The sequence below is a fragment of the Embleya sp. NPDC127516 genome, assembly GCF_044765325.1.
Lineage (GTDB): Bacteria > Actinomycetota > Actinomycetes > Streptomycetales > Streptomycetaceae > Embleya.
In genome coordinates, this window is the sequence record NZ_JBIWJT010000054.1 from 1 (window position 1) to 46,319 (window position 46,319).

Genomic DNA, 46,319 nt, shown 5'->3' on the forward strand with positions numbered 1-46,319 from the left:
TCCGAGCCACCACACGCCGACAGAAGCAGTGCGGCCGACAGTCCTGTCGCCGCCAATGCCATCTGGTGCCGCTTCATCGCAGTACCGCCTTCATGTCTTCGGGAAAACAGGACCGTTGGTGAGAGGTTGATCGCGCTCTCGATGCGCACACATGCGCAAAACTGTTCGCAACATGGGCTTGGTGAAAATTCTTGAGCAACAGCGAGCATTTTGCGGACTCGCCGTGTCGGCAGTCAACACCTCGCCGGAGAAAGGTCCGCACCGATTCCGAAGGCCGGACGCAGGGTCTAGACCAATCCGACGAGGCAGTCGGAGCACGTCAGGCAAGACGGCCGGGTGCGTGTCACAGACTTCACTGTGGAGGTTTCCGGGGTGTTGCGACGGGCCTCGGTTCGGCGATCCGGTCACCCGCAGGGCTCGTTCGAGCAGCCGAATGGTGCCCAAACGGGCGATGGATTGCTTGATTTTGAGCGAATGTGCTAGACATCAAGCAACTTCGAGCAGTCACAGTGCATCCCGAGTTGCATCTGCGCATAGGAGTCGCATGCCCACCACCAACCCGTCCCGCACCACGGCCACGCTTGCACCGCTGCGGACCCACCTGGAATCCGAGGGAAACCGGCTCGCCGGCATACGCATCCTCACGCGGGACGCCGCGTCGGCCGGTGAATGCGTGATTGCCCTGGACGTCGGCGGCACGGGCATGAAAGGTGCGCTGTTGGACCGACGCCTGCGGCCGTTGGCCGCGGTCCGTCGGGCGACGCCGCGCCATGCTGGCCCGGACGCGGTGGTGGCCGAGATCGCGGCCGTCCTGATGGAACTCGCGGAGCGCGCCGAAGCCGGCGAACTGACGGTCTGCCGGGTCGGGGTCGTTGTTCCCGGGGTCGTCGACGAGGATCTGGCCCGTGCCGTGTATTCGGCAAACCTCGGATGGCGCGACCTTCCGCTTGCCGACCTCCTCCGGGAGCGGACCGGTCTTCCGGTCGTGCTCGGTCACGACGTGCGGGCGGGCGGCGCCGCCGAATGCCTGGTGGGAGCCGCACGCGGCGCCCGCTACGTGCTGTTCGTGGCGATCGGGACCGGCATCGCATCCGCCGTCGTCAGCGACGGGCGTCCGGTCCGGGCGAAGGGCTATGCGGGTGAACTCGGCCATCTCCGGATCGACCCGGATGGTGCGGTGTGCGGCTGTGGCGGCCGGGGCTGCCTGGAAACGGTGGCCTCCGCATCCGCGATCGCCGCCGCCTACACCGCTCGGTCGGGCCGACCGGTGAGCGGCGCCGAGGAGGTCGCCGCGCTGGTGGCCTGCGGCGATGCCGATGCGCAGGCCGTGTGGGACCGTGCGACCGAGGCGCTCGGCGCCGCGCTCGCGATCGCCACGACACTGCTCGCCCCCGAGTTGATCGTGCTCGGCGGTGGTCTCGCCGAGGCCGGTGAACTCCTCTTCGGCCCGGTCCGCGCCCGCCTGGCCGAAGGGCTGACGTTCCAGCGCCACCCGAGCCTGGTCCGTGCGGAGCTCGGCGACGAGGCGGGCTGCCTGGGCGCCGGTGTGTATGCATGGCGCGCAGTGGAGGATGCGCCCGGCCCGGCCCGTACCGAGGAACCGAGGCTTCTGTGATCCGCACCGACACGCTCAACGCCGCCCTCGACGTCACTTACGTCGTCGACCACGTCGACCACGTCGGCCACGTCGACCTCGTCGACCTCGTCGTCCCGAACTTCCGGTTCGCCTCGCTCACCCTCGCGGGGGCCTCGCGCGTGCCGGCGAATGAACACAACTGCGCGCAGTTTCCAAGCGGTCGACACGTCGCCGCCAACCCGGATGAAGTTGGGATCGCACCACATGCGTGAACTGATGCTCGTACGACACGGCGAAACCGAGTGGACTCGGTCCGGCCGACACACGGGCCTGACCGACATTCCTCTGACCGCAGAGGGCGAGGCGCAGGCCAAGGCCGTCGGGTCGCTGCTCGCGGGACGCGAGTTCGCGCTCGCCCTCGTGAGCCCGCTGCGGAGGGCTCGACACACGGCCGAGTTGGCCGGGATCACCGGGGGTGAGATCGAACCCGACCTGGTCGAGTGGGACTACGGCGGTTACGAGGGCATCACCACCCGCGAGATCCGCGAGAGCGTGCCGGGCTGGCTCGTGTGGCGCGACGGGGTGATCCCGGGCGACGCCGACCACCCCGGCGAGTCCATCGCCGACGTGGGCCGGCGGGTGGACCGGGTGCTGGCGCGGGTGCGGCCCGTGCTCGCGGGCGGTCACGACGCGGTGCTGGTCGCGCACGGGCACCTGCTGCGGGCGCTGACCGCCCGCTGGCTGGGGCTCCCGCCCGAGGACGGCCGGCTGTTCCGCCTGGAGACGGCTCGCCTGTGCGCACTCGGCTACGAGCGCGAAGAGCCGGTCCTGCTGGGCTGGAACATTTCATGACCCAAACTCCAGGCCGCGGTGTCGCGGGGTCCTGACGGGGAACTACGCCGAGGCTGCGAGCAGTTCGCCCACTCGGGTCACCGCCTCCTCCGGGGTGCCCGCGGTGATGGAGGCGCCGATGCCCACCGCGATCGCTCCCGCCGCGATCCAGCTCGGGGCGTGCGCGGGGGTGATACCCCCGATGGGCACGAACGGGATCTGCGGCAGGGCCGCGCGCATGTCGCGGAAGGACCCGGGGGTCCATTGGCTCGCGGGGAACAGCTTGACGGCGTGCGCGCCTGCGGTGACGGCCGCGATCGCCTCGGTGGGGGTGGCCACTCCGGGAATGGCGCTCGCGCCGTGGCGGTGCGCGGTCTCGACCACGTCGCGGTGCGCGGTCTTGACCACGTCGCGGTGCAGTGACGGCGAAACCAGGAAGCGGGCTCCGGCCGAGACGGCGGCGCGCGCCGACGCGGCGTCCAGCACCGTGCCGGCGCCGATCAGGGCGTCGGGGTGCTCGCGGGCGATCGTGTGGATCGCTTCCAGGGCGTCCGGCGTGGTCAGCGAGATTTCGACGACGCGCAGAGAGATCACCAGACACGCACGGGCCATGCCGGGCATGCCGCCTGGTCGACGTCGACCTCACCCTGCGGGCCCAGCCGCGCGATCCAGGCCCGCCGCAACTGCCGACCGGTCTCCGTCACAAGCCTCTCCTTCGGGTTAGGACATCGCGACGGGGTCACCCATGTCGACGTGTGGGACTGACACAAAGGCGAGGCGGGTTCGCGTTCGCGGACGAGCTACGGGCCGATCGACGCTCGAACCCGCCCACCGGAACGGTCATGGGCTTCGCGCACCCCCGGTTCCTGTCCGCCGACCGCGACGTTTGGGGACACCGGGCCGGCCGGGCCGGCCCGGCGGGACGCCGCGCGTGCACGGCCGCCCGCCGGCGCGATCAGCTTCTTCACTTGCTTCGGCAAGTACTTTGACTTGCCCGGGCAAGTGAAAAAGTGACTCATGCGGAGTTGCCGAGGCAAGTGATGCGAGTTTCCCGGGCAAGTATGATGAGGCTCATGGACACTCGGTCGCCCTGGCTCGACGACGATCAGCAGGACCTGTGGCAGGCGCTGCTGACGGTCGTCATCGCCCTCCCGGCGGCCCTGGACCGCCAGTTGCAGCGGGACGCGGGCATCTCCAATTTCGAGTACGGGGTCCTGGCCCGGCTGTCCGCGGCCGACGAGGCCACGATGCGGCTCGGTGACCTGGCCCGCCTCTGCGACAGCACCCTGCCCCGCCTGTCGAAGGCGATGGACCGCTTCGAGGCCCGCGACTGGGTCGCCCGCCGACCCGACCCCGGCGACGGCCGCTACACCCTCGCCACCCTGACCGACGCCGGCCGGCAGAAACTCGTCGAAAGCGCACCGGAACACGTCGCCCAGGTGAAACGACTCGTGTTCGATCCGCTCACCGCCGCGCAACGCCGCCACCTCGAGACCGCACTCACCCGCATCGCAGCCACCGTGCGCCGGGAACTCGAAGGAGGCTGAACACCGCCCTCAGGCAGGGTCATCCGACGGCTTTGCGACGCCGGTGACGGTTGACCAGAGTCTGGTGGCGGCGGACAGCGGTGTCGCAACGGAATTGGAAGTCGGCCCAACCCAACCCAACCCAAGCCAACCCAACCCAACTCGTCCTCGACCTGTCGGCAACCCTGCTCGATCCCATGACGGATTCCGTTCTTGCCTCGCGGTGCCCGCAGCCGGCGCGTCGGGGTCAATCGCGGACGGCGGAGCGCAGGAGTTCGGCGGCGCGGTGGGTGAGTCGCTCCAAGGTCGCGGGGGCGAGCGGGGTGGCTCCGGCGACGGTGACGGCGGCGAGGTCGGGTCCCATGCGGATCAGGATCGAGTCCGATACGCCGCGTCTTGTCGTGCCGTTCGCCGCGGTTGCCGCGACCTACGCGATGGTCGCGGCTTGCGCCGTCGACGAGTCCGGTGCGGCGAAGGGTCCCGAAGACGGCGAAGGCCCTGAAGTATCCGGCCACGTCCGCCCGATGGGCGGGTGTGACCGGCTCTTCAGGGCCGGATGTCGCGGGGCGCGGGTCAGGCGGCGGTGACCGCGCGGGCTGCGGGGCGGCCGACCGGGCCGGAGCGGCGGGCCTGGGCGGAGCCGCTGCGGCGTCCGCGTGAAGAGGAACCGCTGCCGGTACGGCGGGGGCGCTCCACCGCGGGCGCGGTGATGACGACCGGGATTCCGGAGGGCGCCTGGGCACCGGTGATCCGGGTCAGTTCGGCCTCGCCGGAGCGGACCTGGGTGATCTGCGGCGTGATCCCGGCGTCGGACATCAGGCGGACCATCTGGCGGCGCTCGCCGGGCAGGACCAGGGTGACCACGCTGCCGGACTCGCCGGCGCGGGCGGTGCGACCGCCGCGGTGCAGGTAGTCCTTGTGGTCGCTGGGCGGGTCGACGTTGACGACCAGGTCGAGGTTGTCCACGTGGATGCCGCGCGCGGCGACGTTGGTGGCGACCAGGACGGTGACGTGGCCGGACTTGAACTGGGTCAGGGTGCGGGTGCGCTCGGGCTGGGACTTGCCGCCGTGCAGCGCGGCGGCGCGGACGCCGCTGTTGAGCAGGTGCGCGGTGAGCCGGTCGACCGCGTGCTTGGTGTCGAGGAACATGATCACCCGGCCCTCGCGGGCGGCGATGTGCGTGGTGGCGGCGTTCTTGTCCGATCCCTGCACGTGCAGCACGTGGTGCTCCATCGTGGTGACCGCGCCGGCCGAGGGGTCGACCGAGTGCACGACCGGGTCGTGCAGGTACTTGCGCACCAGCAGGTCGACGTTGCGGTCCAAGGTGGCGGAGAACAACATGCGCTGGCCGTCGGGGCGTACCTGGTCCAGGAGTTCGGTGACCTGGGGCATGAAGCCCATGTCGGCCATCTGGTCGGCCTCGTCCAGGACGGTGACACCGACGTCGGCCAGCACGCAGGCGCCGCGGTCGAGGAGGTCCTTGAGCCGGCCGGGCGTGGCCACGACCACCTCGGCGCCGGCCCGCAGCGCGGTGATCTGGCGGCCGATCGGCATGCCGCCGGTCACCGTGGCCATCCGCAGTCGCAGCGAACGGGCGTACGGCGTCAGGGCGTCGGTGACCTGCTGGGCCAGCTCACGGGTGGGTACCAGCACCAGCGCGAGCGGGTGCCTGGGCTCGGCGCGCCGGCCGGCGGTACGGGCGAGCAACGCCAGGCCGAAGGCCAACGTCTTGCCCGACCCGGTCCGGCCACGGCCCAGCACGTTGCGGCCGACCAGCGAGTTCGGCAGCGTCGCCGCCTGGATCGGGAACGGCTCGGTCATGCCCAGACCGGTCAGCGTCGCCAGCAGCTCGGACGGCATGTCCAACTCGGCGAAGGAGGCCACCGCGGGCAGCGCCGGGGTGATGGTCACCGGAAGCGCGAACTCTCCCCGGACGCCGGAGGAGCGACGGCCGTAGCCGCCATGGCCACCGGAACCGCCCGTACGGCCGTAGCCGCCGGAGCGACCCGAGGCGCCGGAACGGCCGTAGCCGCTGCCACCGGAGGCCGAGCGGGCGTAGCCGCCGGTGCCGCCGCTGCGTCCGCGGGAAGAGGAGCTGTACGAAGAATTGGTGGAGCGGGCGTTCGGGTTCACGGGGAACCTTCCTCGACACGGCACGTACCGCGGAGACCCGGCAGCCGAAAGCCGCGCAAGGTATCACGAGAACGAGCCGAAATGAAAAGCAGAAACGAAGTGGGGCGAAGGAATTCGCGCGAACACACTTCGGAGGCGCGGCGCTGTGGGGAAAATGCGGCCGGCTGGAGCGGACCGGAAAGTCCGGGGGCGGTGGGCGGTGTGCGGTCGTAAGCCGTCGACTGCCGCCTACCGGGCGGGGGTACTGCGTCGCGTGCCATCGCCACGACCTCGGGAAGAGGGACGGGCGGCCCGCGGTGAAAATGCGAACGCCGTGGCAGGGCCCGCGACCTCACGGTGCGGCGGGCCCTGGTACGGCCGCCGAAAAGCGTCAGACGGGAACGATGTTCTCCGCCTGCGGGCCCTTCTGGCCCTGGGTGACGTCGAAGGAGACCTTCTGGCCTTCCTGGAGCTCGCGGAAACCCTGGGTGGCGATGTTCGAGAAGTGGGCGAAGACGTCGGGGCCGCCGCCGTCCTGCTCGATGAAGCCGAAGCCCTTTTCCGCATTGAACCACTTCACGGTGCCGGTGGTCGCCATGTCGTTCTCCTTCGTCTGGGAAGCAGTACCGGAATCCACACAGTGCGATTCCGCGTCGCCGCAAGGAGCCCACCCGGAGATGACCGGCCAAACAAAAAATGCACCCACGGAACACGCCCGTCAGGTGCACACAAAGTTCATGGGTACCACAACTGCAACTGAGATCAACATAGCACGGATAGCGACGGCTTCGCGGACTTCGACGATCAACCGGTTCGATGATCGGCGATTTCGGGGACGGCGACGCGCCCCGGCCGATGGCGTGTTCGAACATCCACGTGTTCGTTTGTCCCGAGCCCGAGCCCGAGCCGGAGCCCGAGCCCGAGCCGGAGCCGGAGCCCGAGCCACGGGTTGACCTTGACCCTGGGGGAAAGCCCAGCATCGGTGCCGAGCACGCGGGCGTCGGCCTCGGCCTGGCAATCGTCAAAACCATCACCCAGGCACACGACGGAACACCCACCCTGACCCCGCGCTCCGCCGGTGGGATCCGGGTAGGTGTGGAACTACCCGCGATTCTCAGGTGATGGCGACCGTCCGCTCGGCCGCATCGGATGAGACGAAGGTGGGAAGCCGCCGGACCGAGGATGGGGCCGTCGTGGTAGTCGAACGCGGCGTCGAAGCCGAGTTCGTCGACCGGGACTGGGCCGCTCGTTTTACCCGCGCCACGCGCTCGTGATGCCCGGTAACGGAGGCCCGCCGTCGCCGGCGAATCGATCCGGGTTCGCCAAGGTCGACGTTTTCCGTCGAACCGTCAGCACTGGGCGGCGATCCAGGCGTCCTCGACCGTGTTCAGATCACCCAGCCGGTAGGCCAGGCCGGCTTCGGCGCACTTCCAATCGACGTGCCCGTCTTTCCACTTGATCGTGATGCGGGCATCCGCCCAGGTGCAGTTGTAGTACCAGTCGCCGTACTGCGGGAGGCTCTTGTGGTGCGAGAAGCCGCACTTCATGTAGTCCCCGGCAGCGGGCTCGGCGGGAGCCGCAGGCGAGGCCGAGGCGGCCTGACCCGGCGCGACGACGGCGCCGAAGGCCAGCAGGGCGGCCGTGCCGAGCATGGTGAGTCGGTTGCTGCGCTTGCGCATGAGTTGCTCCTTGAACGCATGAACACATGAACTGTGAGCGAGGGCCGGAGCCGACGCGGCTCAGGGCCCGGGGCACTCGTACGCGTAGTTCGCCTCGACGTTCTCCTGGAGCGTCGAGATCCAGTGGTAGCGGGTGGACCCACCGGCCGCGAGCGCCTGGCATGCGGGGTCGAAGTGGTAGTCGAGCTGGACCGTGACCCGGTCGATGTGGCGTCCGCAGTCGTTGCGGACATCGGCCCACCTGTCGAAGATCGTCGGATGGCCGCCACCCTGCTTGGTGATCACGAGGCAGGCGGTGCGCGGGCCGTCGTCCGCGGGTACGGCGTCCGCGGCGCCGGCCGGGGCGGCGGCCGCGGTGGCGAGGAGCAGCGCCGAGGTGACGAAGGCGAGCGCGGGCGGCAGGAAACGGCGTCGGTGCATAGCGGACTCCCTGAGACGTGATGGCTGAATGGTCGGGCCCGCAACCAATATTGATCACATCGGGAAGGCGATCGACCTCATGGCGTGAAGACGCCATCCGTTCAGGGTTGAACGATCGGCGTGGCGGCTTCGCCGAGGCGGTGCCGCGCCGACAGGGTCATGGGGAGTAGGCCATGGCGGACGCGACGCCCGGGGCGTGGGCATCGCGCAACCACGGAACGCAAGGGCGTCCCCGGTCTACGGCCGGAGTGTCAGGTCGCGTTGGTACCAGGTGCCCGGCTTGCCGCCGAGGCCGGCCGGGTCGGCGGGTCCGACCGAAACGAACCCGGCCTTGGTCAGCACCTTTTGGGACGCGGCATTGGCAAGAGCGGTGGCTGCCCGCAGTGTTCGCAATCCGTGCCGCACCGTCGCCAGCCGACACAACTCTCGGACGGCCGCCGTCGCCACGCCGCGGCCGGCGACGTGCTGCGCGACCCGGTAACCGAGGTCGGCGGCGCCGTCCTCGAGGTCGTACAGGTTGAACCGGCCCAGAACCGAGCCCTCCTCGGCGACGAGCACGTAGAAGGCGCAGACGCCGGCCTCTTGTTCAGCCAGCAAGGCACTGTGCCGGTCGGCGAAGTGGTGGTAGAACTCGTCGCCGCGGTCGGAGACCGAGGCGGCGAAGTAGGCACGGTTCGCCAGCTCGAAGGCCAGGACCGCCGGGGCGTGGCCTGCATTCAGCTGCTTCAGCTCGGGCATTGCGCAACTCTATCCGGGCGGCGTGCCGAGGCCACCTGAGTTCCCATCAGCGGCGGACAGCCCGAAGACCATGGTTGCTTCGGCGTGCGTGATGCCTTTCGCGCGGTACGGTGCAAATGCCCCTCGAGGTCAGACGGGCGGCATCAGATCGCTCTCGCTGACGGTGTAGGTCAGCGGGGGGTAGAGGAAGTCCGTTTCATTGTTCTCGCGGCGCCGCAGTCGGTAAAACTCGCGCCTCTGCTCATCGTCGGCCGAAACGAGGCGCGCACCCTGCGGGAGGTATACCTGTCCGTCGCGAAACCGCACGAAGGTCTTCGACGTCCGAAAGGTTACACCCAACCATTGGTTCTCCGCCGTCCGGGCGGTGGGCGTGTCCAATACGATTTTGTGCCTGAGTCGCCGATTCGAGTCGACAGAGAACGCGACGATACTGTTGTGGGCGAGGGGGATCTCGAACTTCTCGCCACCGGACCCCTTTGATTCGAAGATCAGCTTCCTCGGCGGGCTCGCTTCGGGATGTCGGTAGCAGGAGAAGACGGCGATGAACGACTCGTCGGCCAGGTCGAGGGCCTGGTCGGAATGACTGCCCATGGTTGTGTAAGCGTTCGTGTAGCTCTCGATGAGAGCGTTGTTGAAGCCGACCGGAAGCGCCGCACGTTCTTGAATTCGTTGTGCCAACCGTTCGTGCACCGCCCGGAAACGCTGCGCCGGGCTGCTGTATCGAGTGGTAGTCCGTACGAGAGGTACGCCACCCACCTCGTCGATCCGGGTAAGCGCGGCGCCTTGCCGGCCTTTACCCACCTCTTCCAAACGAGCCGACGCGGACAGCTCCGCAAAGAGATTCTCCTCGGTTGGCAAAGCGCACGAGAGAATCTCATCCGAGATCCTAGACTCTGGGGGCAACGTAGTCTCCCGTGTTCATGCTGAAGAGAAATTCGTCGCCGTAGTCAATGAAGGACGAGGTCTTGTTTTCCTCGGCGTACAGCCTGCGCAGCTCGTTCATGCCGGCCGGTGTGGGTGGCCCCAGTTTCACCACATCGCGGGCCATTTTGAGGAACGTGTGGCCGTCCTTGTGAACGGCTTCGGCGCTCGAACAGCGAACCACGTAGCCCAGGCGGGTCGGGAGCAACTCGGCGTCCAGCGTTGAGGGCCGGATTTCGTGCGTATACAGGCGGTTCGTGGACAGCGGCATGAAGAACACGGAGCCGGGATAGAGGGTCAGGGTGAACTGCGGGGGGAGCGCGACCCCGTCGCGTTCCTCGGTCTGCTCCTTGAGGCGAAAGTGGAGTTTGGTCAGCCCACTGCCACCTTTCACTCCGTAATCGAAGGCGTCCTCGGCCAGGGGCCGCAGTTTGTCGAGCCCGTCATAGAAGGTGCAGAACGCCATGATGCCGTTGGCGGGCATGTCCTTGGTCTTGTCGGCGTGGGCCGAGATCTTGGCCTTGGACTGCTTACGCTCGGCCGTGGCCAGGGTGTTGTGGTAGATCTGAGCGAGGACGTGATTCAGCGGTGCCTGGTTCCGGAAGACGGCGGCGGCCTCGCGGTTCAGAGCCTCGACGATGCTCGTGTCGGTCGGGCGAAAGCCCTCGGTGGGCCCCGAGAGATTCGTGGAGCACCGGAGCAGGCGGAAATGTAGTTCGTCGCCGTCTTGTGTGACAGGCGTCAGATAGATTCCGCTGCGATGGGCTGTTCCCGGCTTGGTGGACTCCGTCAGGGACTGGAACGCGTGCTCTGCACGGATCCGCCCGAAGTGATCGGCACCGAGTCCGAAAAAGCGGCGGTAGTACACGCCGACGCCGTGTACGCGGACGGGAACTCGGCCGAGGTCGACGAGGGTCCAAGATTTGTCGATGTCCTCGTGGTGACCGTGTGATAGCTCCCGGATAACGAATACCCGGGCTGCCGCATGCAGTTGGCTGCCGCTGATGCGAGATATATCGCCACACAGGTAGACGGTCTTCTGCGCGAGGTCGGCCGAACCGGAAGCGAGGTCCTCCGGCGTGATTGTGGACCCGAAGAAGTCCCTGATCAAGTCATTGTCTTGCACCATCGAAGGTGCAACCAGGATGTTGCTCGCATCCTCGATGCAGGCTTCGGTCGGCTCTGTTGTGTACATCGAACGGTACCTGTCATTCGCAGATCTTGATGAATTGTTCAAAACCGTGGACATGACAACGGCCCGCACTCTTTCATTTGCGTTGCGAAGCGCAAACGAAAGGAGACGGACCGTTTAACTCTCGATGCTCTCACGGGGGCTCGACAGCGGGCAACGGGTTTGCTGTACGGGCGGTGTGCGGGCTGCGCCGGCCGGTGTCCTGTGTCCTGCCCGGGTGTGCGGGCCGGGCCCGGGTGGGGCGTTGCGATGGGACAGGATCCGGGACGTGCGGACCGCCCGCTTGAGTGCAGCGGCCTCCTCGCCCCGGCGGACCTCTCCCGGGGTGCGCAGGACGGGCCGGGTGGCCGCCGCGTTCCAGTCGGCGAGGACGGTGTCCGTGCGGTGTCGGATGGTGCGCCCGGCCGGGGCGCCGGATCGTGCCGACGGCGTGGAGGAACCCGGGGTTCGTGGCGTTCGTGGGCCGGCGCCGTGTGGGCCGGGGTTACAAGCAATCCACCCGAATATGTGCTCGACGGAAGATGGGACCGCTGTGCGGCGGTGTCCGGGAATTTTACCAACTCGTGAGTTGCCCATTGCGAAAGTAAAGAGTTGGTCGAGTCAACGGTCATGCTTCCCTGTGGCCGCACGGAATTCCCGGCCCCGGTCACGAGAGCTCCCCGGCGCCCGCGTTCGGAAATGTATGAAACGAGATCGAAAGTGACGCGATCCGGGCCGTCGTTCACCGTTTCGGACCAGAGCCGAAGCGCAGAGCACGTCGTTACCCCGGCGTGACTTCCCGAGCTTCCGCCTCCGTGGCGGTTCCGCCCACGCTCGCCCAACGCACCTTCCCCATGGGGGATTGGGTACTCACCCCTCGCGCGGCGACCTTCCTCAAACGGTCTCCCTACGCGTACATCGAGCGCCCCGGCTATCGCGTCCTGCTTCGTCATTGCTCCGCCGACATGGAGCAGTTCGCTCTGACGATGGTGTTGCTCGCGGCGGAGTACTCGCGCCGACTCGACGACGTCCTGGACGATCCGCGATCGTGAATCCCGGGACAATCCACCGAGCGTTGAAAATGTGTATTCGGCACCCGGCAACGCCCAACCCTTGAACGAATCAGGCCCATGTACGAAGGTTATGGATACGACCCGTACCCCCCGCCCGGCATGCAATTCCCTCCCGGCGCCGCATCGTTCCCCGGCGTGGCGGAGTGGCCGCCACCGGGAGAGGCCGCGTCGTTCGACGGGCTCGCCTCGTCGTTCGCGGTGGTGGGGGATCCGGGATTCGAGGCCGACCTCGCCCGGCTCCTGGGGAACCAGGCCGAGGAGGCTCCCGCCACCGTCGAACTCTCGGCTCCGATCCGGGTGCGCGGCAGTCATCGCCGGCGGCCCCCGGAGGCCGCCCTGCCGGCCACCGGTGCGCGGCGATTGGATCGACTCAGCAGCTCCATGGTGGTGGTCAGCGTCCTGCTGGTCGCCGTGATCAGTGTGCTCGGCGCGGTGATCACCCTCGCACCGCTACGGCACACCGCCGGCGCCACCAACGGCCCGGCCCGATGGTGGCCCGTGCTGGTCCAGGGACCGTGGGTGGTGGCCTCGCTGTCGATCCTGCGGTCCAGCCTCCACCGCCGCCGGGCACTGCACTCGTGGATCGTGGTCACCGCTTTCGCGGGCCTGTCCATGGCGCTGTCCGTCAGCCACGCCTCCATGACCGTCCAGGGCGTCGTCGTCGCCATCCTTCCCGCGGTGGCGACCACGGCCTGCCTGCATCAGCTCGTGCGCCAGATCACCCTCACCCGACCACCCCGACGATCCACCGCCGTGCAACGCCGCGAACCCCCACCCTGAAGCGTGCCCGTTCGCACGAGCGGCGCGATCGTCTCGCGGCGTCGTTGCCCGCCACTCCACAAGACCCACTGAACCGAAATCGGGCGGCGCCGGCAGGCGCCGCCCGATGTGCGATCGTCGAGACCGCCCACGAGCCCGATGGGTGTTCGTGGCCGGCGTCCGAACGGGTGACGGCACTGGAATGCCCGGCGGCGGGTGTATCCGGGAGGCTATCGATGGGAGGCGTGGATCGAACATGTGAGGGCGCGCGGTCGTTGCGCGAGATGTCGTCCGGCCCGGGTGTGCCACGGGCGGGGCTCTCCGGGGTCGACGGTGACGTTCCTTGGGAGGTCCGGACTCCGATCTTCGCGGACCTGGTTCGGGAGTGGGCGGCGGAGGGCCGGGAACTGCCCCCGTTCGTCCCGTCATTCGGGATCTGTGGGGTCTGTCGTGTACGACATCCGCCGCCGCCGGGCGTCGCCGTGGTCATCACGGCGCCCGCCTCGGGAGCGGGAGAGAGGGTGCGTGCGCGCATGGCGGTGGGGCGTCGTGTGCCGCGGTAACCGCGTCGGTGGGACCTACGACGGCCGGGGCGATCGTGTTGGTGTGCGCATCGCGGTGAGGATCCCCGCGGCCGGGCCCGCGAGGATTTCGGCCCGGACGCCGCGGAAACCGTCCGCCGGCGGTGGCCTTGCGGCCCCCGCCGGCGGAGCGGTTCAGACGCCGGAGGGGACCTCGGCCTTCTCGTCGGACCCCGTTTCCTTACCCTCGGCCGCCGCCAGCTTGCGGTTGCGCCGGACCGAGGAGAAGAAGGACCAGCCGATCAGGACGACGCCGACGAGGCCCGTGATGACCTCGTGGATCTCGTACTGGATGGTGACGAGCAGGATCGCGGCGAGGGCGCCGATCGCGTAGTGCGCGCCGTGCTCCAGGTAGACGTAGTCGTCGAGGGTGCCCTGACGGACCAGGTAGACCGTGAGCGAGCGGACGTACATCGCGCCGATGCCCAGTCCGAGCGCCATCAGGACGATGTCGTTGGTGACCGCGAAGGCGCCGATGACGCCGTCGAAGGAGAAGGACGCGTCCAGGACCTCCAGGTAGAGGAACATGAAGAACGCGGCCTTGCCGGCCATCACGACCGCCGGGACCTTCTTGCCGGTCCTCTTGGCCTCTTCCTCGGCCTCGTGCTCGCGCTCCTCGTCTTCCTCGAGCTTGTTCTCGAAGTAGCCGGAGAGGCCGCCGACGATCAGGTAGGTGACCAAGCCCGCGATACCGGCGATCAGGACGGTCTCCGCCTTGTCCACATGGATGCCGCCGTGCTGGTGGGCGTTGGTGGCGAAGGTCATCGCGGAGGCGAGCAGCACGATGAGCGCGATGCAGACGGAGAGCATGTCGACCTTGCCGAGCTTGGCGAGCGGACGCTCCAGCCAGCCGAGCCACTTGATCTCCCGGTCCTCGAAGATGAAGTCGAGGAAGATCATCAACAGGAACATGCCACCGAAGGCGGCGATCGACGGGTGGGCGTCGGTCACCAGCTGCTGGTACTTGTCCTTGTCGTCGAGCGCGAGCCGTACCGCTTCGATCGGACCGATCTTGGCGGTGACGGCGACGATCACGACCGGGAAGACCAGGCGCATGCCGAAGACCGCGACCAGGACGCCGATGGTGAGGAAGATCTTCTGCCAGAAGGCATTCATCTTCTTCAGGACCCCGGCGTTGACCACGGCGTTGTCGAAGGACAGCGAGATCTCGAGGATGGACAGGATCGCCACGACCCCGAAGCCGGTCCACCCCCCGTAGAGCATCGCTGCGACCAAGCCGAGCGCGGTGACCGCGAACGACCAGCCGAACGTCTTCAGAAGCACTGGCTACCCCAATCGTTTTCTGTACGGGGCTCCCCCGCGCCGTACCTGGCTTTACGAAACGTTGACCCGGAGTCTAGGGCGTTGCCCCGCGGCCCTGACACCTACCCGGCCCAACGGCTCGGAACTTCCGCTCGCCGCCGAGCCGGTAGACCTCGCCGAAGATCATCGCCGCCGCCGTGAGCGGGTGAGGATTGCCCTGTGCGACGCCGACGCGGTCGGCCCGATCGCGGCCCGCGTCTGCGGACGGGCTGCGCCGGGACCGCCCGCTGCGGGACGTGGAGCCCGCCACGCCCGCCACCTGTCAACCGGAGGCCGGAGGGTGGGGCGACGGCCCGGCGCCGGCAGCGGCGCAGACCGATCTTCGCCGTCGACTCCCGCGCGGTCCCGGCCCACCTCTCCCCACCCGCGCCACCGGATGGGGACCGGGCCCGGGGGATAGCGCGGACCTGCCACGACGTTCGACCCAAGGGGCGCGGTCCACTTGCCGCCATCCAACAATCTCATTGCACCGCATGGGAAGGTTTCCTAGAGTTCCGACAATGTTGCCCCCTGTGAAGACCGATGCGGAATGGGACGCCGTCGTCGCGGACGAAACGGTGATGCGACCCGGTGTCGAGGACATTTGCGCCCGTCTCGGTTTCGCGGGTGCGCCGCTGACCCGGTTTCCCGACGGAACGCAGCCCGTCTACGCGGTGGGCGCGGAACACGTCCTCAAGCTGTTTCCCTCGTCCGCCGCCCGGGACGGCGTCGTCGAAGGCCGCGTTCTGTCCCATATCCAGGGGCAACTGCCGATCCCGACGCCCCGGGTACGCGACTTCGGCCCGTACGAAAACGGCTGGCAATACGTCCTCATGTCCCGACTGCCCGGTGAGAACCTCGCGCGGGCCTGGCACAGCGTGCCCCAGGACGACCGCGAACGACTGGTCACCGAGATCGGTGCGGCACTCGCCGTTCTTCACTCGCTCGACACCGAGCCTCTGGGCGACGTGCTCGGCCCCGGCGACTGGGGCGCGTTCATCGATCGACAGACCGACACCGCCACCGACCGGCAGCGCGCCCATGGTCTCTCCCAGGCTTGGCTGGAACAGATTCCCGCGTTCCTGGCGTCCGTATCCCTGCCCCGCTCGCCGCACCGCAGCCTCCTGCACACCGAGGTCATGCGGGCTCACCTGCTCGTCGATCCCGACGGATGGCGCCTGACCGGACTCTTCGACTTCGAACCCGCCGCGATCGGCGACCGCGCCTACGACTTCGTCGGGGTCGGCCTGTTCGTCACCGGCGGAGACCCGGCGCTGCTCACCGGACTCACGACGTCCTACGGACGCGACTTCGATCCTCGTGTGCTTCTCGCCTACACACTCCTGCACAGGTACAGCAATCTCCCCTGGTACATGCGCGAACTTCCCACACCCGCCGAAGGAACCCTGGACGCCCTCGCCGAAACCTGGTTCGGAACCAGGTGAGGCGACGTCGAGGTCGCGTTGGGAAGTGCGAGCGAGAGGCTCGCGCTTCGGCCCGGGCGGGTACGGCGGGTGTAGTCGGGCCCGAAGCGCCGACGCAGTAGGGAAGCGCCGGGCTCCTTTGGCCGTACCGGGTTGCGACGTACGGTCACCGCAGGCTGCGTGGAACGGGCACGACAGTGCGCGGAACGCGGTCGACGACGGACTTCGACGAACGAAATCCGGTGAACCGGTACGACGCGACGCCTTGTTTCTCCGGGTGGCGGTCGAGGAGCAGGCGGAGCCGCGCGGACTACTAATACGAAAGAACTAGCGTTAATGTATCCGCAGTGCCGGATGCGCGCACCACGCCGTACCCCGACTCCAGTCGAACGCGCACGTCCCGAGCGGGGTTCGGCCCCTCCTACGCCCGGGGTCGATCATGTTCACACCTGGCATACCGATGGACGACATTGCGGACGCGGAGTTCACGGGCGTCGACGACGCAGCCTGTCCCGACGATCCTCCGCGGCCCTCGGACTCTCCGGAGGACTCGCCCACGTTCACGACATGCGGCATGCGCCGAGACGGGTTCGATGCTCGGAACAGGAGGACGTCCCGGCCCTGGGGCACGTACTGCCATTGACGCACGACACGATCGCGACAAACCTCACATCCGATCAGGTCCACGCCTGTCGAAAGGAATTCAGGATGCGCCACGACATCGAGTTCGACTCCGACGGGACGACCCTGCGAGGCTGGCTCTACATTCCCGAATCCGGAGTGGCTCCGCACCCCGCAGTCGTGGTGACGCACGGACTGGGCGCGGTGAAGGAGCAGTACACCGACACCATCGCCGAGAATCTGGCGAACGCCGGCATCGCGGTGGTCCTGTACGACCACCCGTGTTTCGGGGCCAGCGATGGGCTGCCGCGCCAGGAGGCGGACCCGGTCGCGCAGATACAGGGTTACCGAAACGCCATTACATTCCTGCAGTCCCGGTCCGACATCGACTCCGACCGGATCGGCGTGTTCGGTTCCAGCTTCGCCGGCGGCCATGTTCTGGTCGTCGGTGCCGTCGACCGCCGGGTGAAGTGCGTATACGCGCAGGTCCCGGTCATCAGCGGTGGAACGAGCCTGTCCCGATTCATCAACTCCGAGGCCATGCGCGGGATTCGGCGCATGTTCGACTACGACCGCCTGGCACGCTTCCAAGGCGCGGAGCCCGGTGTCATCCCGCTGATCACCGAGGACCCGACGGCGATGGCCGCGATGGCGGACCGCGAAACGTACGCGTGGTATCAGTCCATCGAGCCCGAACGACTCGCCACGTGGCGCAACGAGATCACCGTGCGCTCGATCGAACTGCTGTCGGGGTACGAACCGGGCGACTACATCGGGCGCATCTCGCCCACGCCGCTGCTCATGGTCGTCGCACAGCAGGACATCCTCACGCACAGCGACCTCGCCTTCGCGGCATACGAACGCGCGCTGCACCCGAAGCGGCTCGCCATCCTGCCCGGTGGCCATTTCGTGGTCTACAACGAGGAATTCGCGGAGTCGCAGAGGCTCATGACGTCGTTCTTCCTCGAACACCTCACGGCCGGAGCGGCGTCTGTTCCAGAGCAGCGCACGGCTCACGACCCGAGCGCGGCCGTCGGCGCCACCGATGGGTTCGCACAGGCGGATGCCGCGATCCCGGAGGGATCAGAGGCATAGCACGGGCCGGGCGGGCCGGCCACGAAGCGTTGTCCACTGCCGCGTGATGGCCCGGAGACCGCTCCCGACCACGGGTATCGGGGCCGGGGCGCTCCCGGTCTCGGTGCCCGGGCAGTGGGCGGGTGCCGACCCCGACCCGGGTTTCGGCGGACGCGCGAAGGCGGTCGGGTGCGCGGGACTCGCCCGGGTCGGCCGCGCGATCACGTCCGCCGTCCCTCGTCCCCGGCGAACGTCGTGGACGCGTCGCCACGACGCGGCCCGGCCCCCGGCTCTCGCCATCCGAACACGGCACACGGCCGACCCGCGACGCGTCAGGGGTGCTGCGCCGCCGGTTGCGACGAAGACCTGAAGACACCGTTCTCGGCCGCCAGGCACGCGGCTCGCGCCGCCCGGTCGGCCAGATCGAGATCGAGCGGCCTGCGTGCCACGATCATCCGATAGTAGAGCGGCGCCCCGACTGCGGCGATGACCTCCGACTTGTCCGTCTCGCGGGCGAGTTCGCCCCGCTCGACGGCTCGCTCCACGATCACTCCGGCGGCCTCGTTGCGCAGCTCGAAGAACCGGGACATCGCGACTGCCGCGTCGGGGTTCCTCGTGGCCGCCACCATCATCGTGTCGAACAGGGCACGCGTGCGTGCGTCGTTGAGGTAGAGGTTCACGATGCCCCGGGCCAGCCCCCGCAGATCGGCGGCCAATGATCCGTGGTCCGGCAACGGGATCTCACGTGTTCCGATCGTGTTCATCAGGTCCACGACCAGACCCTCGACCGACCGCCACCGACGATAGACCGTCGTCACGTGCACACCGGAGCGGCGCGCGACACCCTCAACCGTCAGAGCTCCGTAGCCGACGTCCTCCAGTTCGCTCAGGACGGCTTCGAGAACGGCGGTACGCGTACGGGCGGTACGCCCTCCAGGCCTCCGGGTTCCCGGCGGCGCCGAACCTTCACTCAACGCACTCTCCGACCCGACGAACCTCGACTCCGCACTCTATTACCCGCCGGTGCCGCGCCGACCGGGAGAGGCAGCCGATACCACCGACAGCCGCTGCGTGGCAGCCGGAACTTCCGTCCGACGGATGTCTTCTAATACGAATCTTATCGCGTTAAGGGAGATATGTGGGGCAGTGCCCCGTCGGCCGTCTGCTGTCCAGGAATGGAGCCCGAGACGGATCGACGGTCGGTAGGACCTTCCAACCATCATGAAGCCCGATGCCAACCGCGAGTGAAACGCCGCACACGTCCGGATCCGTCCGTCTCGGCGGGCGCGCGACGCGCGGCGCGTACCCGCACGGAGGTACCGAGCGCAGTGTCCGGCACCCTCTGATCGGGGCCACTCGCTCCGCGCAGCCGGCACTCGCCTTCGTCCGTCGATCCCACCCGGGAACGACGCGGACCAAGCGCCACCGGGCAGGTAACCATTTCGGCATGCCGAGGCACCGCATCACACGTCGCGGCTTGGTCCACCAGGCTGCCTGATCCACCATGAGCCGCCGGCTGGAAGCCGGCCGTATCGGCCGGTCCGGTCAGGTGTTGAGCAGGCGGTCGAAAAAGGACCGGTACTGCCGCAGAGCGATGCGCAGGTCCTCCGTGTCCGGCTCCTCACCGCGGTGCCATTGGGCCTCCAAGCCCTTCTTGTGTCCGGCGAACGTCGCGGCGAGCAACCGCATGACCTCGTCGACGAGGCGGTCGGCCGCGTCCACGGAATTCCGCGGGTCGTCGACGAATCCCTGTTGGATGTCCTGCCAGCGGGAGCGGAGGCCCTCCGCTTCCTGTGGACCGAGGAGCGGCGCGCTGCCCGTGCCAGGATGCGACGCGTCGTGCTCGGCAGTGGCGGTGTCCGACCGTTCACCGCTCTGGTCCCCGGTTTCGCCGGGCCCGGTCGGGTCTGCACCGACGTCGTCCCAGCCTTCGGTTGCCCGAGGTTGGCGTGCGTCGGAGGTCCGCGCGACGTCCTCGGAGGACAGCGCGCCGCCCTCCTTGCCGAGCGGGGTCGCTTCGTCGCGCCCGAATACGCCTTCTTCACGCATGTCCTTTCGCCTCCGCTGGTGTGGGTGTGGGTGTGGGTATGGCCGTCGGGCTCGACTGCCCGGTGGTTCACCGGCGGTCGTCGCCCGGCGCGCCGTTGTCGCTCTTGAGCAGGTCCTCGAACATGGCGCGGTAGTGGACCATCGCGCTTCGCAACTCCTCGGTCGAGGTGTCCCTGCCGCCGACGCGCTGATTGATGTCGTGCGCGACGCGGTAGTGATCCAGGGTTCGGGCGTGCTCGACGGAGAGGTCTCGCTTTTGTTGCTCGTATCCTTCGGTCGGGTAGCCGCGCTCGCTCATCAACACCGTCACGAGGCGGTCCGCTTCTCCGACGGCCTGGTCGGGGTCGTCGACGAAGTGCTCCTGCACCCCCGCCCAGTCCCGCGCGTACCGGTCTCGCACCGCTGCGGGCAAGGGCCTGATCTCCAGGGAATCATGCCGTTCCTGGCGCTCGCGCAGATCACGCTCGGCTTCCCGCCGGCTCTCCTTCGACTCGACCGTGCGGTCGTATTCCGGACCGAAACGCTGCTGTAGGCGACGGCGCCGAACCATGGCTCGCACGGCCAGCGCGATCAAGGCGATGATGATCACGACGGCCACGATGGTGATGATCGTCCACATCGTGTCCTCCACTCGTCGGCGGTCGACGGTCCGACGGTCACGGACCCGTGGAGCAGCTCAGCGGCGGATGCCTTCCGCGTGTCGCCGTTCAGGATGCGAGCCCCCGCGTCGAATCGGATAATCTGCTTTTACCCCTTGATCTGATCGTATATCGGACAAAGCGCACTGATATTGCGCAAAATGTGATCCCTGCTCGTGGGACGGCTTCGCGGATGCGGTCTGCGAGGTCGGCCGCACCCGAGCCCGGCAAGCGCTGGACACTGCCCTACGACGTGTAGCCGCCCAGTCCGCCGACACCGGCCTCGTCCCCTCGGGACGAGGCCGGTGTCGTGTCGCCGCAGTGGACAAAGGTGAACACCGGGGCGCGTTACTCTGCCGCGCGGGATGCGCGCTTGCGGTCGCCGCTCCCGCCCGTCACGCGTCGCGGATCCAGTGCCCGTCCGTGGCCCAGCCGAGGAACCGCCGGACGTTCGGCACCGCCGGATCGTCCAGGCTGCCGCCCGTGAACACATGCCGCAGCCCGGCCAGGACCGGCGCGAGGCGGCGCACGGTGTGCTCCGGCCGGCGCGCCGTCTCCTCCGCCATCCACGCGATCACCGCGAACTGGTCCTCCACCCCGCACAGGGACAGGAAGAACAGCGTCTGCCGCCACGCGTACGCGGCGTCCTTGACGGTGCCGAGCGGCCGCGGGTTCCCGGCGATCTGCTGCACCAGACGGCACACCGTGCGGTACGCGCCCCGCGCCGGCTCCGCCCAGCCCTCCGCCGGCTCCACCCCGATGGGGTACACGAGCGCGGCGAGGTTGTGCGTGGTGAGGATCTGCGCCTGCTCGATGACCTTCCCGTTCGCCGCGACCCACCAGCGGCCCCGCGGATCGATGCCGGCCCGCTCCCGGCACAGCTCGGCGAAGGCGTCCGAGGTGTTCGCCGCGAACCCACGCTCGCGCTTGACGTCGTCGATCGTCCGGATCGCGGCGTAGTCGATGCCGTAGTACCGCGCGTACAGCGACCCTTCGAGCAGTACCGCGGCGTCCTGCGCGGCGCGCAGAAACTTCGCGGAGAACGTGCCCATGAAGATGTCCGCCGCGAGTTCCTCGGTGAACACCGCCTTGACCCCGGCCTGTCGCGCGAGCGAACCGAGCTCCTGGAGCAGCGGGTTCGGGACGATCGTGCCGGGGAAGGCGCGCACCGTCAGCGTGCCCAGCTCGGTCAGTGCCTCCCAGGCGTTACCCGCGGTGTCGGTCGACACCCGCCGATACGCGGACACCGCCCGTACCCACGGCAACTCCTCCAGCCGTACCTGGTGCTCCAGGTTGAGGAGCAACAGCGACCGACGCTCGGCGAACGCCCCATACCCCGCGGTCATCAGCGCGCGCAGCGCCGGATCGTGGTACGCCAACGCGGTCGTCGCGGCGACCAGTTGCGGGACCAGCTCGGCCAGCACCTCGGCCGACGGCACGATGCCGCGCTCGACGAGCGTCGCGACGGGCGCGCTGAGCGCGCGCTCGACCGGGTGACGCAGGCTGTCCGGAATCGGGCTGCCCGCGCGCACGCCGGTCCGCTCGGCTTCCGCGTCGGTCACCGGTACGAGCAGCCACGCCGTGTCGGGCAGACCCGCGTCGTCGCGCAGGTTCGCCAACCGGGTGATGAGGACGCGCGCCAGCTCGTGGAGCGTCGCGGTCGACGCGTCCTCGGCCTGACGGGCCCGCAGTTCGGCGTGCGGCGGCGAACCGGGCGCGCCGCGCTTGACGACCATCGCGTCGACGGCGTGCCGGAGCAGGCCGGGGCGGGCCGCCCCACGCGCACCGACGTTCGCGCGGATGCCGGTGCGGGGTCCGGCGGAGCGGGGTCCGGCGGTGCGGGCGGCGCGGCCGTCCGCGATGCGGGTGCCGGCGCTGCGAACATCACCGGCCCGTGTGTCACCGAGCGCCTCGGCCAAGGCGGCCAGCAGGATCGCGGAGTTCTCCCTGGGGTTGCGGTGCTTGGTGCACAGCGTGTGCTGCGCCGCCAAACGCCGGTAGCGGTGGAGGAGTTCACGGCCGCGTTCGGTCCAACCCGCCGGTCGGATCGCGTCGAGCCGGCCGTCTTCGACGGTCTCCAGCCAGTGCGCGAGCAACTGGTCGGCGAACGGGTTCCACACGGTCAGCGCCTCGTTCATCGCCTCGACCGCGGGCTTGGGGCGCCGCGCGCCGAGCGTGGCCCGCAACGAGCCCACGGATTCGCGGTGCACGGCGGAGCCGTCGGGCACCGGCGTGTCGCTGGGGCTCGGCAGGAAGCGGAGGCGGTCCGCGTACGGCGCGATCTCGTCGAGCAGCGTGAGCGCCGCGAACCGATCCCCGGCGCGCAGCAGCCACGCGATGGTGAGCAGCGCGGCCTCCTCGGGCACCGCGACGTGATACCGACCGGTGTCGAGCATCGTGTGGAGCTCGGCCAGGCCCGCATCGGTGAGGAAGTACCGGAACACCGCGAGCCGATCGCCGGTACGCAGCCCGGCGCGGGCGGCGGCTTCGGCCTCGTGTGCGGTCCACGGCCCGCCCGCCGCGGCGTCGCCGGTGGCGAACCCGCCGCGCACGACCTCCGGGGTGACCCACGCGGGGAGCCCGCGCACGGGCGTGCGTGTGCCGATGGTCAACGAGCCGTCGGCCATGCCGCCGGCGACCTGCGTCCAGCGGCGCACGCGCTCCTCGGCGCGAAGCCGGGTCGCCTGGCTCTCGTGGGAGGCGGCGGTGTGGAACGCCTTGGCCAACTGCCAATCCGCATAACCGGGGTTGGCGACGGGCTGCACGTGAATCTCGTTCATGCCGACGTGGCGGGCCCTGCCCCCGCGCCCTCCGGGTTGAGAGCCCGGTGCTCTACTGACTGAGCTACACGTCGTGGTCGGTGTGGTCGGCACGGCGGGCACCGCGCGCCCCGCCGCTTTGTGCGGGTTACGGGCCCGGAGCTCTCCACGCCGAGCCCCGTGCCGCCACGTTCCGATGTCGCCGACGTGGCGGGTCCCGCCCCCGCGCCCTCCGGGACCGAAGCCCGGTGCTCTCTCTGACTGAGCTACACGCCGTTGCCGTGCTTGCCAACGTGGCGGGTCCCGCCCCCGCGCCCTCCGGGTCCGAAGCCCGGTGCTCTACTGACTGAGCTACACGTTGTGGTGCGCCGGCGAAGTGCCCGCCGACGAGGACGACATTAGGCCCGAGCCGCGGGCGGGGCAACGGGGTTATCCGCACGGCGCGCGGCGGCCACGGTTCGCCGCTCTCGGTACGCCGCCGCGACGGCTGCTCGGGCGACACGTCGGCCGGCGCCACGGTCAGCGCTCGCCGGCCCGGCCGCAGATCGCGCAGGGCTGGTTCGGCTGGTTGAGCAGGAACGCCCGGATCCGGGTGGAGTAGCGCGCATGCGCGTAGTTCGGCACCTGTGCGGGAAAGCCGCCGAACAGCGGACGGTGCCGGCGGTCGTTGCCCAGCCGGGCGTCCAGCCGCGCCGGCAGCCACATTCCGTGCGTCGCGAGATCCACCGGGCGCAAGCCGGCCAGCGCGGTCCGCAACTGGGCGCTCAGAACATGGCCGCGCTGCACCAGATCCGCTTCCAGCGCGGCGATCCCGCGGGCGTTCACACCCGCCTGATCCGGCCCGACCCGCTCCGCGTCGACGTACACCTGCGCCAGACGTCGTACCAGGAGGCCGTCGAGATCGTCGGCCGCGGTACTGGTATCGACTCGAACGATGCTGCGCACGCCACCACTCATGTACCGGTTACCCCCGACGAAAGACGAAGCGAGGGCGGAGAGTGGGTGCGCTGTCGATTGTCGGAGTGAGAAGGAAGCACACCGCGGAGCCGCCCCCGCACGCCGACCCTGACCTCGCTCCCCGAGTTCGCCCAAGGAATTTCCGGTCCGGTCCGGGGGAGAGCGGTGCGAGACCCGGCCCGAGGCTTCCGGGTCACGGCTGATATCGCACTCACCGACGACGGCCTTCGCACACGATGGGTGTCAGATCGGGTCCCACGCGATCGACTCGTACAGTCTGCCGAGCGTCCCCGTCAACGCGGTGTCGATCGGGATCGGCACGTCGTCGATGAGCCGAACCGGCGCGATCCCGCGCGAGTTCGTCACGAACGCGGCCCGGAACGAGCCTACGTCGGACAGGTGGACCGGGCCGCGTCGGGAGGGCAACGGCTCTGCGGAGAGCGCCCTTTCGAGCAAACCCATGGTGATGCCTTCCAGGACGGGCGCGTTCGGCCAGAGCAGCGAAGTACCGTCGAAGAACACGACGTTGGTGATCGCGCCCTCCGCGACGAGTCCGTCCGGGCCGGTCAGAAGCGCCTCGTCGAAACCCTCGCGGGCGACCTGTCGGCGGTAGTGCGCCTGCCCGAAGTCCCCGACGCGCTTGATGTGCGCGACGGAACGCAGATACGGGACGGACCGCAACGCCTGTGGCGCGGGCGGCATATCGCCGGGTGGCCGCAGGGTGACCAGGACCGCGACCGACCCGGCCTCGTCCGCGGCGAACACATGGACCCGCACCGACGCGTCGGGAACGTCGTGGGCCAGCGCGTGCCGGATGTACCGCCGGATCAGGTCCCCGTCCAGTGGGGTGCCGAACAACTCCCGGTTGGCCGCGTCGAGCCGATGGAGGTGGTCGGCGAGGCCGCGCACCCGGCCGCCGCGCACCTGCATCGCGGTGAAATGCCCGTAGCCGGCCACGGCGACGGCGTGCAGCCGTTCCACCGTGGTGGATCGGCCGTCGATCTCCACCCGTGATATCGCCGAAGCACTCATGCCGGCGACAATATCCGTCCGTCCGGGGCTTCCACTCGCGACGGCGCGGTGGTCGGCGACCTGGCCACGGGCCGGACGCACGCATGCGGATCGCCACAGCGGACAAGAACGGCACGCACACCTGTTCACCCGACGCAAGGCCGCCTCGTGGACCCCGAGCCCACACCGCCGTCGAGGCGAGGGCCACCTGAAGGGCTGACTCGTCCCGGGTATGCTCGCGGACTTCACCGTCCTGGGCGAGGATCTGCTGTCCTCGCGCCCGAACGCATCGCGGAGATCCCGATCCTTTCGACTTGGGTGGGCGCCCGGCAGGTGTGGGGCGACTGCCGTCCCGAGGAGTTCGCGGCGGCGACGCACGTGCACGATGGCGGGAGGGCCCGTCGATGTCCCCCGGTTGCCGAGCGGGCATTCCGGTCGCGGGCAGGGCCTCGCCACCCGTTCGCCCGCCCTGCGGTGCCGGATGTCAGGAACGGGCCGACCGTGGAGTTGTGAACAACCACCACGAATCACCGCACCGGTACGGCGTCGACACCCGTGTGGTCACGGTGGGCACCGTGCTCACCGCCTCGGGCTCGATCATCGCGCTGACCGGCCTGGCCATCACCGCATCCGCCCTGCTGGGCGCCGTGCGCAAACTGATCCGGGACTTGGACACCCCGCCCGGCGAAATGGCGGCCGCGAAGTTGCGGCAGGCGAAGCACGCTTCACGGGCGGGGATGGCGGCGTGGCAGGAGGCTGCGGACGGTCGTTCTTGACGGACGGTCGTTTTGACCCGACACACGCAACGAGCGAAGACGGTGGTGTTCTCGCCGGGCCCGCGGGGCCGGCGAGAACACCACCGTCTTCGGCTGAGCCGTGCTTCGCCGCCCCGCGGGTGCGAACTCGGACGTGGGCGACGCGTCACGCCGGGATGTGCCTTCGGGGGAGTGTGTTCAGGGTGTCAAGGTCGATGTCGGAGAGGTCGATCTCGGCCGCCTCCCAGTAGGCGTCCAGTTCTTGCGGTGTGCTCGGGGCGACGACGGGGAGCAGCACCGGCGAATTGCCGAGAAGCCATGCCAGTGCGATCTGGGCGGCGCTCGCTCCGTGGCGTTCGGCCACGGCGGTGACGGCCGATCTCGTCCGGGCTCCCGAACCCAGGGGCCGTCGGGGCACGAACACCAGGCGGTGGGATTCGCAGAACGCGAGAAGATCCTCCGTGGTCCGATCGGCGACGTGGTACGGGGCATGGACGGAAGAGATCTCGGTGATCGTCATGGCCCGCCGCACCTCTGCGATGCTGCTCGCCTCGACTCCGATGTGGCGTATCTTCCCCGCACGGCGCAGATCCGCCAGCACGCCGAGTCGGTCCGTCCAGGAAGGCGTCTCGGCGGGATCCGCCGCGGGCAGGCGATAAAGGTCGATCGCCTCCGTTCGCAGTCCGCGGAGGTCGGCTTCGCACTGTGTACGAAGCCGATCGGGGTGATCCGGCGCGGACGCACGACCGGTACCCGCGTTCGTGCCGCCGGCGCGGGCCGCGACCAAGAGGTGCGCCGGATAGGGGTGGAGCGCGTGAGCGACCAATTCCTCGGCGGTGTCCTCGACATCGACGAGGCGCGCCCCGCGGTCGACGGCTTGACGCAGGACGGTTCGAGCCCGTCGGCCCGCCTCGGGCGTTCTCGGAATCCCCGGGGCGGTCAGGCCCCTGGTGGACAGACCCAGACGCTGGGGCAACGGACTTCGGCCGATGGTGAAGAAGTCGGGATGCATCGTCTCCGGCCTTGTCGGAGTCGGCCGAGACGGGCACTCGCCTGGTGCGGGCTCGGGTCGTGGTGTCGACGATGTCGACGAGGTCGACGGATGGGACCGTGTCGAGGGAAACCGCGGCGGTTCCGTGTGGATCCCGCCGTGCCCCGATCACAATGCGATGCTATGCACATCCCCAACTCAGTGCAATCATCAAATTGTACTCGGTGCAATTGGGTATTAGGGAACGTGACGAGGCGGTGCACTTGCATGGAAGACTTCCGACGCGTGGCCGACGCGGTCCAGGCGGACATCGAAGCGGGGCGGCTCCGGCCCGGCGATCGACTGGCCACCCAACGGGAGTTCGCCCGCGCCCACGGCATCGCCAACTCCACCGCCGGGCGCGTATACGCCGAATTGGGTCGTCGGGGACTGATCCTCGGTGAGGTCGGCCGCGGCACCTTCGTCCGTGCCGCCGCCAAGCACCCCCTCGCACTGTCCGACCCCTCGAACGCCCCCGCCGATCTCGAGCTGAGCGTGCCCTCGGTCCCCGAGCAGTTTCCGCTGCTTGCCGAGGGCCTCGCGCGCATGCATCGGCCCGATGTCCTGCGGAACGCCCTTCTCCCCGTTGGCGTGTCCGGCACCCCGGAGGCCCGGACGGCGGCCGCGGCGACACTGGCGTGTGCCGGGTGGACCCCCGACCCCGCCGACATCCTCTTCGCGGGCAGCGGGCGCCAGGCCATCGCCGCCACCATCGCCGCGCTCGTTCCGCCCGGAGGCCGGCTCGGGGTCGAGGAACTGACCTACCCGGTGGTCCGCGCGATCGCCGCACGGCTGGGGGTGGTTCTCGTCCCCCTGGCCATGGACTTCGCCGGTGTCAGGCCCGCGGCCGTTGCCGCCGCGCACCGTTCGGCGAGACTCCAGGCGATCTATCTCCAACCGACCCTGCACAACCCGCTCTCGATCACGATGCCGGCCGAGCGGCGGAACGAACTCGCGGCCCTGGCGAACAGGTTGCACCTTCCCATGATCGAGGACGCGGTCTGGTCGCGGTTCGGCGACACCGCGTTGCCGCCGATCGCCCTCGGGGCTCCGGAGCACGCCGTCGTCATCGACAGCCTGTCCAAACGTGTGGCGCCGGGCCTGAGCATCGGGATGGCGGTCGTCCCGCACCGGATCGCCGGCGCGGTGCGCGCGTCGCTGCGAACCGGTGCGTGGACGGCCCAGCGCTACGCCCTGGAGGCGGCCACCGGGTGGATGAGCGACGGCACACTCGCCTCCGTTGTGGAGGCAAAGCGCCTGGACGCGCGCGTTCGTCAGGAAGCCGTTCGCTCCAAGCTCGCGGGTTTCCGGCTGCGGACCGCTCCCGGCGCCTACATGTGCTGGTGGGAACTACCGGAACCGTGGCGGGCGGACACGTTCGTGGCGGCGGCCGCGCGGCGGGGTATCGCGGTCACACCCGGCGCCGCCTTCGCGGTCGCGCCCGCCACCGCCCACGATGCGATCCGATTGGGACTGGCCTCCCCGACGCCGGACGCCCTGTCGGCGGCTCTGGAGGCCCTGGCGACCTTGGCCGGTTCGATCCCGGAGCACGAACCGGTCGAATAGCTTGCGACGACACTGCCGTCACCACGCACGTACCCGGGCCGACATGCTCCGATCCGAGGGGTGTGGAGGCGGTACGGTCGTGCGCATGACGACCGGCGGGGAGATTCCCGCGACCCGAGCCTTCGGGGGATCGCCCGACAGGCCGCGAGGCAGGACGCGCGGTGGGGGAACACGCCCGACTATTCCGGGCGTTCGTTGCCCGGCAGCACTCGGGACGACGCGGACGTCGAGGCCGACCTGCTGGGCGCCATGTTGTCGGACCGCACCGTGATCGATCGTGTGTACCGGCTCGTGGGCGAAGCCGACTTTTTTCGGCCTGTTGAACCGCCACATGTTTCTCTCGCTCTGCCGGGTCCACTACCGTCTGGGACGGTTCGACATGGACGTCGTCGCCGCCGAAATGGAACGCTCCCACGGCCTGCCGGGCCTCGCGGACAGCGCCTATTCGGCGGACCTGCTCGCTCGGGTGGGTATTTCCACAATGCTTGCCGCAAGCCATGCCCGGCACATCCGCGAGACCGCCGGATGGCGCCGCACGGTCGAACTCCCGAGGCCGATCGGCTGTCGGCCCCGGGACACGAACACCGCCCGTGCCGGTGGGACGCGGACAGGGCCGTTCGACCCGGGCCGCGGGAACCGGTCGGCCCTGCCTCGCGCGCGGGATCGGCGTGAGGCTGGCCGTGAGCGGCGCGGACGCGCCCCGGCGGAAGGGATCGGGTCCATGAACGAGATCGGCACACCGCGCGAGGTCTGGGTACTGGCCGTCGACGGCGAGACGGTCCTGCTGCGGCCTCCGGGACCCGAGGACCGGGACGGCGTGCTCGCGATGCATCGTGCGATGTCGGCGGAGAATCTGTACCTGCGGTTCTTCGGCACCTCGGAGACGTCGGTACGGGAGACCGCCGAGCGGGTGAGTACGCCCGGCCGGGCCGGGTGCGGTGCGCTGATCGCGCTGACCCACGACGGGAGCGAGGTCATCGGGGTCGTCGAATACAACGGCGACGCCGGCTCCGGCGAGGCGGAGCTCGCCCTGGCGGTGGCCGATGCCTGGCACGGCAGGGGGGTGGGCACCCTGCTGATCGAGCATGTGGTCACGATGGCCCGCGCGGACAAAATTCGCACGCTGGTCGCGGACACGTTGCCGTGGAATCGTCCGATGCTTCGGGTGCTGGAGCACATGGGATTGCCGGTGCGCAACCGACTCGTGGCCGGGGTGACGAGTTGCGTGATCCCGTTGGACGGCGACAGCGCCTCGACGGAGCGGTATCTGACCGCGCTGGCGCGGCGTGAGGCCCTGGCGGACGTGGCCAGTCTGGTGCCGCTGTTCGCACCTCGGTCGGTGGTGATCGCGGGCGCGGGGCATCGGGCCGACTCGGTCGGCCGGGCGCTGCTGCGCAACGTGAAGGGGACGCACTACACCGGGTCTCTGGCCGTGCTGCATCCCACCGCGACCGAGGTGGACGGGGTGCCGGCGTTCCCGACGCCGGACCTGCTTCCCGAGGTGCCCGATCTGGTGGTGGTGGCCGTTCCGGCGGACCGGGTTCCCGATCTGGTCGAGGACTGCGGGCGCGTCGGTGTACGGGCCCTGGTGGTGGTGACCTCGGGGGGTACGCCGGAGCAGGCCGCACGCGTGCATGCCTCCGTGCGCCGGCACGGGATGCGGATGGTCGGCCCGAACTGCCTGGGGATCGCGCAGACCGACCCCGCCACCGCGCTCAACGCGACGTTCGGGTGGGTGGTCCCCGCCGCCGGCAGCGCGGGTGTGGCGGTGCAGTCCGGTGGGGTGGGGATTGCGTTGACCGAGCAGTTGAACCGGCTGGGGATCGGGGTGTCCACGTTCGCGTCGCTCGGTGACAAGTACGACGTCAGCGGCAACGACATGCTGCAGTGGTGGCAGGCCGACACCCGGACCACGATGGCAATCCTGCATCTGGAGTCCTTCGGCAACCCGCGCAAGTTCTCCCGGATCGCGAGCGCCGTCGGCCGTGTCAAGCCGGTGCTCACGGTGGACGCGGGTCGCTCGGCGGCCGGGCGTCGCGCCGCGGGCTCGCACACCGCGGCGGCGGTGACGCCGACCGTGGCGCGCGGGGCGCTGTTCCGCCAGGCCGGGGTGACCGCCGTACAGACCCTGGGCGACCTGGTCGCGATCGCGGCCCTGCTGCATGCCCAACCGCTGCCCGACGGAGCATCCGTGGCGGTGATCGGCAACGCGGGCGGCGCGGGAGTGCTCGCGGCCGATGCCTGTGTGGACGCCGGCCTGGCGGTGCCGCGTTTCGGCCCCGACCTCGAAGCCGAACTCCGCGCCCTGCTGCCCGCCGGCGCCGCGTGCGCCAACCCGGTGGACACCACCGCCACCGTCGACGGCGAGACGCTGCGCCGGTGCGTGGACCGGGTGTCGGCGGCCGGTCACGTCGACGCCGTGGTCCTGGCTCTGGCGCCGACGGCCCTCGGCGACCCGCTCGGCGACATCCTCGAGGGTCCCGCCGTTCGGGACCGGCCCGTCTTGGTGATCGCCCCCGAACGTGCCGCCGCGGTGGAGTTGTTGCCCGCCGTGGGCGGCGCGGTGCCGGTGTACGGCGACGCGCGCACGGCAGCGGTCGCGCTCGCGCACGCCTACGAACGCGCGATGTGGCTGACTCGCCCCCGCGGCACGGTGCCGGCCCTGGCCGACGTCGATCGCACCGCGGCCCGTTCGCTCGCCGGCGAGTTCCTGCTGCGCGAGCCCGACGGCGGATGGCTACCGCCCGGCGAATGCGCGCGCATGTTGGGCGCGTACGGCATCGAGGTGAGCCCGTGGCGGCAGGCGTTCGACGTCGAGGAGGCGGTGGCGGTGGCGCGTGAACTCGCCCCGCTGGGCGTCGACGGAGCGGTCGTGCTCAAGGCGTACGGCCCGCACATCGTGCACAAGAGCGATGTGGGCGGCGTGCGATTGCGCCTGGTCGGCGACGACGCGGTACGTGCGGCGTTCACCGACCTGGCCAACCGGATCGGCGCGTTGATGGAGAGCGTGGTCGTCCAGCCGATGGCCGCCTCGGGGGTCGAGCTGATCGCCGGGGTGACCCAGGACGAGGTGCTGGGCCCGTTGGTGGTGTTCGGGCTGGGCGGGGTCGCCACCGACGTCCTCGCCGACCACGGTGCGCGGTTGACCCCGCTGACCGATCTGGACGCGCACTCGCTCCTGGCCGACTCACGAGGGGCCCCGTTGCTGTACGGCCATCGAGGTGGGCCGGCCGCCGACACCGCCGGGATCGAGGACGTCCTGCACCGGTTGTCCAGGCTCGCGGACGATGTGCCGCAGCTCGTGGAGGCCGACTTGAACCCCCTGGTCGCCCGCCCCGACGGCGTCACCGTCGTCGACGCCCGGATCCGATTGGCACCGCGACACGGACAGGATCCATACCTGCGGCGACTGCGCTGACCCTGGGCTCGCGGCGGATGCCCAAGCCTGACTGCGGGGGAGCCGGATACTCAGCGCGCCCGAGCGGGGCCTTGCGAAGCACGTGTCCACCGGTGGGGGCAGGCCCCGGACGCGTCGCCGGGGCGATGTTGCCGGCCCCGGCCCGGGCGAGGCGGGCGGCCTGTCCTCGGTCCGCGAGCGGGCGGAGGTGGCCGATCAGAAGACACCGGGCCTCCCGGCCGAGGCGTCGTGGTCGGCGGCGTCCCGGCCGGGAAATCCTTGTGCGAGGTCGGGTCAGGAAACTTCGGTGGTGGCGTCCCGGACGGCCTTGTCGATGTCCTTCGAGCTCACGTCGAGTTCCTTGGCCACCTTCTTCTCCGCCTTCAGCTCCGCCTTGGCCAACGCGTGCTGGAGCGTGCTCTCGCCGACGACGACCAGGGCGGCCTCGCCCTCGTCGATGAGCTCGCCGAACTCCTTCACGTCCGCACGGGACATGCCGCGCCACAGGTGGCCGCCCACCCCGCCCACGGCGGCCCCCACGGCGGCTGTGCCGATGATCGCCGGCGGGAACAGGATGCCGACGAGCGCGCCGACCGCCGCGCCGCCCCATGCGCCGTGTCGCGTGGACGTCTCGTCCTTGTTGACGTGCACCTTGCCCGCGTCGTCCTTGGTGACCACCGAAGCGTCGTAGCCGCCGACCGCACCCAGCGCGTGCAGGTCCTTCACGACGTCGTAGTCGGCCCGCGCCGCCGCCTGGTCCGGGTAGGTCCCGATGTAGATGAACACCGAGTCGGGCTTCGCCATTTCGTTGATCCCTTCCGAGGATGCCGCATCCGGGAGAACACGGCGACGACCGAGAACGCGCAGCGGTGCACGGGCGCGGGCGACGCCCGTGCCCGCAAGCCATGCGATCTTGTCCGGCAGTTCCAGCATGGGGCCCACCAGCCGGCTCGGCATCCCGCACGGCGGGCGGACGGCACGAGGAGTCGAGCGGCGGGGGCCGGCCGGCCGCGGACGCGCGGGTCCCAGGGCAAGGCGGTGGGCGGGGGCAGGGTCTGCCGCGACACGAAAGGACACCACGTTCGGCGTACTCGGAATCGTCCGTGCGCGCGTAGGTCCACCGAGGTCGAGGCGGGTGCGGCGCCCGGGATCGAGGGGGCGAGCCATTGCCGGATCGGCTCGCGCGGCTCGCCGCGTACGGGATCGGCCGAGTCGGTGTGGTGTCCGGTCGTTGCGCGGGGGTGGGTTCCTCGGCTGCGAAGGCGGTGTCCGCACGGCTTCGCCTGCCGTCGGGGTGGGATCGGATCCGGGTGGCCCGACACACGAGATTCGGCCGGGCCCGTCACGTGGACGGCGCCCGACCGGGTCGTGTGGCGATCAGAGCAGCCAGCGGTGGTCGCGGACGATCGGCAGGCGGGCCCACAGGGCACCCAGGCCGAGCCGGCTGCCGACGGCGACCGCGGCGAGGGCGATCAGGGAGATGGCGTAGATGACGTGGTAGTCGGTGAAAGGGTTCGTGGAGGAACTGGGCTTGCCGCTGTCGAGGTGCTTGGCGGGCGGCCATTCGGCGATCCACATCAACGCCATCATGGCGGTACCGGAGACGGCCGCCGGACGCAGACCGATGCCCAGAACCAGCGCGACGCCGACGCCGAGCAGACCGAGCATGAACAGCCGGTCGGCCCAGGGCTCGCCGGCCCAGTCGCGCAGGGTGCCGGCCATCGGGCCGACGTCCACGTGGGAGAGGAAACCCTTGGTGGGGGAGCCGCCGTCGAGCCAACCCTTGCCGCTCGCGGTGGCGTAGCCGAAGCCGAACGTCTTGTCCAGGAACGCCCACAGGAACACGAAGCCCAACAGGACCCGCAGTCCCGCCACGGCGACCTCGGCGTTGCGGGTGGCGGCGATCGCCGATGAGCCGGCCGAGACGTCGGGCGTGGTCTCGTCGTCCGTACGGCGGGATGCCGCGGGTGAGCGGTGCGGCAGGTGCAAGCGCGGGGACAGCCGGTGGTCGCGTGAGGTTGCCATGTCGATTCCCTCCCTGGTGGTGCCGGACCCGGTGCCCGGCGCCCGGCCACGAACGTGCCTTCCTGGGCCGTGACTTCAATGTCCCGCCTGCCCGGTGCCCGCCCCAGGGCCGACCGGCCCGACCTGTCGGGTCCAACAGCCGGTTGCCCGTGTGGCGTTGCGGGTGAGCCACGCAGGCGCCCACCGAAAAGGGGCGGTCGACCGCAATGAATCGGGGGCGGCCGCCCGCAGCCGGAATTCCAGGCCGGCCCATGCGTTCGTGCCCCGGCTGCCGATCACCACGAGCGAAGCGGGTAACGACAACACCCCGGCAGAGCCCGCCTGTTGTCCATGTCAGGGCATTCCGAAGGGCTGCCGTAGGGCCCGTTCGGCATGGGGACCGGGCCGGTCGGACCGGTCACGGCCCCGTCGGCATCGGCTGTGCGGTCGGGGGCAGATCCCGTGTCCCGTCCGAGACGAGATGGCGGCGATTGTTGGCGTCAGCCCAGCGGGACGCGCCATTCCAGGAGGGCTCCGCCGTTGGGGGCGGGCCCGAACGAGCAGGTGCCGCCGAGGGATTCGGCCCGTTCGCGCATGTTCGCCAACCCGCTGTCGCGGGTCGGGTGCGCCGGTGGGCCAACGCCGTCGTCGCGCACCCGCAGCCGCACGTGGTCGCCGTCGGTCTCGATGTGTACCTCCACCCGACTCGCGTGGGCGTGGCGGGCCGCGTTCGCGAGTGCTTCGCGCAGCACCGCGATCACCTCGGCGGCGATCGGTTCCGGTACCTGGGTGTCCAGCAGGCCGTCGACGCGCAACGTCGGTGCGAAGCCGAGCATTTCGGTGACCGCGTCGACCTCGCGCAGGCAGCGGGAACGCAGTCCGACGCCGGTGTCGCGGCCGCGGGCCTTGAGGGAGAAGATCGTCGACCGGATGACCTTGATCGTGTCGTCGAGTGCGTCGACGGCGGATTCGACGCGCTCGAGGGCTTCGGGGTGGTCGATGAAGCGTGTCGCGCTCTGGAGGGTCATGCCGGTGGCGAACAGGCGTTGGATGGCCAGGTCGTGCAGGTCTCGGGCGATGCGGTCGCGGTCCTGCAACACCGTCAGGAGTTCGGCGTCGCGGCGGCGTTCCGCGATCTCCAGGGCCAGTGCCGCGTGGTCGGCGAAGCCGGTGACCATGCGCACCACCGCGTCCGACAACTGCGGCCGCTCCACTCGGTTGGCGACCTGAAGCACACCTCGGATGCGCTCGTGGGTGCCCAGCGGCAGCAGGAACGCCGAACCGAGATCGGAACCCGCGGCAGTGGCCACCACCGCACCCGGATCGTGGCCGATGTCGGTGCTGACGATCGTCTCGCCGGAGCTGAACACCTTGCCCATCAGGGTGCTCCCGCCGGACAGGACCAAGCCGCGGACGCGGTCCGCCAAGGGGCCCGAGGCGGCCTCGACGACCAGATCGTCCGTCCCGTGTACCGGCACGGCCAAGGTCACCAGGTCGGCGTCGGCCATGTCCCGGATGGTGCTGGTGAACGTGCGCAGGACGTCGGTGGGGGCGTTGCCGGAGAGCAGGCTCCGGGTCAGCTCCGAGCTTGCGCCGAGCCAGCGTTCGCGGCGGCGGACGTCGTCGTACAGGCGGGCGTTGTCGATCGCGACGCCGGCCGCCGCCGCGAGCGTGCGCAGGACCGCCTCGTCCTCCTCGTCGAAGTCCGCCCCGCCGCGTTTCTCGGTGAGGTAGAGGTTGCCGAAAACGGTGTCGCGGATGCGGATCGGCACGCCCACGAAGGTGTTCATCGGCGGGTGGCCGGCCGGGAAGCCGAACGAATCGGGGTGTTCGGACAGGTCGTGCAGGCGCAGCGGATGCGGGTCGCGGATGATCAGCCCCAGGATGCCGCGCCCGGTGGGGAACGGGCCGATCTTCAGGATGGTCTCCGGATCCATGCCCACGGGCAGGAACCGGGCGAGTCGTTCCTCGTCGCCGATCACCCCGAGGGCGCCGTACCGGGCGTCGACCAGGGTCACCGCCGACTCCACGATTCGGCGGAGCACGGTCTCCAGGTCCAGGTCGCTGCCGACGGACAGGACGGCCTCCAGCAGCCCGTTCACCCGATCCCGGGTCGCGCGGACCACCTCCACGTGCGCCTGGAGCTCGTCCAGCAGCTCGTCCAGGCGCATACGCGGCAGTGCCGGTCGCTCGTCCGACGCCACAACCACTCCTCCAAGCATCGGTTACCCGCGGAAACGCTTTCGGGCCCATGGTGTCAAACCCTGGTGGGCCCGTCTGCCCCTCGCCACATGGACACCATCGTGATTCCGGGTAGCGGCGTCGTCGAGGGGATCGGGTGCTCGGTCCGATCCGCGACCTCGCCGCGGTGTGGGCCCTGGATCCGCCGGGTCTCGAACAGCACACCGCCGGACACGCCCTCGCCGGGACCGAGACCACCTTCGTCGTCCCCGAAACCGACGTGATCGCGGCAGGGGAGGAACTCCTGAAGCACCGCCGCGACGCCCTGTTCGTCGTGGACGCGGACGGCACGGTGATCCGCGTCCCGACCGGCCGCGATCTGTCGACCGTTCTGCCGGGGCTGCACCGCCCGCGCTACGGTGACGGGCACGGGCGTCTTCGACGTCCGACCATGGAGTCACGACTGACCTTCGGAGGAGGGCCGTGCCGACACCGCCCATTCGCGTGTTCCTGCTCGACGACCACGAGGTGGTCCGCAGGGGCCTCGCCGACCTGCTCGGTGGCGAATCCGACATCGAGATCGTGGGCGAGTCGGGCTCCGCCGCCGAGGCCACGCGGCGCATCCCGGCGCTGCGTCCGGACGTCGCGATCCTGGACGGACGCCTGCCCGACGGCAGCGGCATCGACGTGTGCCGCGAGGTGCGTTCCCGCTTTCCCGAGATCAACGCGCTGATCCTGACCTCCTACGACGACGAGGACGCGCTGTTCGCGGCGATCATGGCGGGCGCGGCCGGCTACGTGCTCAAGCAGGTCCGCGGACAGGACCTGATCGCGGCCGTGCGTGCGGTGGCCGCCGGCCAATCCTTGCTGGACCCGGCGGTGACCACGCGCGTCCTGGATCGGGTACGCAAGGGACCCACCGCCGAACCCGGCCCCACCGGGCTGAGCGAACGCGAGAAGCAGGTGCTGGAGCACATCGCGCAGGGCCAGACGAATCGCGAGATCGCCGAGAGCCTCGGCCTGGCGGAAAAGACCATCAAGAACTACGTCTCGGCGGTACTGAGCAAGCTCGGCTTGGAGCGCCGCGTCCAGGCCGCCGTCTACGCGACCGAGTTGCACCAGGACGCCGAGCGACACAGGACCTGAGACGACGGGCCCGAGTGCCCCGGCGGACGCGTCGATGTCCTCGGAGCCGACAGCGGGTCCGAGGACGTCCGGGTTCGGCGCGCCGGTCCGTATGGGCGGGCGGACACCTTCAGCGTGCCGCCGCCGATCCCGGGTAGGGCCGCGCTACCCGAGGCGCAGGGCCGTTCGGCCCGGGCGTGCCGGCGTGAAGTGCGCTGTCCTGGGAAGCGTCTCGATGCCCGGATCTCAGGAGGCGGTTGCCGTGTTCCTCTTCGCACACCCCGGAACGACCCCCACGTCCGCGCGCCGTCGCCTCGTCGGTCGCCGCACGAAGGCGTGCACGCTGTACTTGCGCTCGATGGACATCGGACTCCCACCGGGCGCGGCCACCTCGTCGCCGGTGCTGATGTCCCTGGTCCTGGCCGACCTCGAATGGTGCGTACGCGAAGCCGAAACGCACGCCGCACGGCGCCCGTGGTGGCGACCCGTCGCGCGTTGGTACGGGCGTCCGATGGACGCGGCACTCGCCGCCGATCGCGAGCGGCTGCGCGCCCTGGCCGACACGGTGGTGCGCGATGCCTGCTGACGCAGCCTCTTCCACGAGCGCCGTCGCCTGCGGGCGTGTCCTGGTCGTCAACGCCGGCTCGTCCAGCCTGAAGCTGTCGGTCGTCGAGCCGGACGACACCATCGCGTGCACCTCGAACCTGAGCTGCGCCGAAACGATTCCACCCGAGGAGATCGCCGAGTTCGTGCGCGCGGCCGGGACCGTCGACGCCGTCGGACACCGGATCGTGCACGGCGGCGCGGAGTTCACCGGCCCGGCACGACTGGATCCGCGGGTGTACGCGCGGATCGCCGCGCTGCGCCCGCTCGCGCCTCTGCACCAAGGCCGGGCGATCGCCGGCATCGACGCGATCGGTGAGCTGTGTCCGGAACTGCCCGCGGTCGCCTGCTTCGACACCGCCTTCCACCACACGCTCCCCGCCGAGGCGAGCACCTACGCGCTCCCCGAGGCGTGGCGCGCCGAATGGGGCCTGCGCCGCTACGGCTTCCACGGGCTCTCGCACGCGTACGCCGGGGCCCGAGCATGCGAACTGACCGGTCTGGAACCCTCGTCGGCGCGTGTGGTCAGCTGCCATCTCGGCGCCGGGGCGTCGCTGGCCGCGATCCGGGGCGGGATCTGCGTCGACACCACGATGGGCTTCACGCCGACCGAGGGCCTGGTGATGGCCACCCGCGCCGGCGACCTGGACCCGGGCATGCTCGTGTGGCTGCTTCGTAACGGCATCGAACTGGACGAGCTCGAGCGGGTGTTGGAGCACGGGGCGGGCCTGAGCGCGCTGGCCGGGCACGGCGGCGACATGCGCGCGATCCGGACGGACGCCGACGCGGGAGATCCACGCGCCCGGCTCGCGCGCGGGATCTACGCCTATCGGGTGCGCACCAGGATCGCCGCCATGGCCGCCGCGATGGGCGGCCTGGACGTCCTGGTCTTCACCGGCGGTGTGGGCGAGCACGACGACACGCTGCGCGCCGACGTCGCCGCCGAACTGCGCTTCCTGGGGGTGCGTGTGAACCTCGAGGCCAACGCCCGGACACGGGCCGATGCCGAGATCGGCGAGGCGGGCGCGCAGGTACGCACCGTGGTCGTCACCGCCGGCGAGGATGTGTGGATCGCGCGCGAAACCCGCGAGGCGGCGAGCTGAAGCCTGCGGCGCCACGGTGCGCGCCACCCGGAGTGGGCCGGCGCGCGCGCACACGCGAGGGGGCGGGCCGCAGGTCCGAACGAGTCATCCCCGGAGAGGCGTTCGGCCCTGTCCCGATCCCCGGGGGAGCGGACAGTCTGGGACGCGACCCAGGGGAGGGATCGTGCACCGACGGGGACTGAAGATCGTGATCACCGAGTCGCACTCGGGCGGATGCCGGCAGGTGGCGACGGATCTGGCCGAGGCCGGACACACCGTGCTGCGCTGTCACGAGAAACCGGGGGCGGAACCGGAGGAGCCCTGTGTGGCGTGGGCGGCCGGACGCGGTTGTCCCCTGCTCGCCCCGGACATCGACGTCGTCGTGGACGTGCGCGCGAACGCGGGGCCGCGGACCGAGCGCGAGCAGGGGGCGATGTGCGCGCTCGTGGCCGGAGTTCCACTGGTGGTCTGCGGACCCGTCGACACACACGACGCGATGCTCGCGCGCGCGGACGTCGTGTGTCGCCGAACCGACGTCGAGTCGGCCTGTCGCACGGCGTTCTCCCCGGTGGGCCCCACCGCCCACCGCGTGGTGACCCGGGCCGTGTCCCTCGCGCTCGCCGGCGTGACCGCCCCCGCCGACGTGCACGTCGACCTGACGGTGCGCGAGGGCATGGTCCTCGCGGACGTCACGGTCGGGGCGTCCCCGACGGCCACCGCCGTCCGCCGCGTCCGAGGTGCCGTTCGACGGGCCCTGGCCCCCTTCACGCCGACGTGGCCGTACACACCCGTGACGCTGTACCACCGAACGCCGACGGCCGGTCGTGGGTGACCGCGGGGTGCCTTGCCGTGCAACCTCCGCGGCGGCAGGGAGCTTTCGGCCCCGCGAGGGCCCGACGGTCAACCCCCGGGGAGCGGCGACAGCCGGTCGCCGCTTCGTGGCGTGACTGTTTCCGCCGAACGCCCGAACCCGATCACCGGGTTCGCACGTTCGGCGGTGCGCGGGATCAGGCGTTCGGCGTGGGGACGAATACCACCGGGGGTGCTGCCGTGGCGCAGGCAGTACCCGCCGATGGGGCCGGCGGAGCAGCCGGCGGCCGGGTGTCGGGCGGGACCACGTGCCGGGGCCCGCGAAGGACTCGGCGACGCGTCCCGATGCGGGTGGCGCGGACTCCGGTGCGGGCCCCGGCGTGGGTCAGCGGCCGGCAGGCGGGTCGTTCGGCCAGGTCCAGTCGCGGACTTCGGGCATGTCCTCGCCGTGGTCGAGGATCCAGGCGTGGTGCCGGGTGCGTGCGTCGGCCATGGCCTGACGCACCGTCGCGGCGCGCGAACCCAGTCCGGGGACGCGGTCGATCACGTCGATCACGCGTTGGTAGCGGTCCATGTCGTTGAGGACGACCATGTCGAACGGGGTCGTCGTGGTGCCGTATTCCTTATATCCGCGTACGTGCAGTTGGTCGTGGTTGTGGCGGCGGTAGGCGAGGCGATGGATCAGCCACGGGTAGCCGTGGTAGGCGAAGATGACCGGAACGTCCGTGCCGAACAGCGCGTCGTACTCCGTGTCGGGCATGCCGTGCGGGTGTTCGCTCTCGGGGGTCAGCCGCATCAGGTCGACCACGTTGACCACGCGCACCCGCAGCTCGGGCAGGTGTCGGCGGAGCAGGTCGACGGCGGCGAGGGTTTCCAGGGTGGGTACATCTCCGGCGCAGGCCAGGACCACCTGCGGGTCGCCGTCGTCGTTGGAGGCCCATTCCCAGACCCCGGCTCCGCGGGTGCAGTGCAGGACGGCCTCGTCCATGGTGAGCCAGTCGGGGTTGGGCGTCTTGCCGGCGACGATCACGTTGACCAGGCCGCGGCTGCGCAATACGTGGTCGCTCACCGAGAGCAGGGTGTTGGTGTCCGGCGGCAGGTAGACGCGGACGACCTCGGGTCGTTTGTTGATCACGTTGTCGACGAAGCCGGGGTCCTGGTGGGAGAAGCCGTTCTGGTCCTGGCGCCAGACGTGGGAGGTGAGGAGGTAGTTGAGCGAGGCGATGGGTGGGCGCCAGCCGATCTCGCGACAGGCGTGCAGCCATTTGGCGTGCTGGTTGAACATGGACGAGACGATGTGGGTGAAGGCTTCGTAGCAGGAGAAGACGCCGTGCCGCCCGGTCAGGAGATAGCCCTCGAGCATGCCCTGGCAGGTGTGTTCGGAGAGGATCTCCACGACCCGGCCGTCGGGCGCCAGGTGGGTGTCGAGGTCGGTGATCGGTTCCTGCCAGGCCTTGGCGGTCGCACCGTAGACGGCGCCGAGTCGGTTGGACTCGGTCTCGTCCGGGCCGAACAGCCGGAAGTCGCGTCGGGTCGCCGTGCGGGCGAAGACTTCGCGCAGGTACTCGCCCAGGGCCCGGGTCGGCTCCGACGAGGACGCGCCGGGTTCGACCACCTTGACGGCGAAGGCGTTCGGGTCGGGCAGCGGCAGGTCCCGCAGTACGGTGCCCCCGTTGGCCTCGGGTACGGCGCCCAGGCGGGTGTCGCCGGCGGGCACGTTGGCGAGCACGATCGGGGTGGGCCGGCCGCCCTCGTCGAAGAGTTCGTCGGGCCGGTAGGAGCGCATCCACGTCTCGAGCAGGGCCAGGTGCTCGGGGTTCTCGCGTACTCCTGCCAGTGGAACCTGGTGCGAGCGCCACGTGCCCTCGACGGGCAGGTCGTCCACGGCAACCGGTCCGGTCCAGCCCTTGGGGGTGCGCAGGACGAGCACCGGCCACCTCGGGCGCCCCTGCGCGGTCGCCTTGAGCCGGGTGATGTCGTCGAGCGCCTCCTCCAGCGCGGCGGCGAACGCGGCATGTACGCGGGCGGGTTCGTCGCCCTCGACGTGGATGGGGCGCCATCCGTAGCCGGTCAGCAGCGCGTCCAGTTCCTCGCGCGGCATCCGGGCGAGGAGCGTCGGGTTGGCGATCTTCCAGCCGTTCAGGTGCAGGATCGGCAACACCGCGCCGTCGGTACGGGGGCTGAGGAACTTGTTGCCGTGCCAGGACGCGGCGAGCGGCCCGGTCTCGGCCTCGCCGTCGCCGATCACACACGCCACGACCAGATCGGGGTTGTCGAAGGCGGCGCCGAAGGCGTGCGAGAGGCTGTAGCCGAGTTCGCCGCCCTCGTGGATGGAGCCCGGTACGCCGGGGGCGATGTGGCTGGGGACGCCGCCCGGATAGGAGAACTGGCGGAAGAGCGCGACCATGCCGTCCGCGTCTTGGGGGACGTTCGGGTAGCGCTCGCTGTAGGTGCCGTCCAGCCACGACGCGGCGAGTGCGGAGGGGCCGCCGTGGCCGGGGCCGGTGACGTGCAGGGCGTGCGTGCCGCGTTCGCGGATGACCCGGTTCAGGTGGGCGTAGATCAGGTTCAGGCCGGGGGAGGTGCCCCAGTGCCCGAGCAGGCGCGGCTTGATGTGTTCGGGGCGCAGGGGTTCGGTCAGAAGCGGGTTCCCACTCAGGTAGATCTGGCCCACCGCGAGGTAGTTCGCCGCCCGCCACCATGCGTCGACCGTGGTCAGGTCCGGACTTTCGGGAATCGCCATCGTCATCGGTCTTCCTCTCGTGCGTCGTCTGAACTCCGCTCGTTCCCACGCTCGCGCCGACCACGCGTGGCGTGAAGGGCCGAACGGCCCTACGGCACAAAGCCGTCAGGGACTGTCGGGGGAGGCGGCCGAACCTGTGCTCCCGCGTTTCGCGCCCAAATTGAGGTCGAGACCTGTCCGGCTTCACCAGGCGGGTCGGGACGCCGGCCGCCCGCGAGGCCGTCGGGTGGGTGGTGCGTCGGCCGGTCGAGCCCGGCCGCTTGCGTGACCTTCGTGACTTCACGAGCTTCACGGTCTACGACATGCCCGCCGGCGTCTGGGTGCCTTGCTTCAAGGCCGGACCGGCACGGAACCCCGCCGGCACGTTCGGCGTCGGGTACGAAAGCACCGGCCACTGCGGTCTCGGCCGCTGGCACGCCTCGTTCACGGCCGCCTACGCATGGGACGGCACAGCCTGGCGCGGCGCCTGGGTGGGTTCCAACAACGAGTGGCTCCCCGCCCCTTCGGCCGCCTCCACCGACAGCCCCTCCGCGAGCAGCACGCCGAAGCCGAAGATCAGCGCAGCCGACGCCCTCAAGCGCGGCGAGGTACGCCTGGGCAGCCCCGATGGCCCCAAGGTCACGGCCGCCGAACTCCACAAGCCGCCCTCCGTACGCGGCGACGCGCCCGTCGAGCCCGTCGAGCCCGTGGCCTCCGACGGCACACACACCGTGTGGACGCTCACCGCACGATAGGGACCACCGAAAGCCGCGCGGCCCCGGCCCTCGCCGGGGCCGCGCGTGGTTGGACACGGCGCTCCGGGAGAACACCGGGCTGCACGCGCAACTGCTCAGCCGGCCCGAATCCCTCCGTACCCGCGGCGGGCTTCGCGCCGGCGTGGCCGACCCCGGCCCGGGATGGGGGAGTGGCTTGCCTAGGATCGCAGGTCCAGCACCGAACCGATCCGAAGGACAGGGAGACCGGGTTGGAACTCACCGGCACGTTGACGGAGACCGACTGGGAGTCGCATCGCCCTGCGGTCTTCGGGGCGGCCTACCGGATCCTGGGTACGGTCGCGGATGCCGAGGATGTGGCGCAGGAGGTCTGGTTGCGCAGTGCCGCCGAGGATGTGTCCGAGGTGCGGAATCTGCGGGCCTGGCTGGTGACGATGGCCGCCCGAATGTCGTTCAACGTGCTGAAATCCGCGCGGGTCCGACGCGAGTGCTACGTGGGTCCATGGCTGCCCGAGCCGCTGGTGACCGGCCCGGACGCCTCCGTCGGGGTGCTCATGGACGAGTCGGTGGGCACCGCGATGCTGGTGGTGATGGAGACGCTTTCTCCCGCCGAACGCGTCGCACTGGTCCTGCATGACGTCTTCGACTTCCCGTTCGCCAGGATCGCCGAGGTGCTCGGTGGTACACCCGCCGCCGGCCGCAAGCTCGCCTCCCGTGCGCGGGCGCGGGTCGCCGAGGTTCGGGAGCGGCCCCGGGCGAGCAAGGCCGAGACCGAACGCGTCCTCAAAGCGTTCAAGGCCGCGGCCGACGCGGGGGATATTGCCGAACTTGTCGGATTGTTGGATCCCGACGCCGTCTACATCGCGGACGGCGGAGGCAAGGCGACCGCCGCGCGCAGGCCGGTTCACGGCGCCGAGACGATCGCACTGCTCGCGGTCGGGCAGATCCGGATCAGGCGCCCGGACGCGTTCCGGATCCTCGAGGTGAACGGGCACCCGGCCCTGGTCACCTACAGCGGCGGTGAACCGGTCTGGCTCGACACCGTGGAAGTCGCCAACGGACGGATCACGACGTTCAGAAGGCTCGTCAATCCCGAGAAGCTCGCCCGCGTCGGTCACATCTGAACCCGCTGTCTTGTCTCCCTGCCGAAGCCCCTCCATGAGGGGACGACGCACGAGAGAGGACGACGGGATGGCACACGTGGTGATCATCGGGGGCGGTTTCGCGGGTGTGTGGAGCGCGGCGGGAGCGGCACTGGCACGCGGGGACGCGGACCTGCGCATCACCCTCGTCGCGCCCAACGAGCACTTGGTGCTCCGGCCGCGCCTGTACGAGCCGGAGCCGGATCTGGCCAAGGTGGAGCTCGCCAGGATCCTGGATCCGATCGGCGTCCGCCATGTGCGGTCCCGGGTCGACGCGATCGACACCGATCGCCGCGTGCTGGTGGCCGACGGCGAGGAGATCGCCTACGACCGCCTGGTGCTGGCTGCCGGCAGCAAACTCGTCACGCCGAAGGACCTGCCCGGCGCCGAACGGCTTTTCGACATCGACACCCTGGACGGCGCCCGGCGACTCACCGACCATCTGCGCGACCGCGCGGACTACTCCGCCGTCGTGGTCGGCGCCGGCTTCGTCGGCTTGGAGGCCGCGACCGCACTGGCCGCCCGAGGCCGGGTGTTGCTGGTGGACCGATCGGAGGTGGTCGCCGACCAACTCGGTCCCGGCCCGCGCGAGGAGATCGAGGCGGCGTTGGACAAGCTGGGCATCGAACGCCGCCTGGAGACCACGGTCACCGAGGTCGGAGCAAGCCATGCCGTCCTCGCCGACGGCACCCGGGTCGAGGCGGACGCGGTGGTCTGGTGCGTGGGGATGAAGGCCGGCGAACTGACCCGGCAGATCTCCGCCGAGCTCGACGACCTCGGCCGGGTGCCGGTGGACCATCGGCTGCGCGCGCTTCCCGACGTGTTCGTCGCCGGGGACACGGCCGCGGCGGCGTACGACGCCGAGCACACGGTCATGCAGGCATGCCAACACGCCACCCCGCTCGGCAAGGTCGCCGGGTACAACGCGGCGGCCGACCTGCTGGACCTGCCACTGCGCGACTTCACCCCCGGCCCGTACGTCACCTGCCTGGACCTGGGCGGCGCCGGCGCGATCTTCACCCGGGGCTGGGACCGCAAGGTGATGGCCTCGGGCGCGGACGGCGCGGCCATCAAGGCATGGATCAACCAGGCCATCCACCCACCGGTCGACGACGCCTCCGCCATCCTCGCCGCCGCCGACCGCGTCTACCTCGAACTCCCCTTCTTTCCCCGCCCGGAGGAGAACGCCGCCTAGGTGTATGGCCCACGGAGATTGAGAACGAGGCCGTCGCCGGGCCGGGTCTCCCAGTCGTCCAGCCAGGCGCTCGCCCCTCGCTCGAAGCGCGCGCGCCCCAGGGCTCGACAAGCCTCCCAAGCCGAAGCCACGATCGGCAGGAATCGGCGTTGGGGGGCATCCCCCCGCGAGCGCCGGAGCCGATTCGGACGTCGCACGTAGCGAAGCCGCCCGATCGCGGATGGTGGAATCCACGAACGGGCGGCTTCAACGGAGGGCGCTTCGGGTCGAGGGCGATCGCGACTGGCTGCGGACGGCTGTACCGAAGTGCAATCGGCGCCGGACGACACCCCGATGGGATCGAAACGGGCCGGGTCGAGCCGAACGCGGTACGGATCCGAGCCGGGTCGGTGCCGGGCCGATACCGAATCGGTGCCGATCAGTGCCGATCAGTGCCCAGCCGGTGCCCGGACTCTGCCGAGGTTCCGTCCGGACGACATCCGGACCCGATCCGGCCGGCTCGGCCGATCCCGCCCGTGTCCGGTCCTCAGCCCGAGTTCAGTGCTTCGGTGGGTGGTAGTCGTGCCGCGCGGCCGGCCGGGTACAGGCCGGCGAGTGCGCCGATGGCGATGGATGCGGCGACGCCGCCGAGGATGGCGGGCCAGGGGAGTACGAGTGGCCATCCCTGTGCGTGGGCGTACCCGCTCGTGACGATCAACCCGAGCAGTACGCCCGCCACGCCGCCCAGGCCGGACAGCGTCACCGCCTCGGT

Annotated in this window: 41 protein-coding genes, 3 tRNA genes and 1 pseudogene; 20 read left to right on the forward strand and 25 right to left on the reverse strand. The window is 70.2% G+C overall.

Annotated features, from left to right (window positions below; genetic code table 11):
• Positions 1-433 precede the first annotated feature (433 nt).
• From ACIRL2_RS49090 to ACIRL2_RS49100, 3 genes are read left to right on the forward strand one after another with little or no spacing between them, the layout of a single operon-like run.
• Entirely contained in the window at positions 434-1,615 is a 1,182-nt protein-coding gene (locus ACIRL2_RS49090; RefSeq protein ID WP_402241930.1) for an ROK family protein, read from the forward strand.
• Entirely contained in the window at positions 1,612-1,848 is a 237-nt protein-coding gene (locus tag ACIRL2_RS49095; RefSeq protein WP_402241933.1) for a hypothetical protein, read from the forward strand. The genes ACIRL2_RS49090 and ACIRL2_RS49095 overlap by 4 nt, the downstream gene beginning before the upstream one ends.
• On the forward strand, positions 1,841-2,428 hold the full coding sequence (locus ACIRL2_RS49100) for a histidine phosphatase family protein (protein WP_402241936.1): 588 nt from the start codon (positions 1,841-1,843) through the stop codon (positions 2,426-2,428). The genes ACIRL2_RS49095 and ACIRL2_RS49100 overlap by 8 nt, the downstream gene beginning before the upstream one ends.
• Positions 2,429-2,470: 42 nt before the next feature.
• On the opposite strand, the gene ACIRL2_RS49105 is transcribed toward ACIRL2_RS49100, so the two are convergent.
• Positions 2,471-3,019: a bifunctional 4-hydroxy-2-oxoglutarate aldolase/2-dehydro-3-deoxy-phosphogluconate aldolase gene (locus tag ACIRL2_RS49105; RefSeq protein ID WP_402241938.1), complete on the reverse strand. Its 549-nt coding sequence runs from the start codon at positions 3,017-3,019 to the stop codon at positions 2,471-2,473.
• A 461-nt stretch (positions 3,020-3,480) separates the two neighbouring features.
• Here ACIRL2_RS49105 and ACIRL2_RS49110 point away from each other — a divergent pair, with 461 nt between their 5' ends.
• A complete protein-coding gene (locus ACIRL2_RS49110) occupies positions 3,481-3,954 on the forward strand; it encodes a MarR family winged helix-turn-helix transcriptional regulator (protein WP_395874352.1) in 474 nt (157 codons plus the stop codon).
• Between the two features lie 552 nt (positions 3,955-4,506).
• Here ACIRL2_RS49110 and ACIRL2_RS49115 read toward each other — a convergent pair.
• Together ACIRL2_RS49115 and ACIRL2_RS49120 are read right to left on the reverse strand one after the other, a co-directional pair.
• Positions 4,507-6,066 (reverse strand): DEAD/DEAH box helicase, encoded by a 1,560-nt coding sequence (locus ACIRL2_RS49115; RefSeq protein WP_395874354.1) that lies wholly within the window; start codon positions 6,064-6,066, stop codon positions 4,507-4,509.
• Between the two features lie 370 nt (positions 6,067-6,436).
• Positions 6,437-6,643 carry a cold-shock protein gene (locus tag ACIRL2_RS49120; RefSeq protein ID WP_402241941.1) on the reverse strand — a complete coding sequence of 69 codons (207 nt, stop codon included), beginning with the start codon at positions 6,641-6,643 and terminating at the stop codon, positions 6,437-6,439.
• Between the two features lie 389 nt (positions 6,644-7,032).
• Between ACIRL2_RS49120 and ACIRL2_RS49125 the strand changes: the two are divergent.
• Positions 7,033-7,167: pseudogene (locus tag ACIRL2_RS49125) on the forward strand (two-component sensor histidine kinase); the annotation flags it as partial.
• Positions 7,167-7,319, forward strand: coding sequence for a hypothetical protein (locus ACIRL2_RS49130; protein WP_395874358.1), 153 nt, complete (start codon positions 7,167-7,169; stop codon positions 7,317-7,319). The pseudogene ACIRL2_RS49125 and the gene ACIRL2_RS49130, both read left to right, overlap by 1 nt.
• A 75-nt stretch (positions 7,320-7,394) precedes the next feature.
• Here ACIRL2_RS49130 and ACIRL2_RS49135 read toward each other — a convergent pair whose 3' ends face one another.
• The 5 genes from ACIRL2_RS49135 to ACIRL2_RS49155 all read right to left on the reverse strand — a co-directional run bounded on the left by ACIRL2_RS49135 (position 7,395) and on the right by ACIRL2_RS49155 (position 10,998).
• A complete protein-coding gene (locus tag ACIRL2_RS49135; protein ID WP_402241944.1) occupies positions 7,395-7,724 on the reverse strand; it encodes a hypothetical protein in 330 nt (109 codons plus the stop codon).
• A 60-nt stretch (positions 7,725-7,784) separates the two neighbouring features.
• Positions 7,785-8,144 carry a hypothetical protein gene (locus ACIRL2_RS49140; RefSeq protein ID WP_395874362.1) on the reverse strand — a complete coding sequence of 120 codons (360 nt, stop codon included), beginning with the start codon at positions 8,142-8,144 and terminating at the stop codon, positions 7,785-7,787.
• A 237-nt stretch (positions 8,145-8,381) separates the two neighbouring features.
• Entirely contained in the window at positions 8,382-8,882 is a 501-nt protein-coding gene (locus tag ACIRL2_RS49145; RefSeq protein ID WP_402241946.1) for a GNAT family N-acetyltransferase, read from the reverse strand.
• A gap of 129 nt (positions 8,883-9,011) precedes the next feature.
• On the reverse strand, positions 9,012-9,785 hold the full coding sequence (locus ACIRL2_RS49150) for a hypothetical protein (protein ID WP_395874366.1): 774 nt from the start codon (positions 9,783-9,785) through the stop codon (positions 9,012-9,014).
• Positions 9,769-10,998, reverse strand: a complete 1,230-nt coding sequence (locus ACIRL2_RS49155) for a hypothetical protein (protein WP_395874368.1) — start codon at positions 10,996-10,998, stop codon at positions 9,769-9,771. The genes ACIRL2_RS49150 and ACIRL2_RS49155 overlap by 17 nt, the downstream gene beginning before the upstream one ends.
• A 791-nt stretch (positions 10,999-11,789) precedes the next feature.
• Between ACIRL2_RS49155 and ACIRL2_RS49160 the strand changes: the two genes are divergently transcribed.
• A complete protein-coding gene (locus tag ACIRL2_RS49160) occupies positions 11,790-12,026 on the forward strand; it encodes a hypothetical protein (RefSeq protein ID WP_395874370.1) in 237 nt (78 codons plus the stop codon).
• Between the two features lie 156 nt (positions 12,027-12,182).
• The gene (locus ACIRL2_RS49165; RefSeq protein WP_402241951.1) at positions 12,183-12,827 is read left to right on the forward strand and encodes a DUF2637 domain-containing protein; all 645 of its coding nucleotides are present in this window, start codon (positions 12,183-12,185) and stop codon (positions 12,825-12,827) included.
• A gap of 695 nt (positions 12,828-13,522) precedes the next feature.
• Here the strand turns inward: ACIRL2_RS49165 and ACIRL2_RS49170 are convergent.
• Positions 13,523-14,671: a DUF475 domain-containing protein gene (locus tag ACIRL2_RS49170; RefSeq protein WP_395874374.1), complete on the reverse strand. Its 1,149-nt coding sequence runs from the start codon at positions 14,669-14,671 to the stop codon at positions 13,523-13,525.
• A gap of 539 nt (positions 14,672-15,210) precedes the next feature.
• Here ACIRL2_RS49170 and ACIRL2_RS49175 point away from each other — a divergent pair.
• A complete protein-coding gene (locus tag ACIRL2_RS49175) occupies positions 15,211-16,134 on the forward strand; it encodes a phosphotransferase family protein (RefSeq protein ID WP_402241952.1) in 924 nt (307 codons plus the stop codon).
• A 687-nt stretch (positions 16,135-16,821) separates the two neighbouring features.
• On the forward strand, positions 16,822-17,829 hold the full coding sequence (locus tag ACIRL2_RS49180) for an alpha/beta hydrolase (protein WP_402241954.1): 1,008 nt from the start codon (positions 16,822-16,824) through the stop codon (positions 17,827-17,829).
• A 311-nt stretch (positions 17,830-18,140) separates the two neighbouring features.
• On the opposite strand, the gene ACIRL2_RS49185 is transcribed toward ACIRL2_RS49180, so the two are convergent.
• From ACIRL2_RS49185 to ACIRL2_RS49225, 9 genes are all read right to left on the reverse strand, one after another.
• On the reverse strand, positions 18,141-18,782 hold the full coding sequence (locus tag ACIRL2_RS49185; RefSeq protein WP_395874380.1) for a TetR/AcrR family transcriptional regulator: 642 nt from the start codon (positions 18,780-18,782) through the stop codon (positions 18,141-18,143).
• A gap of 571 nt (positions 18,783-19,353) precedes the next feature.
• Positions 19,354-19,857, reverse strand: a complete 504-nt coding sequence (locus tag ACIRL2_RS49190) for a hypothetical protein (RefSeq protein ID WP_402241957.1) — start codon at positions 19,855-19,857, stop codon at positions 19,354-19,356.
• Between the two features lie 67 nt (positions 19,858-19,924).
• Entirely contained in the window at positions 19,925-20,476 is a 552-nt protein-coding gene (locus tag ACIRL2_RS49195) for a hypothetical protein (RefSeq protein ID WP_402241960.1), read from the reverse strand.
• Positions 20,477-20,890: 414 nt separating this feature from the next.
• Positions 20,891-23,275, reverse strand: coding sequence for a hypothetical protein (locus ACIRL2_RS49200; protein ID WP_402241962.1), 2,385 nt, complete (start codon positions 23,273-23,275; stop codon positions 20,891-20,893).
• Between the two features lies 1 nt (position 23,276).
• Positions 23,277-23,349 (reverse strand) — tRNA-Glu (locus ACIRL2_RS49205).
• Between the two features lie 107 nt (positions 23,350-23,456).
• Positions 23,457-23,530: transfer RNA gene (locus ACIRL2_RS49210), tRNA-Arg, on the reverse strand.
• Positions 23,531-23,542: 12 nt separating this feature from the next.
• Positions 23,543-23,615 (reverse strand) — tRNA-Arg (locus ACIRL2_RS49215).
• 158 nt (positions 23,616-23,773) lie between these two features.
• A complete protein-coding gene (locus ACIRL2_RS49220; protein WP_402241965.1) occupies positions 23,774-24,199 on the reverse strand; it encodes a hypothetical protein in 426 nt (141 codons plus the stop codon).
• Positions 24,200-24,454: 255 nt separating this feature from the next.
• Complete coding sequence (locus ACIRL2_RS49225) at positions 24,455-25,243, reverse strand: aminotransferase class IV (RefSeq protein ID WP_402241967.1); 789 nt, start codon at positions 25,241-25,243, stop codon at positions 24,455-24,457.
• 488 nt (positions 25,244-25,731) lie between these two features.
• Between ACIRL2_RS49225 and ACIRL2_RS49230 the strand changes: the two genes are divergently transcribed.
• On the forward strand, positions 25,732-25,998 hold the full coding sequence (locus ACIRL2_RS49230) for a hypothetical protein (RefSeq protein ID WP_395874392.1): 267 nt from the start codon (positions 25,732-25,734) through the stop codon (positions 25,996-25,998).
• Positions 25,999-26,143: 145 nt separating this feature from the next.
• Here the strand turns inward: ACIRL2_RS49230 and ACIRL2_RS49235 are convergent, their stop codons facing one another.
• A complete protein-coding gene (locus ACIRL2_RS49235; protein WP_402241970.1) occupies positions 26,144-26,989 on the reverse strand; it encodes an aldo/keto reductase in 846 nt (281 codons plus the stop codon).
• 246 nt (positions 26,990-27,235) lie between these two features.
• Between ACIRL2_RS49235 and ACIRL2_RS49240 the strand changes: the two genes are divergently transcribed.
• Entirely contained in the window at positions 27,236-28,573 is a 1,338-nt protein-coding gene (locus tag ACIRL2_RS49240) for a PLP-dependent aminotransferase family protein (RefSeq protein WP_395874396.1), read from the forward strand.
• A 721-nt stretch (positions 28,574-29,294) separates the two neighbouring features.
• Positions 29,295-31,991: a GNAT family N-acetyltransferase gene (locus ACIRL2_RS49245; RefSeq protein WP_402241973.1), complete on the forward strand. Its 2,697-nt coding sequence runs from the start codon at positions 29,295-29,297 to the stop codon at positions 31,989-31,991.
• Positions 31,992-32,264: 273 nt separating this feature from the next.
• Here ACIRL2_RS49245 and ACIRL2_RS49250 read toward each other — a convergent pair whose 3' ends face one another.
• The 4 genes from ACIRL2_RS49250 to ACIRL2_RS49265 form a co-directional block, all read right to left on the reverse strand.
• Positions 32,265-32,774, reverse strand: coding sequence for a DUF1269 domain-containing protein (locus ACIRL2_RS49250; RefSeq protein WP_395874399.1), 510 nt, complete (start codon positions 32,772-32,774; stop codon positions 32,265-32,267).
• A gap of 573 nt (positions 32,775-33,347) precedes the next feature.
• On the reverse strand, positions 33,348-33,995 hold the full coding sequence (locus ACIRL2_RS49255; RefSeq protein ID WP_402241976.1) for a hypothetical protein: 648 nt from the start codon (positions 33,993-33,995) through the stop codon (positions 33,348-33,350).
• Between the two features lie 479 nt (positions 33,996-34,474).
• Entirely contained in the window at positions 34,475-36,145 is a 1,671-nt protein-coding gene (locus ACIRL2_RS49260) for a GAF domain-containing protein (RefSeq protein WP_402241992.1), read from the reverse strand.
• Between the two features lie 86 nt (positions 36,146-36,231).
• Entirely contained in the window at positions 36,232-36,585 is a 354-nt protein-coding gene (locus ACIRL2_RS49265) for a hypothetical protein (protein WP_402241977.1), read from the reverse strand.
• A 53-nt stretch (positions 36,586-36,638) separates the two neighbouring features.
• On the opposite strand from ACIRL2_RS49265, the gene ACIRL2_RS49270 reads away from it, so the two are divergent.
• The 4 genes from ACIRL2_RS49270 to ACIRL2_RS49285 all read left to right on the forward strand — a co-directional run bounded on the left by ACIRL2_RS49270 (position 36,639) and on the right by ACIRL2_RS49285 (position 39,797).
• Complete coding sequence (locus ACIRL2_RS49270) at positions 36,639-37,301, forward strand: response regulator (protein ID WP_395874718.1); 663 nt, start codon at positions 36,639-36,641, stop codon at positions 37,299-37,301.
• 337 nt (positions 37,302-37,638) lie between these two features.
• Positions 37,639-37,866 (forward strand): hypothetical protein, encoded by a 228-nt coding sequence (locus ACIRL2_RS49275; RefSeq protein WP_402241980.1) that lies wholly within the window; start codon positions 37,639-37,641, stop codon positions 37,864-37,866.
• Positions 37,856-38,986 (forward strand): acetate/propionate family kinase, encoded by a 1,131-nt coding sequence (locus tag ACIRL2_RS49280; protein WP_395874714.1) that lies wholly within the window; start codon positions 37,856-37,858, stop codon positions 38,984-38,986. Before ACIRL2_RS49275 ends, ACIRL2_RS49280 begins: the two co-directional genes overlap by 11 nt.
• A gap of 163 nt (positions 38,987-39,149) precedes the next feature.
• Positions 39,150-39,797: a hypothetical protein gene (locus tag ACIRL2_RS49285; protein WP_395874712.1), complete on the forward strand. Its 648-nt coding sequence runs from the start codon at positions 39,150-39,152 to the stop codon at positions 39,795-39,797.
• A 363-nt stretch (positions 39,798-40,160) separates the two neighbouring features.
• Here ACIRL2_RS49285 and ACIRL2_RS49290 read toward each other — a convergent pair whose 3' ends face one another.
• Entirely contained in the window at positions 40,161-42,524 is a 2,364-nt protein-coding gene (locus tag ACIRL2_RS49290) for a phosphoketolase (RefSeq protein ID WP_395874710.1), read from the reverse strand.
• 254 nt (positions 42,525-42,778) lie between these two features.
• Between ACIRL2_RS49290 and ACIRL2_RS49295 the strand changes: the two genes are divergently transcribed.
• From ACIRL2_RS49295 to ACIRL2_RS49305, 3 genes are all read left to right on the forward strand, one after another.
• Positions 42,779-43,252, forward strand: coding sequence for a hypothetical protein (locus ACIRL2_RS49295; protein WP_402241984.1), 474 nt, complete (start codon positions 42,779-42,781; stop codon positions 43,250-43,252).
• A gap of 230 nt (positions 43,253-43,482) precedes the next feature.
• Positions 43,483-44,355 carry an RNA polymerase sigma factor SigJ gene (gene sigJ, locus ACIRL2_RS49300; protein ID WP_402241987.1) on the forward strand — a complete coding sequence of 291 codons (873 nt, stop codon included), beginning with the start codon at positions 43,483-43,485 and terminating at the stop codon, positions 44,353-44,355.
• 67 nt (positions 44,356-44,422) lie between these two features.
• On the forward strand, positions 44,423-45,568 hold the full coding sequence (locus ACIRL2_RS49305) for an NAD(P)/FAD-dependent oxidoreductase (protein WP_395874704.1): 1,146 nt from the start codon (positions 44,423-44,425) through the stop codon (positions 45,566-45,568).
• 526 nt (positions 45,569-46,094) lie between these two features.
• Here the strand turns inward: ACIRL2_RS49305 and ACIRL2_RS49310 are convergent.
• Positions 46,095-46,319: ABC transporter permease (locus ACIRL2_RS49310; RefSeq protein WP_402241990.1), on the reverse strand; the 225-nt coding region annotated here is incomplete at its 5' end.

Coding starts and splice junctions, on each gene's coding strand:
- ACIRL2_RS49275 (WP_402241980.1), top strand. CDS start 37,639: ATGGACATCGGACTCCCACCGGGCGCGGCCACCTCGTCGCCGGTGCTG.
- ACIRL2_RS49145 (WP_402241946.1), bottom strand. CDS start 8,882: ATGCCCGAGCTGAAGCAGCTGAATGCAGGCCACGCCCCGGCGGTCCTG.
- ACIRL2_RS49200 (WP_402241962.1), bottom strand. CDS start 23,275: ATGAACGAGATTCACGTGCAGCCCGTCGCCAACCCCGGTTATGCGGAT.
- ACIRL2_RS49130 (WP_395874358.1), top strand. CDS start 7,167: ATGGCGACCGTCCGCTCGGCCGCATCGGATGAGACGAAGGTGGGAAGC.
- ACIRL2_RS49305 (WP_395874704.1), top strand. CDS start 44,423: ATGGCACACGTGGTGATCATCGGGGGCGGTTTCGCGGGTGTGTGGAGC.
- ACIRL2_RS49280 (WP_395874714.1), top strand. CDS start 37,856: ATGCCTGCTGACGCAGCCTCTTCCACGAGCGCCGTCGCCTGCGGGCGT.
- ACIRL2_RS49260 (WP_402241992.1), bottom strand. CDS start 36,145: ATGCGCCTGGACGAGCTGCTGGACGAGCTCCAGGCGCACGTGGAGGTG.
- ACIRL2_RS49255 (WP_402241976.1), bottom strand. CDS start 33,995: ATGGCAACCTCACGCGACCACCGGCTGTCCCCGCGCTTGCACCTGCCG.
- ACIRL2_RS49120 (WP_402241941.1), bottom strand. CDS start 6,643: ATGGCGACCACCGGCACCGTGAAGTGGTTCAATGCGGAAAAGGGCTTC.
- ACIRL2_RS49195 (WP_402241960.1), bottom strand. CDS start 20,476: ATGTGGACGATCATCACCATCGTGGCCGTCGTGATCATCATCGCCTTG.
- ACIRL2_RS49180 (WP_402241954.1), top strand. CDS start 16,822: ATGCGCCACGACATCGAGTTCGACTCCGACGGGACGACCCTGCGAGGC.
- ACIRL2_RS49290 (WP_395874710.1), bottom strand. CDS start 42,524: ATGACGATGGCGATTCCCGAAAGTCCGGACCTGACCACGGTCGACGCA.
- ACIRL2_RS49155 (WP_395874368.1), bottom strand. CDS start 10,998: ATGTACACAACAGAGCCGACCGAAGCCTGCATCGAGGATGCGAGCAAC.
- ACIRL2_RS49105 (WP_402241938.1), bottom strand. CDS start 3,019: ATGGCCCGTGCGTGTCTGGTGATCTCTCTGCGCGTCGTCGAAATCTCG.
- ACIRL2_RS49090 (WP_402241930.1), top strand. CDS start 434: ATGGTGCCCAAACGGGCGATGGATTGCTTGATTTTGAGCGAATGTGCT.
- ACIRL2_RS49240 (WP_395874396.1), top strand. CDS start 27,236: ATGGAAGACTTCCGACGCGTGGCCGACGCGGTCCAGGCGGACATCGAA.
- ACIRL2_RS49190 (WP_402241957.1), bottom strand. CDS start 19,857: ATGCGTGAAGAAGGCGTATTCGGGCGCGACGAAGCGACCCCGCTCGGC.
- ACIRL2_RS49135 (WP_402241944.1), bottom strand. CDS start 7,724: ATGCGCAAGCGCAGCAACCGACTCACCATGCTCGGCACGGCCGCCCTG.
- ACIRL2_RS49250 (WP_395874399.1), bottom strand. CDS start 32,774: ATGGCGAAGCCCGACTCGGTGTTCATCTACATCGGGACCTACCCGGAC.
- ACIRL2_RS49110 (WP_395874352.1), top strand. CDS start 3,481: ATGGACACTCGGTCGCCCTGGCTCGACGACGATCAGCAGGACCTGTGG.
- ACIRL2_RS49140 (WP_395874362.1), bottom strand. CDS start 8,144: ATGCACCGACGCCGTTTCCTGCCGCCCGCGCTCGCCTTCGTCACCTCG.
- ACIRL2_RS49175 (WP_402241952.1), top strand. CDS start 15,211: ATGTTGCCCCCTGTGAAGACCGATGCGGAATGGGACGCCGTCGTCGCG.
- ACIRL2_RS49100 (WP_402241936.1), top strand. CDS start 1,841: ATGCGTGAACTGATGCTCGTACGACACGGCGAAACCGAGTGGACTCGG.
- ACIRL2_RS49245 (WP_402241973.1), top strand. CDS start 29,295: ATGAACGAGATCGGCACACCGCGCGAGGTCTGGGTACTGGCCGTCGAC.
- ACIRL2_RS49235 (WP_402241970.1), bottom strand. CDS start 26,989: ATGCATCCCGACTTCTTCACCATCGGCCGAAGTCCGTTGCCCCAGCGT.
- ACIRL2_RS49225 (WP_402241967.1), bottom strand. CDS start 25,243: ATGAGTGCTTCGGCGATATCACGGGTGGAGATCGACGGCCGATCCACC.